This is a genomic window from Streptomyces sp. KR55, from assembly GCF_052245645.1.
GTDB classification, from domain to species: Bacteria; Actinomycetota; Actinomycetes; order Streptomycetales; family Streptomycetaceae; genus Streptomyces; species Streptomyces flavusporus.
The window spans coordinates 1-56,952 of record NZ_JBQQCE010000001.1; the positions used below are offsets into that span (position 1 = coordinate 1).

Sequence of the window (56,952 nt, forward strand, 5' to 3'; positions counted from 1 at the left end):
TGGCCGCGATCTCGGTGACCGTCACTTCTAAGCGGACGGGTGCGCCGTACGCACGGCCGTCCTCCGTGAACAGCTGGGCGTACACGGTCACCCGGCCGTTGGCGTTGGCGGACGTGGGGAACTTCACGGACTGGCTGTGGCCGCCGGAGACGGCGACGGACTGCTCGGCATAGGCCTTGCCGCCGATCTCGAGGCGGGTCGGACTGGTCGAGGTCAGCCGCAGGACCAGGTTGTCGACGCCCTGGACCAGGTTGTTCTGCACGGTCACCGGGATCGTGGCGCTGCGGCCGGAGAGTTTGGTCTCCGACTTGTCGATCAGCGTGACCCCTTCGGACAGGTCGTCGAGATACGACTCCACGCCGTCGCGGTAACCCTGCGCCTCGGTGGCCAGGCCGCGCCACGACGTGGACATCTCGCGGTTTATGGCCCGCCCGAAGGGGGTCACCACCCGGGACTGCTGGGTGAGGATCACCTTGAAGCTGTCGAGCTTGTCCTGCGTCTGCGCGATCTGTTCGAAGGCCGAGCGGGGCAGTTCCTGCTTGCGCAGCGAGGACGGGTAATCGGAGGTCGACGGCACGTTCGTGGTGGCGCCGGGGTCCGGCTTGGCCATGGCGGCCGCGGTGAGCTCCTGGGCCTCCGTCCAGGTGCCGGCCTGCAGGGCCGTGACCGCTTCGGCCATGGCCCGGGCCTGGCTGGCGGTCGGCATGCGCTGCGGGGCGATGACGATGCTGCGCTGCTGATTCGTCTGGAGGTTGAGGGCGAGGCTCTGGGCGAGGAACTTCTGTACGGCCAGTGTGTTGGCGGACGCCTTGGTCAGGTCGCCCTGGAAAGCCGTCGACAGCCGCGCGTCCGCGACCACCGCCGTGGTGCCGCCGCCGATGGGGCGGGCCGCGGAGGGCGTGTACGGCAGGCCGCCGGTCTCCTCCAGGCTGTCGCTGCGGGCGATCACCTTGTCGGCGCCGGCGGAGGTGGCGACCTTGGCGATCGACGGGTCCACGGCGCCGTCCACGGGCCAGGCGAAGTCGGTGCTCGGTGTCACGTGGAGCACGGTCTTCACCGTGATGGCGGCGACGTCGGTGGCCGCCTTGAACTGGCTCAATGAGCTGGTGACGTCCGTGCCGTTGTGGGCAAGGGAGGCGAGGTCCGGGTCGGCGAAGGGCAGGGCGACGACCTCCTTGTCCGCCACCGCCTTCTGCAGGTCGGCCAGCCACTGCTTCGCGACCGCCTGGTGGGTGCCCGCCGTGGTGGCCTCGCCCTCGCCCTGAACCCGGTAGCCGCGCGTCATCGCGTCGACGGAGGCCAGGAGGTCCGGGTCGATCACCCAGGTGACGTCGAGGTCCTTGCCCAGCGACACCAGCTGCTCCAGACGGCCGCCCGGGGCGATCTCCTTGGCGAGGTCGTCGTTGAGGAAGACCGGCGTCTGCTGCTCGTTCGAGCCCGTCTCGGCCGTCATGTGGGCGGTGGACACCAGCGGCCACAGGACCGTGGTCTTCGTCCTCGGGTCCGCTTCGTCGGGCTGCCACGGCAGGAACGTCCGCTCGATGCCCAGCACCTGCTCCCAGGGCTGCGCGGCCGTCTCGCCGGACAGCGAGACGCCGAGCTGGTAGACACCGCTACCGCCCAGGTCCATGTCGTCGACCGGTACGGAGATACTGAAGCGCTCGCCGACGCCCGGAGTCAGCTTGGCGAACTCCTGCGTGAACGAGCCGCCGATCGCTGTGCCGTCGGCGCCCGGTACGTACCCGGTGCGCTTGGCAGCGGTGTCGATCGCGGAGCGGGTGGTCAGCTCGGGGCCCACACGCAGGTCCACATGTGCGTCGGTGACCGCCTGCTTGCCGTTGTTGGTCACTGTGCCGGAGACGGTCAGCGTGTCGCCCTCGGTGGGTGCGCTGGGGCTGAGCGAATCGAGGGCGACGGTCACTGTGCGGGAGCCGGAGGCAGCCCGCGCGGAGGTCTGTCCGGCGGCGTCCGCGGCAGGGGCGGCGGGGAGCTGGAGCAGGCCTGCCAGCAGGGGCGCACTGGCCAGCAGCGCCGCGGTGCGCCTCATCCACCGGCGGGCAGGTGAGGGACTCGTCCCCTGGAAGTCTGCCGCCTCGGCCACGCGCTAGCCCGTCCCTCGTCGTCGTCAGTGGTCGTCGGAATGTGCGTCCACGCATGGTAACGATGCGCGCTGAGGGGAAGTGCCGCGGACTGCTCCACAGGATCGGGGAAGGCGGGGCCGCGTCCCGTATGTGCGCGTATAAATGCGCGTATCAAGAGGAACGCCTGCGTACGTCGTGAGGGCTGACCTTGTGCCCGTATCGACGGTGGTGTTCGCGTGCGATCAATCGAGGCGCTCGCGGTCGTCCGGGCCACGTACCCTCTTCTGTTGTGCCGAACGCCAACGATGACACCAGTGCCCTGAGCCAGGTGCGGCACCGCGCGGTGAGTGAGCCGCTGCGGGTCGCCCCGGTCGCCGACGACCTCGCCCGCCGCTTCCAGGACGCGGGATTCTCACTTGCCCTGGTCGGCGGCTCGGTCCGGGATGCGCTGCTGGGCCGACTCGGCAACGACCTGGACTTCACGACCGACGCCCGCCCCGAGGACGTTCTGAAGATCGTGCGGCCATGGGCGGACTCCGTGTGGGACGTGGGCATCGCCTTCGGCACGGTCGGTGCCCAGAAGGACGGCTTCCAGATCGAGGTGACCACCTACCGGTCTGAGGCGTACGACCGGACGTCGCGCAAGCCCGAGGTGTCGTACGGCGACTCCATCGAGGAGGACCTCGTCCGGCGTGACTTCACCGTGAACGCGATGGCCGTCGCGCTCCCGGAGAACAAGTTCATCGATCCGTACGGCGGGCGGGACGATCTGGCGGCGCGGGTCCTGCGCACTCCGGGCACGCCCGAGGAGTCCTTCTCGGACGACCCGCTTCGGATGATGCGGGCGGCCCGTTTCGCGGCCCAGCTCGATTTCGAGGTGGCCCCCGAGGTCGTCGCGGCGATGAAGGAGATGGCCGGGCGCATCGAGATCGTCTCGGCCGAGCGGGTGCGGGACGAGCTGAACAAGCTGATCCTCTCCGCCCACCCGCGCAAGGGTCTGGCTCTGCTGGTCGACACCGGGCTCGCCGATCATGTGCTGCCCGAGCTGCCGGCGCTGCGGCTGGAGCGTGACGAGCACCACCGCCACAAGGACGTCTACGACCACACCCTGATCGTCCTGGAGCAGGCGATCGCGCTGGAGGAGAACGGCCCGGACCTGACCCTCCGCCTGGCCGCGCTGCTGCACGACATCGGCAAGCCGCGGACGCGCCGTTTCGAGAAGGACGGCCGGGTCTCGTTCCACCACCACGAGGTGGTCGGGGCGAAGATGACCAAGAAGCGCATGACGGCCCTGAAGTACTCCAACGAACTGGTGAAGGATGTCTCGCGTCTGGTCGAGCTCCACCTCCGCTTCCACGGCTACGGGACCGGGGAGTGGACCGACTCCGCGGTCCGACGTTACGTAAGGGACGCGGGGCACCTCCTCGACCGTCTCCACAAGCTGACCCGCTCGGACTGCACGACGCGGAACAAGCGCAAGGCGGCGGCGCTGTCGCGGGCGTACGACGGCCTGGAGGAGCGGATCGCCCAGTTGCAGGAGCAGGAGGAACTGGACGCCATCCGGCCCGACCTCGACGGCAACCAGATCATGGAGATCCTGGGCATCAAGCCTGGTCCTGCGGTGGGTCGCGCCTACAAGCACATGCTGGAACTGCGCCTGGAGAACGGGCCCATGGAGCACGATGCGGCTGTTGCGGCGCTCAAGGAGTGGTGGGCCGCGCAGGGCTGAGGCTGTGAAACGGGGTCTTGTTTCACGTGAAACATGACCCCGCAGCCTTGTGGAGAAGCCCTACGGGAAACGGCGCCGCATCGTGGTGTTGATGCGGCGCCGTGCGGCAGTCCCGACCATGTTTCACGTGAAACATGGTTCCGTGGAACCGGCTGCTTCAGATCAGACCTCAGTGAGGCACAGGAGGAATTCTTCCCCGTCGCCCGTCTCGGCGTAGAAACCAGTGGCTTCGTCGACCTTACGGCACTCGGTCTCGGCGGTGAGCTCCGTGTAGTGGCCGGGGACCTTCTTGAGGACCTTGACCTCGGCCTCCGAGGAGGTGCAGTCCACGACCTCCATGCGGTCCGAGGACGACGATGCGGACTTGAGGCAGTCGCCCACCGCGGCCTGATCGGCGTCATCCCGGCTAGCGATCCAACCGCCGATGACTGCGGTCAGGACGGCGATGACGATGACGACGTTCTTGATCGTCTTGAAGCTGAACCGGCGTCGGGGCTGCTCCGGCGGGACCGGGGCATACGGTGCCCCCTGCTGGGGGAAGCCGGGCTGGCCGGGCTGCTGGGGGTAGCCGCCCTGCGGCGGGTACGGGGCCTGGGGCTGGCCCTGCGCGTAGGGGTTCTGGCCTTGCGGCTGGCCCTGCGCGAACGGGTTGCCCTGGGGCGGCGGAGTTGTCACTTGGGGGTCCCCCTAGAACGTAGGTGTGCGGCGCGCAGCAGGCGCGCGCATAAGACCCACGTAAGTTATCGGGCCCCACTGACAACTCCGCAGTCGGGAGTGACTCTGTGGCACTGGTGTGACACTTACCGGCGTTCAAAGCGGGCCATAGCCACTGCAACCGCCCCGTAGAGCGCAGCCACCGTGAGTACCAGGTGCACCGAGCGCCCGTCCGGCGGCAGCATCAGCGCGGCAACACCGGCGGCGCCGACGAAGGCGATGTTGAACAGGACGTCGTAGAGGGAGAAGATCCGGCCGCGGAAGCCGTCGTCGACCGACGACTGCACGATCGTGTCCGTGGAGATCTTCGCGCCCTGCGTGGTGAGGCCCAGGACGAAGGCCGCGACCAGGACGGGCGCGGTGGCGAACGGGAGGCCGAGGGCGGGCTCCAGGACGGCGGCGGATGCCGCGCAGACCACGATCCAGCGTCCAGGGCCGAGCCGTCCCGCGGCCCAGGGGGTCAGCACGGCCGCCGCGAAGAAGCCGGCGCCGGAGATTCCCACCGCCAGCCCCAGCAGGGCGAGTCCGTCGTCCGTGTTCGTGGTCAGGGCGTACCGGCAGAGCATCAGCAGCATGACCGTCAGGGCGCCGTAGCAGAACCGCATCAGCGTCATCGACGCAAGCGCCCAGGCGGCGTCCCGGCGTATCGGCGCGGCGAGATGACGTACTCCGGCCACGAGGTCACGGGCGGTTCCGGAGAGCGCCGCCGCCAGACGTGGCTGCACCAGATCACGGTCCGGACCCAGCAGATCCCGGGCGATACGCAGGGAGGCCAATGCCGAGCACAGATACAGCACGGCGCCCAGCAGCACCACCACGGTGTCCGAGTCCGCGATCAGCAGCCGTACGACGAAGGCGAGGCCGCCGCCCGCGGTCGCGGCGAGGGTACCGGCCGTCGGGGACAGGGAGTTGGCCATGACCAGGCGGTCCTCGTCGACCACGCGGGGCAGCGCGGCGGACAGGCCCGCGAGGACGAAGCGGTTGACGGCGGTGACGCACAGGGCGGAGACGTAGAAGAGCCAGTCCGGGACGTGGCTGAGCATCAGCACCGCCGTCGCCGACGCCAGCAGGGCGCGCAGCAGGTTGCCGTACAGAAAGACCTGCCGACGACGCCAGCGGTCCAGCAGAACGCCGGCGAAGGGGCCCACCAGGGAGTACGGGAGGAGCAGCACCGCCATGGCCGAGGCGATCGCGGCGGCCGAGGTCTGCTCCTCCGGGGAGAAGACGACGTAGGTCGCAAGCCCGACCTGGTAGACGCCGTCGGCGCCCTGGGAGAGAAGCCGTACGGCGAGCAGGCGCCGGAAGTCCCGGAATCGGAGCAGGACGCGCAGATCGCGCACGACGGCCATGGGCACAGCCTCACATACGGGGAGGGTCCCCAGGGCAGTGCCCCGGGGACCCTCAATCCACCGTGAAAGGAGTCGACTTAGCGCTCGACTTCGCCCTTGATGAACTTCTCGACGTTCTCGCGGGCCTCGTCGTCGAAGTACTGGACCGGCGGGGACTTCATGAAGTAGCTCGACGCGGAGAGGATCGGGCCGCCGATGCCGCGGTCCTTGGCGATCTTCGCGGCGCGCAGGGCGTCGATGATGACACCGGCGGAGTTCGGGGAGTCCCAGACCTCCAGCTTGTACTCCAGGTTCAGCGGAACGTCACCGAAGGCGCGGCCCTCGAGGCGGACGTACGCCCACTTGCGGTCGTCGAGCCAGGCGACGTAGTCGGACGGGCCGATGTGGACGTTCTTCTCGCCGAGGTCCCGGTCGGGGATCTGCGAGGTGACGGCCTGCGTCTTGGAGATCTTCTTGGACTCCAGGCGCTCGCGCTCGAGCATGTTCTTGAAGTCCATGTTGCCGCCGACGTTCAGCTGCATCGTGCGGTCCAGGATGACGCCCCGGTCCTCGAACAGCTTCGCCATGACGCGGTGCGTGATCGTGGCGCCCACCTGCGACTTGATGTCGTCGCCGACGATCGGCACGCCGGCCTCGGTGAACTTGTCCGCCCACTCCTTGGTGCCGGCGATGAAGACCGGGAGGGCGTTGACGAAGGCGACCTTGGCGTCGATGGCGCACTGGGCGTAGTACTTCGCCGCGTCCTCGGAGCCGACGGGCAGGTAGCAGACGAGGACGTCGACCTGCTTGTCCTTGAGGACCTGGACGATGTCGACCGGGGCCTCGGAGGACTCCTCGATGGTCTCGCGGTAGTACTTGCCGAGACCGTCGAGGGTGTGGCCGCGCTGGACGGTCACACCGGTGTTCGGCACGTCGCAGATCTTGATGGTGTTGTTCTCGGAGGCGCCGATGGCGTCCGCGAGGTCGAGGCCGACCTTCTTCGCGTCGACATCGAACGCGGCGACGAACTCCACGTCACGAACGTGGTAGTCACCGAACTGGACATGCATCAGGCCGGGGACCTTGGACGCCGGGTCGGCGTCCTTGTAGTACTCGACTCCCTGCACCAGCGACGCGGCGCAGTTGCCGACGCCGACGATGGCTACGCGAACCGAACCCATTCCGGTTGCTCCCTGTGTGTACTCGGTGAGGCCCTGACGGGAACCTCACATGGCGGTGTCGTCGGGCGAATCCGGCCGGGAGGTGTCCCCGGGCCGGGGCAGGTCGCCCGACGCTCCAGATGTGGTGTCCTGCTGAGCGGGCCCCCCGGTGGCGGAACCACGAAGGTCCCGCCCGGCCCGCTCGCTCTCGATGAGCTCGTTCAGCCAGCGCACTTCGCGCTCCACGGACTCCATTCCGTGGCGCTGGAGCTCAAGGGTGTAGTCGTCGAGGCGCTCCCGGGTGCGGGCCAGGGAGGTCCGCATCTTCTCCAGCCGCTCCTCCAGCCGGCTGCGGCGGCCCTCCAGTACGCGCATGCGTACGTCACGGGAGGTCTGGCCGAAGAAGGCGAACCGGGCGGCGAAGTGCTCGTCCTCGTACGCGTCGGGGCCCGTCTGCGCGAGCAGCTGCTCGAAGTGCTCCTTACCTTCCGCCGTCAGCCGATAGACGATCTTGGCGCGGCGTCCGGTCAGTGGGGCGGCGAGGGCGTCCTCGGATGTGTTCCCCGGTTCCTCGATCAACCAGCCGTTGGCGACCAGCGTCTTGAGGCAGGGATAGAGCGTTCCGTAGCTGAACGCACGGAACACGCCCAGTGACGTATTGAGTCGTTTGCGCAGCTCGTAGCCGTGCATCGGTGATTCGCGGAGCAGGCCGAGTACGGCGAACTCGAGGATCCCGGAACGCCGGCTCATCGTCGCCCCCTCTCTGCTGCGGTCGGACCGGCACGGTCTTTATGCCGTGCTGATGTATCGACTCGATACATCAGAACGATAGAGCGCCCCTCCTGATGCGACAAGAGGGGGAATCGTGAACGGCGTCACATCACTGATTCGTAGGAAGCAAGTTGTCTGTTTTGGGGTGAACTTCTGGCTAGGTGGGTTTTGGTGCTGCGTAGTCTGTGCGGCATGCACACCACCGGGAACCGAGTTGCGTCTGGGGGCGTCCTCGTCCTCGGTGGAGTACGGGTGAATGCGAAACCGACCGCATCCGTACTTCGGGGGGACCGGAAACCAGCCGCCGTTTCCAGGCGCGCCAGGGTGCGCCTGCCCTAGGAGTAGTCGTTCGATGAGCGAGCACCGTCGCAAACCGCCGCAGCCGCAGGGAGGCGGACGTGCCGCGGCCCGACGCGGCCAGTCCGGTGCGTCCTCCGGCCGCCGTGCGGCACCGCGAGGCGCCACCGGGTCCCCATCCGACTCTTACGGGTCGGGTTCCCCCGGGCCGGGAGGCGAGGAGCGGCCGTTCGGCGGCCGCGCCGAGGCCCGGCGTGCGGCACAGAGAAGTGTTGGTGGCCGCCGCAGAGCGGCGGACCCCGGCCGGAGTGGCCGGCGGGCCGTCCCCGGCGGCCCGAACGGGCCGGGGCGTGGGCGCGCGGCGGCCTCCGGCAGAAAACGGCTCGTCGACTATCCGCGGGCGGGACGGTACGGCTGGCGCCGCTGGGTGCCGTCCTGGAAGCTCGTCTCCGGACTGTGCCTTGCCTTCTTCGGCAGCCTGGTGGCCGTGGCTGGCATCGGATACGCCATGGTGGGCGTGCCGAACGTCGCGGACACCGCGAAGGCGCAGAACAACGTCTACTACTGGGCGGACGGCACCGAGATGGTGGCGACGGGCGGCGAGACGAACCGGCAGATCATCAACCTGTCGCAGATCCCGAAGGAGATGCAGAACGCCGTCATCTCCCAGGAGAACAAGACCTTCCCGACCGACAGCGGTATCGACCCGAAGGGCATCGCCCGAGCCGTGTTCAACATGGCCCGGGGCGGCGATACGCAGGGTGGCTCGACCATCACCCAGCAGTACGTGAAGAACGCGATGCTGGACGACCAGTCGCAGACGATCACGCGTAAGTTCAAGGAGCTGTTCGTCTCCATCAAGGTGGGCGCCTCGATGGACAAGGACGACATCATGGCGGGCTACCTGAACTCTGCCTACTACGGCCGCAACGCCTACGGGATCCAGGCCGCCGCGCGCGCGTACTTCAACAAGGACGCCATCAAGCTGAACGCCGGCGAGTGCGCGTTCCTGGCGGCCACACTCAAGGGCGCCACGTACTACGATCCGGCGGGCGCGAAGTCCATCGACCCGGTCGGTGCCACCCCCGAGGCCAACAAGAAGCGGGCCCTGCGCCAGATGCAGGACACCCTGGACAAGATGGTCGAGTACGGCCACCTGGACGCCGCGGAGCGCGCCAAGTACACGAAGCTTCCCAAGGTCCAGAACCCACGCTTCAACACCGCGCTGAGCGGCCAGATCGGCTACCTCGTCGACCTGGCCAACGCCTACCTCATCAACAACAGCGACACGACCGGCGTCACCGAGCGGAAGCTGCGGGAGGGCGGCCTCTCGATCAAAACGACCTTCGACAAGAACAAGGTCGATGAGCTCGAGAAGGCAGTCAAGAAGGTCCAGAAGGCCAACATCAAGCCCAAGGAGCGTCCCGACACGGACACCCACGTCCAGTTCGGCGGGGCCTCGGTGAATCCAGACACCGGAGCCATCGAGGCTATCTACGGCGGTGAGGACGCGACCAAGCACTTCACCAACAACGCCGACGAAACCGGCGCCCAGGTCGGTTCGACGTTCAAGCCGTTCGTGCTCGCGGCGGCGATGAAGTGGGGCGTGCGCGATCCGGATCTGGGTCCGACGCAGGCTCAGGACGAGCGCACCGTCGTCTCCCCGAAGAGCCTGTACAGCGGCAAGAACAAGCTCAAGATCAAGGACTACGACGGGTCGGTCTGGCAGAACGAGAAGGGTGAGGAGTGGCTGCAGGTCAACGACGGTGACAAGTCGGAGGGCAGCCCGCCGAACTACCAGATCGACCTCCGTGAGGCGATGCAGTTCTCGGTGAACTCCGCCTTCGTACAGCTCGGCATGGACGTCGGTCTGGACAAGGTGAAGGAGGCCGCTGTCGACGCGGGCGTGCTGGAGAGCAGTCTGGCCGGCACCGACTACCCGTCGTTCTCCCTCGGCATCTCCAAGCCCAGTGCGATCCGCATGGCGAGCTCCTACGCCACCTTCGCGTCGAGCGGCAAGCAGCGTGATCCGTTCTCTGTCACGGAGGTCACGAGCAAGGACGGCCCGGTCTTCGAGCACGAAGCCAAGACCGAGCGGGCCTTCAGCTCGCAGGTGGCCGACAACGTCACTGACGTCCTGAAGACCGTGGTCGAGGACGGTACGGGTACCAACGCCCAGCTGACGGGTCGTGAGGTGGCCGGTAAGACCGGTACCACCGACGGCAACAAGTCGGCCTGGTTCGTCGGCTACACCCCGCAGCTGTCGACCGCGATCAACATGTTCCGGTATCCCGACGACGAGACCATCAAGAACCGCACGTTCCTGGAGATGTACGGAACGGGTGACCAGGAGTCGATTCACGGTGCCTCGTTCCCGGCGGAGATCTGGCACGACTACATGGAGCAGGCGCTGAAGGGCGAGAAGGCCGAGAAGTTCCCGACCCCCGAGCCCATCGGCAAGGTGGTCAACGACGTTCCGTCCCCGACCCCCACTCCCACGGTCACCGAGACCAAGGAGGAGGAGGAGAGCCCGACGCCGACCCCGACGCCCAGCGAGTCGCTGATCACTCCCACACCCTCGGTGACGGAGACCTGCGGCTTCTTCGGCTGCGAGGACCCCAATGGGGGCACCGACAACGGCGGTACCGACACCGGAGGCACGGATGGCGGTGTGACCGTCTCACCATCGCCCACGGATACGAGCGGGGAGAACGGCAACAACGGCAACAACAACGGTGGCAGCCTCTTCGGCGGGACCGGTTAGCAGCCGTATCGGCCGACAAGGGTGTTTCACGTGAAACAAGGGCCGCCGCACCCCCAGGTGCGGCGGCCCTCGGCGTACTCCTGGGCGCGTACGGCAGGATGTGCCCCATGCCCAGTGCAGAAACGACGCAAGCGAGCGCGCATGAGCCGGACCAGGTGCGGCCCACCACGGCCGACGAGGTCGCCGCGAGCGGCAGTGAGCTGATCGGCGGCCCCATCGGGCGGCGCGCCCTGCTCGGGACGTCCTGGTGGACGCCCGTACGGGTGATCGCTCTCGTGGCGATCGGGATGTTCGTCCTCGGACTGGTCCAGAAGGCGCCCTGCTACAACGGCGGCTGGTTCTTCGGCGCCAGTTCGCAGTACACGCACGCCTGCTACTCGGACATTCCGCACCTCTACAACGGGCGCGGTTTCGCCGATGGGCTCGTGCCGTACTTCGACAAGCTCCCCGGCGACATGGAGTACCTCGAGTACCCGGTGCTGACCGGTGTGTTCATGGAGGTGGCCGCCTGGCTCACGCCCGGCAGCGGCAGCATCCAGGACCAGGAGCAGTGGTACTGGATGGCCAACGCCGGGATGCTGATGGCCTGTGCGGCCGTCATCGCCGTGTGCGTGACCCGGACGCACGCCCGGCGCCCCTGGGACGGCCTGCTGGTCGCCCTGGCGCCCGCCTTCGCGCTGACCGCCACCATCAACTGGGACCTGCTGGCGGTCGCCCTGACGGCCGCGGCGATGCTGATGTGGTCCAGGGGCCGCTCCCTCGCCTTCGGCGTCCTCCTGGGGCTCGCCACGGCCGCCAAGCTCTATCCCGTCTTCCTGCTGGGACCTCTGTTCGTGCTGTGCTGGCGCGCCGGCAAATGGAGGGACTTCGGCAAGGCACTGGGAGGCGCTGCCGTCGCCTGGCTGGTGGTCAACGGGCCGGTGATGCTCTTCGCCTTCGAGGGTTGGTCGAAGTTCTACACGTTCAGCCAGGAACGGGGCGTCGACTTCGGGTCCTTCTGGCTGATCATGGCCCAGAACTCCAGCGACCCGCTCAGCACCGAGACCGTCAACACCCTCGCCACGCTCCTGATGCTGCTGTGCTGCGTCGGCATCGCCGTGCTCACGTTCACCGCGCCGCGCCGCCCCCGGTTCGCCCAGCTCGCCTTCCTGATCGTCGCGGCGTTCATCCTCACCAACAAGGTCTACTCGCCGCAGTACGTCCTGTGGCTGGTCCCCCTGGCCGCGCTGGCCCGGCCCAAGTGGCGGGACTTCCTGATCTGGCAGGCGTGCGAAGTCGCGTACTTCCTGGGGATCTGGCTGTACCTCGCGTACACGACCAGCGGTGACGCCCACAAGGGGCTGCCGACCGACGGCTACCACTGGGCGATCGGAGTGCACCTGCTGGGGACGCTGTACCTGTGCGTCATCGTGGTGCGCGACATCCTCATGCCGGACCGGGACGTGGTGCGCCGGGCCGGCGACGACGACCCCTCGGGCGGTGTGCTCGACCGTGCGGCGGACGTCTTCGTGCTCGGCCCGGCGGCCCATCCGCCGCAGCACGCGGCCCACTTCGAGGGGCCGCAGGTGGAGTGGGGCAGCGGGAAGGCGACCGGCGGTTCGCTCTGAGCGAACGGCCTCCCCGAGGTGTCGTAGGCCGCGTGACCGGCCATGTGAAAGGCCGTACACGGAGATTCCGTGTACGGCCTTCTGGCTGTCGTGGGCGGGTCGGCCGCCGTCAGCGGTCCATGAGCCGGTCGAACTGCGTGGTGGTGTGCCGCAGATGGGCCACCAGCTCGTCGCCGACCTTCGGTTCGGGGGCGTCAGACGGCACGAACAGGATGGACACCTGCATGTGCGGCGGCTCCGCGAACCAGCGCTGCTTACCGCCCCATACAAAGGGCGAAAGATTCCGGTTGACCGTGGCGAGGCCGGCCCGGGCGACGCCCTTGGCGCGCGGCATGACGCCGTGCAGCGCCTTCGGGGCCTCCAGGCCCACCCCGTGCGACGTACCGCCCGCCACGACCACCAGAAAGCCGTCGGAGGCCGCCTTCTGCTGCCGGTAGCCGAAGCGGTCGCCCTTGGTGACGCGGGTGACGTCCAGGACCGCGCCGCGGTACTCGGTGGCCTCGTGGTCCCCCAGCCACAGTCGCGTGCCGATACGGGCGCGGAAGCGGGTCTGCGGGAACTGCTGCTGCAGCCGCGCGAGTTCGTCCGCCTTGAGGTGGCTGACGAACATCGTGTGCAGCGGCAACCGGGCCGCACGCAGGCGGTCCATCCAGCCGATGACCTCCTCGACGGCGTCCGAGCCGTCGGTGCGGTCCAGCGGCAGGTGGATCGCGAAGCCCTCGAGACGGACGTTCTCGATGGCGGCGTGCAGCTGCGGCAGATCCCGCTCGCTGATGCCGTGCCGCTTCATCGAGGACATCACCTCGATGACCACGCGGGCGCCCACGAGGCCGTACACGCCGTCCACCGACGACACCGAGCGGATGACCCGGTCGGGCAGCGGCACCGGCTCCTCGCCGCGCCGGTACGGCGTCAGCACCAGCAGATCACCGCCGAACCAGTCCTTGATGCGCGCGGCTTCGTACGTCGTGCCGACGGCGAGGATGTCCGCGCCCAGCCGCGTGGCCTCCTCTGCCAGCCGCTCGTGCCCGAACCCGTAGCCGTTGCCCTTGCAGACCGGGACGAGCCCCGGGAACTGCTCCTGCACGTGCTTGTGGTGCGCCCGCCAGCGCGCGGTGTCGACGTAGAGCGTGAGCGCCATGGCCGGACCTGGAACCTTTCTCGTGGCTGCGGTGTATCAGAGGTGTGGAAGCTATCGAAGCAAACGTCCGGGGCTCAGCGGCGCGACATGTAGATGTCGAGCGCCTTGTGGAGCAGCTTGTTCAGCGGGAAGTCCCACTCGCCGAGGTATTCGGCGGCCTGCCCGCCCGTGCCGACCTTGAACTGGATCAGGCCGAAGAGGTGGTCGGTCTCGTCCAGCGAGTCGGAGATGCCGCGCAGGTCGTAGACGGTGGCACCGAGCGCGTAGGCGTCGCGCAGCATCCGCCACTGCATCGCGTTCGAGGGCCGGACCTCACGGCCGATGTTGTCGGAGGCACCGTAGGAGTACCAGACGTGCCCGCCGACGATCAGCATCGTCGCTGCCGACAGGTTCACGCCGTTGTGACGGGCGAAGTACAGCCGCATGCGGTTGGGGTCCTCGGTGTTGAGGGCCGTCCACATGCGCTGGAAGTACGACAGCGGGCGCGGCCGGAAGTGGTCGCGCACGGCCGTGATCTCGTACAGCCGCTGCCACTCCTCGAGGTCGTGGTAACCGCCCTGGACGACCTCGACACCCGCCTTCTCGGCCTTCTTGATGTTGCGGCGCCACAGCTGGTTGAAGTTCTTGTGCACCTCTTCCAGGGAGCGGTTCGCCAGCGGCACCTGGAAGACATAACGAGGCTGTACGTCGCCGAAGCCGGCGCCCCCGTCCTCACCCTGCTGCCAGCCCATGCGGCGCAACTTGTCGGCGACCTCGAAGGCGCGTGGCTCGATGAAGTCGGCCTCGATGTCACGCAGGCGCTTGACGTCGGGGTTCTGGATGCCCTGCTTGATGGACGAGGCCTCCCAGCGCCGGATGATCACCGGCGGGCCCATCTTCACGGAAAAGGCGCCCTGCTGCTTGAGGTGTGCCAGCATCGGCTGAATCCAGTCGTCGAGATTCGGCGCGAACCAGTTGATGACCGGACCCTCGGGGAGATAGGCGAGGTAGCGCTTGATCTTGGGAAGCTGGCGATAGAGAACCAGGCCCGCACCGACCAGCTCGCCGGTCCGCTCGTCGAACCAGCCGAGGTTCTCCGAGCGCCATTCCGCTTTGACGTCCGCCCAGGCCGGGACCTGCATGTGACTCGCCGACGGCAGGCTCTGGATATAGGCCAGATGCTGCTCGCGACTGATGGTCCTCAGGGTCAGGCTCATTCGGGGCGCTCCTCGGGCTGGTGTGTCCCCATGGGTACAGGGGCTCCGGCTCTCGCGCCGAAGCCTACTGCGCCCTGCGAGCGCCCCGACTGGGCACACGGGACTTCGCCCCGGCCTGTTGCGGCCGGGGCGGTGATCAGCGTGCCCCGAGGGGCTCTGTGCGGTGTCGGCCGGTCAGAAGAGGCCGCCGAAGAGGCCACCATGGGCCATGCCCAGGAAGAAGCCGATGGCCGAGGCGCCGAGGCCCAGGAGCAGTCCGAAGCGTTCGCGGGTCGTTTCCGAGATCCACTGGCCGTACGCGCCGGTGATGATCCCCACCAGACCGGTCCACGAGCTCAGCAGATGCAGGCTGTGGAACATCGCCGTGATGAAGGAGACCGCTCCGAGTACCAGGGTCACCGCGAGCAGGGCGTCCTGGACGGGGTGGGGCCTGTCGTCCGTGGCGAAAAGGGATCCGGCGGTGTTGGGTCGCAATGCCTGTGCCATGGGGCACCTCCTGCGGAAGGCGGCGCATCGTAGCGCCATACACACCCGATGTGTACAGATTGACGGTCCTCACGGCCGGATTTCAACCGGAAGCCGGTGTGCGGGTACTCTGTACCCTCTGCACCGGTGTCTGCCCAGGCCGCGGCCGGGAAGCCCGATAGGGCCCCCGATTGTCAGTGGCGGCCGATACCGTTGCGTACGCATCACAACCCTCCTGCCACGGAACGACCGTGGCCGCTGAGTCCAAAGGAGGTGGGTTCCACATGCGTCACTACGAGGTGATGGTCATCCTCGACCCCGATCTCGAGGAGCGCTCTGTCTCCCCGCTGATCGAGAACTTCCTTTCTGTCGTCCGTGACGGTGGCGGAAAGGTCGAGAAGGTCGACACCTGGGGCCGTCGTCGTCTCGCGTACGAGATCAAGAAGAAGCCCGAGGGTATCTACTCGGTCATCGACCTGCAGGCCGACCCTGCGGTCGTCAAGGAGCTCGACCGCCAGATGAACCTGAACGAGTCGGTCCTCCGGACCAAGGTCCTCCGTCCCGAGACCCACTGAGCTCTTCCGCTCAGCTGATCTCGGGATTCGAGTAGCAGCACAAGCAGCCAGCAGCACACCCGCCGAGAGGTTCCCCCATGGCAGGCGAGACCGTCATCACGGTCGTCGGCAATCTTGTCGATGACCCCGAGCTGCGCTTCACCCCGTCCGGTGCGGCGGTCGCGAAGTTCCGTGTCGCGTCCACCCCCCGCACCTTCGACCGCCAGACGAATGAGTGGAAGGACGGCGAAAGCCTCTTCCTGACCTGCTCGGTCTGGCGTCAGGCGGCGGAGAACGTCGCCGAGTCGCTCCAGCGAGGCATGCGCGTTGTGGTGCAGGGCCGGCTGAAGCAGCGGTCCTACGAGGACCGTGAGGGTGTCAAGCGCACGGTCTTCGAGCTGGACGTCGAGGAAGTCGGCCCCAGCCTGCGCAACGCCACGGCCAAGGTCACCAAGACCACCGGTCGCGGTGGCCAGGGCGGTTACGGCGGCGGTGGCGGCCAGCAAGGCGGCGGCTGGGGCGGTGGCCCCGGCGGCGGCCAGCAGGGCGGCGGCGCTCCTGCCGAAGACCCGTGGGCGACCGGCGCTCCCGCCGGTGGCCAGCAGGGCGGCGGCTGGGGCGGTGGCTCCGGCGGCAGCGGCGGCAGCGGCGGCAGCGGCGGCGGCTACTCGGACGAGCCCCCCTTCTGAGCCGTACGGCTTCAAGGGCGGGTCGTACCCAAACTTCTTGATCACACAGGAGAAACACCATGGCGAAGCCGCCTGTGCGCAAGCCGAAGAAGAAGGTCTGCGCTTTCTGCAAGGACAAGGTCACGTACGTGGACTACAAGGACACGAACATGCTGCGGAAGTTCATTTCCGACCGCGGCAAGATCCGTGCCCGCCGCGTGACCGGCAACTGCACGCAGCACCAGCGTGATGTCGCCACGGCCGTCAAGAACAGCCGTGAGATGGCGCTGCTGCCCTACACCTCCACTGCGCGCTAAGGGAAGGGTGACCAACACATGAAGATCATCCTCACCCACGAGGTCTCCGGCCTCGGCGCCGCGGGCGACGTCGTTGACGTCAAGGACGGTTACGCTCGCAACTACCTCATCCCGCGGAAGTTCGCTATCCGCTGGACCAAGGGTGGCGAGAAGGACGTCGAGCAGATCCGTCGTGCTCGCAAGATCCACGAGATCCAGACCATTGAGCAGGCCAACCAGGTCAAGGCCCAGCTCGAGGGTGTGAAGGTCCGTCTGGCCGTCCGCTCCGGCGAGGCCGGCCGTCTCTTCGGTTCCGTCACCCCGGCCGACATCGCCTCGGCGATCAAGGCTGCCGGCGGCCCCGAGGTCGACAAGCGTCGTATCGAGCTCGGCTCTCCGATCAAGACGCTGGGCGCCCACGAGACGTCCGTGCGCCTGCACCCCGAGGTGGCCGCCAAGGTCAACGTCGAGGTCATCGCTGCGTAAGCGCTGCGCTCGCTGAAGCAGTCAGTGGGGCCGCATCCTCTGGGGTGCGGCCCCACTGGTGTGTCCGGGGGCATGGCGGCGTGTTTCACGTGAAACACCGTCAAACGCTGCTGTGTTTCACGTGAAACCGAGCAGAACGGGCGCGTCTCCTCGCGACTCGCTCAGCGCGTGGCGCCCGTGACGAGCCAGCGTCCCGAGCGGGTGCGGATCCACAGCGTGAGCATCCGAATCGTCATCATCAGCGTCATGGCGATCCAGAGCGCGGTGAGCCCGCCGCCGAGGGTGGGGACGATGAGCGCCACGGGCGTGAAGGCGGCCAGGGTGAGGAGCATTGCCCAGGCGAGGTAAGGCCCGTCGCCAGCGCCCATGAGGACGCCGTCCAAGACGAAAACCACGCCGCAGAGCGGCTGGGAGAGCGCCACCACCAGCAGGGCGGGGAGTGCGGCGTCCTTCACGGCGGAGTCGCTCGTGAACAGGGGGAGGAAGGCCGGGCGGCTCACCACGACCAGGACGCCGAGTGCGAGGCCGGCCACGATGCCCCACTGCACCATGCGGCGGCAGACGTCGCGGGCTCCCTGGGCATCATTGGCACCGAGATAGCGTCCGATGATGGCTTGTCCGGCGATCGCGATGGCATCGAGCGCGAAGGCAAGCAGGCTCCACAGGGACAGGATGATCTGGTGCGCAGCGATATCGGCGTCACCGAGGCGAGCCGCGACGGCCGTGGCGATCATCAGGATCGCCCGCAGTGAGAGAGTGCGGACCAGCAGCGGTACGCCGGCCTGTGCGGAGGCCTTGATCCCGGCGGCGTCGGGACGCAGCGAGGCGCCGTGCCTTCGGGCCCCGCGGACGACAACCACGAGATAGACAGCGGCCATGCCCCACTGAGCGATCACGGTGCCCCAGGCGGAGCCCGCGATGCCAAGGTCGGCGCCGTAGACGAGGCCCACGTTGAGAACGGCGTTGGCGACGAAGCCCGCGACGGCGACATAGAGCGGTGTCCTGGTGTCCTGCAGGCCACGCAGGACACCGGTCGCGGCGAGTACGACAAGCATCGCGGGTATGCCGAGGGCCGAGATCCGCAGATAGGTGGTCGCGTACGGGGCCGCCGTGTCGGAGGCGCCGAAAAGTTCCACGAGGAACGGGGCCACGGGCAGGACGATGGCGATGACACCGGCGCCGAGCAGCAATGCCAGCCAGATGCCGTCCATGCCCTGGCGGATGGCTGCAGGGAGTTCGCCTGCACCCACACGCCGGGCCACGGCCGCCGTAGTGGCGTATGCGAGGAAGACGAAGATGCTGACCGCGGTGGTGAGAAGGGCGGAGGCGACGCCGAGTCCGGCGAGCTGCGCCGTACCGAGGTGGCCGACGATAGCGCTGTCGGCGAGTACGAAGAGGGGCTCGGCGACCAGTGCGCCGAAGGCGGGGACGGCCAGCGAGATGATCTCTCGATCGTGCCGACGTCGGACGGCCTTGGGGGGCGCGGGAGCCTGTGTCATGAGCACCAATCTAATCGTCCACAGGTAAGAGATGCAAAGCAATAGAGCCCCTTACTTTCCGTCTCGCGGTGTGCGCTGTCGTACACAGTTCGAAGCGATCTTGGGCCGACTGGGAAAGTTTTTCTTCTGCACAGCCGGTGGATGGGAAAGGTGCAGGTCAAAGTAGGTCCTTGGCGTCGACTGGGAGCTTGTTCACAGGGCTGTCCACCGCATCGTGCACAGGTTTCGGGGAGTTCTCCACAGCATCGGGGCCGTCGTCCACATGGCCTGTGGATAACCAGATTGGCTGCCGGTGTCCGGGGGCCTAACGTGGTCCGGCGCTCACTCCGTCCGCCGGCTGGAAAATCGGCACAAAACAGACACGGGCAGAACCGGAGTTGGGCCTCTCATTTGTCAGTGCCATGCCGTAGAAAGAGGGCATGGCGAGGTCCGCTCGGCGGACGGGAGGAGGTGGCTCGGTGAGCATTTCCGAGCCCTTGGACGACCCGTGGGCCGACAGCGGTCCCAGTGATCGTCTGCCCTCCCGCCGCCGCGGCGACGGTGGCCCCGGGCGCGATGAGCAGCATGAGCGGGGCCGGGACAACGGGGCGTGGGACGGCGGAGGTTCGTCCTTCGAAAGGGTCCCGCCGCAGGACCTCAACGCCGAACAGTCCGTCCTGGGCGGCATGCTTCTGTCCAAGGACGCCATCGCCGACGTCGTCGAGATCCTCAAGGGCCATGACTTCTACAAGCCCGCCCACGAGACGATCTACCAGGCGATCCTCGACATCTATGCGAAGGGCGAGCCGGCCGACCCGATCACGATCGCTGCGGAGCTCACCAAGCGCGGCGAGATCAACAAGGTCGGCGGCGCATCGTATCTGCACAGCCTCGTGCAGACGGTGCCGACGGCCGCGAACGCCGAGTACTACGCGGAGATCGTCCACGAGCGTGCCGTGCTGCGCCGTCTCGTCGAGGCCGGCACCCGCATCACTCAGATGGGATATGCGGCCGACGACGACGTCGATGAGATCGTCAACCGTGCTCAGGCCGAGATCTACGCGGTCACGGAGCAGCGCACGAGCGAGGACTATCTGCCGCTCGGCGACATCATGGAGGGTGCGCTCGACGAGATCGAGGCGATCGGCTCACGCACCGGCGAGATGACCGGGGTGCCCACGGGGTTCACCGACTTCGACTCGCTCACCAACGGCCTGCACCCGGGCCAGATGATCGTCATCGCCGCGCGTCCCGCGATGGGCAAGTCGACGCTTGCGCTGGACTTCGCGCGGGCCGCATCGATCAAGCACAACCTGCCCAGCGTCATCTTCTCTCTCGAGATGGGACGCAACGAGATTGCGATGCGCCTGCTGTCCGCCGAAGCCCGCGTCGCGCTGCACCACATGCGATCCGGCACGATGACCGACGAGGACTGGACGCGTCTGGCCCGCCGGATGCCGGATGTCTCCGCGGCCCCCCTCTACATCGACGACTCCCCGAACCTGTCGATGATGGAGATCCGTGCCAAGTGCCGTCGCCTCAAGCAGCGCAACGACCTCAGGCTGGTCGTCATCGACTACCTCCAGCTGATGCAGTCCGGTGGTTCCAAGCGCGCCGAAAGCCGTCAGCAGGAGGTGTCGGACATGTCCCGAAACCTCAAGCTCCTGGCCAAGGAGCTGGAGATTCCCGTCATCGCGCTCTCCCAGCTGAACCGTGGCCCCGAGCAGCGCACCGACAAGAAGCCGATGGTCTCGGACCTGCGTGAGTCCGGCTCCATCGAGCAGGACGCCGACATGGTCATCCTGCTGCACCGCGAGGACGCCTACGAGAAGGAGTCGCCGCGCGCCGGCGAGGCCGACCTGATCGTGGCCAAGCACCGAAACGGTCCGACCGCGACGATCACGGTCGCGTTCCAGGGCCACTACTCGAGGTTCGTGGACATGGCGCAGACCTGATCCGGTGGCCTGTAGGTCTCAGATCCCGTGTCCTTTTCTCACCGGGGATGTCCACCGCGTGTCCAATAGGACATGGAGGTGAGAATCTTGCCCCTTGATATCCCTTCTCGTGTTAATTAGCGCCTGTCTCAGGTGATCTGGCCCGATTCGCTCGTCGTCTCAGGCGGTCTGGTCCGTTGGCGCTACTCATGTCACGCGAGGCCTCGACCCGCGCGGCGATGACACCCCAGGGTCTCGCTGAACAGCACGCGTCACTATGGTGGACCGATGGCGTCGATCAAGCAGTTCCAAGTCACCTTCGACTGCGCAGAACCGGAGCGCGTCGCTCGTTTCTGGTGCGAGGTGTTGGGGTATGTCGTACCGCCGCCGGAGGGGTTTGCCAGTTGGGACGATTTCGATCGCTCTCTGCCGCCTGAGCGTCAGGGTTCAGCGTTCGCCTGCATTGATCCCTCAGGTGCGGGCCCGCGACTGTTCTTCCAGCGCGTTCCCGAAGGCAAGGTCGTCAAGAATCGGCTGCATCTTGACGTGCGGGTCGGCACCGGGCTCGTGGGTGAAGAGCGCCTCGCCACACTCGAGGCCGAGTGCGCACGACTGGTCGCGCTCGGCGCGGTACGCGTGCGACTACTGCGTGCCGATGGCGTCTACGAGTCGTGCATCGTGATGCAGGACATCGAGGGCAACGAGTTCTGTCTCGACTGAGGGGCCGCGAACGTGTCCTCGTTCTGTCCCCATGGGCCAAGACGAAGAACCGCCCCGACCGGTCAGGGCGCTGTGGCGCAGATCGCCGGATCAGGCGCTCGGGACGGGTGAGCCGTCCGGCCGGTTCGACAGATTGCGACAAGTTCGATGAGACGGACCCGGCGGTCTGTGTCTCACTGAATCTGGCGCACCGCAGCCCAGCGGCGACGCTCTGCGCCAGGTCGGATGCGAGAGGACACCCACCCTCACCGAAGCAGCCCGAGACCTCGGCATCCACCAGTCGACCCTGGCGATCCAGATCAACCGCCTCGAAGCGGACCTCGGACAGCCCCTCTTCGAACGAGCCGAACGCGGCACGGCCATGAAACTGACCCGATTCGGGAAACGCGTCGCCTCAGCCGCCCAGAAGATCCCGGCTGAGGAAATGACACGACGGTGAGATGAAACACCCCGGCAAAGCCGTGAGACAACTGGAAACCCCAGGTCACGGCGTCGGGATATGCCACGAGCCGCGAGATCCCACATGGCCGCCGCGGCGGCACGGACGGCCTGACGGAAATGCGCTCGACGTGCGCCGTCCGGCCGGATGGACTGTGGGCATGACGACAATTCAGGAAGAGCTGCTCCCGGGCACACGCCGGGCGCTGCTGCACCGCATCGCCGTGGCCCAGTCCGAAGGGCGTTCTCCGTCGTTGGTCGCAGCGGTCGTGCGAGACGGGCGGACCGTGTGGCACGGTGCGCGGACGTCGGTGGACGGACACGCGCCGGACGAGAACGTGCAGTATCGGATCGGCTCGATCACCAAGACGTTCACCGCGGTGCTCGTGCTGCGTCTGCGCGACGAGGGCCTGCTCGATCTCGGCGACCGGCTGGAGAAGCATGTGCCCGGCACCGGTGCGGGCGAGGCCACCATCGCCGAACTGCTGGCGCACACCAGTGGTCTGGCCGCCGAATCACCCGCCCCGTGGTGGGAGCGCAGCCCGGGGTCGCTGCGTCCGGAGCTGGCCGATGTGCTCGGCGATGATCCTTTCCTGCATCCGATCGGGCGCCGGTTCCACTACTCGAACCCCGGCTACACGCTGTTGGGTGCCCTGGTTGAGCAGCTGCGCGGGGCTTCCTGGGAGGAGGTACTCCGGCGCGAAGTGCTCGAACCCCTGGGCCTCAACCGAACGAGCGCACAGCCGTCGGCCCCGCACGCGGGCGGCTGGGCGGTGCATCCCTGGGCCGATGTGCTGCTGCCGGAGCCTGCAGAGGATCTCGGTCGGATGGCCCCGGCCGGTCAACTCTGGTCCACTACGGGAGACTTGGCCAGATTCGCGGTCTTCCTGGCGCAGGGCGACGATCGGGTGCTGAACGCGGAGACTGTAAGGGAGATGCGGATGCCCGCCGCGCCGGCAGAGGCCGCTGATGTCGCGGATGGGGTCACCTACGGGCTCGGGCTCCAGATCCAGCACCGTGACGGGCGTCAGCTCATCGGCCACTCCGGGTCGCTGCCGGGCTTCCTGGCGAACCTCACCATCAGCGTGGCGGACGACGTCGCGGCGGTGGCGCTGGCCAACTGCACCTCCGGTCCGCTGTTGGCCGCCGTGGGTGCGGACCTCGTGCGTATCGTGGCCGAGGCAGAACCGCGGATTCCCGAACCATGGCGCCCGCTGACGGACGTCGACGCTTCCGTCCTGGAGTTGGCGGGGCAGTGGTACTGGGGGACTTACGCGTTTGCCCTGCGGCTGACCGGCGACGGAGGTGTGTCGCTGGAGCCACTGTCCGGCAACGGCCGCCGTTCGCGCTTCCGGGCCAATGGTGACGGCACCTGGACGGGCCTGGAGGGCTACTACGCCGGAGAACTTCTGCGTGCCGTGCGCCGTCCGGACGGGTCCGTGAGTCATCTGGACCTCGGTTCGTTCGTGTTCACGCGTCAGCCGTACGACGAGAACGCGGAAGTGCCGGGCGGAGTGGACCCGGAGGGGTGGCGGGGGATCAGGTAGCGTCACCGTCCCGCGACATGAGGAGGGCTGCGTTTCACGTGAAACACAGCCCTCGTTCGTTAGAGCGCGAGCTTGAAGCCCACGTGGGACGCCGTGAATCCGAGCCGCTCGTAGAAGCGGTGGGCGTCCGTACGTGAGGAGTCGGAGGTCAGTTGTACCAACTGGCAGTTCTGGTTCCGGGATTCATCGATAGCCCACTGAATGAGCTGGGTGCCCAGCCCGCTGCCGCGCTCATCGGCATGAATCCGTACACCTTCGATGATCGACCTGGTGGCGCCGCGCCGGGACAGCCCGGGAATGATCGTGAGCTGGAGCGTGCCGACCACGCGGCCCTCGCGAACAGCGACCATCAGATGCTGGTTCGGGTCCGCGCTGAGCCGCTCCAGCGCCGCGAGGTACGGGGCCAGGTCGTCCGGTGACTCGCGCTGGGCGCCCAGTGGGTCGTCCGCGAGCATGCCGACGATTGCGGGGATGTCGTCGGCGACCGCGGCTCGTATCTCAAGATCTCCCATGGCTGCACCCTATGCGGGCACCTTCACCGACTCCACAACCCGGACCAGCGGGGCAAGTTCGGGGTTCTTGGCGGCCTCGTCGAGCGCCTCACGCAGGGCCGCGTCGTTGGTCGGCCGCGCCTCCTCCAGCAGCTTCAGGCCCGCTTCGGTGACGTTGGTGTAGATGCCCCGGCGGTCGGTGGGGCACAGGTAGCGCTCCAGCAGACCGCGGTCCTCGAGCCGGGTGACCAGGCGCGTGGTGGCGCTCTGGCTGAGGACGACCGCGTCCGCGACCTGCTTCATCTGCAGGTGCCCGCCGTCGCCGTCGTGCTGTCGGCTGAGCACGTCGAGCAGGGAGTACTCGCGCACGCTGAGGCCGTGCTGGGCCTGCAGGGCGCGCTCGATGTGCGTCTCGATCCTCCCGTGCAGCAGGGAGAGGGCGCACCAGCCCTGCGCGAGGGCGGTGAGTGCGGGGTCCGTCGCTGTCATTGGGGTCCTCCGTTCCGGAGCGGCTGGAATCAAGGATAGAGCAGGGCCGCAATAGCCCGCGGTTGCATATAGCCAGCGTCTGCAACTATTGTGGACGCACGTTAAGCGCTCCTGCAATCTATGGGAAGGTGTACCCCCCATGCCTCTCGCGCTTCTGGCCCTCGCGATCGGGGCCTTCGGAATCGGCACGACCGAATTCGTGATCATGGGCTTGCTGCCCGAGGTCGCGGCCGACTTCGGGGTCTCCATCCCGACCGCCGGCTTCCTCGTGACCGGCTATGCGCTCGGTGTGATGTTCGGCGCCCCGCTGATGACCGTGCTCGGCACGAAGGTCTCCCGCAAGCGGATGCTGATGGTGTTGATGGGCCTGTTCATCGTCGGCAACGTGCTCTCCGCCATCGCTCCCGTCTTCGGGCTGATGCTCGTCGGCCGTGTGGTCGCCTCCCTCGCCCACGGTGCCTTCTTCGGTATCGGCTCGGTTGTCGCGGCCGAGCTGGTCGCCCCTGACAAGAAGGCCGGAGCCATCGCGATGATGTTCACGGGTCTGACCGTCGCCAATGTCGTGGGCGTCCCACTGGGCACGCTCGTCGGGCAGTCCGTCGGCTGGCGGGTCACCTTCGCCATCGTGGCCGTGCTGGGCGTCGTCGGTCTGGCCGGCATCGCCAAGCTCGTCCCGGAGATGCCCAAGCCCGAGGGCGTGCATCTGCGCCACGAGCTGGCTGCCTTCAAGAACGTCCAGGTCCTGCTCGCCATGGCGATGACCGTCCTCGGCTTCGGTGGAGTCTTCGCGGCCATCACCTACATCGCGCCGATGATGACCCACGTCGCCGGCTTCGCCGACGGCTCCGTCACTTGGCTGCTGGTCCTCTTCGGCCTCGGCATGGTCGGCGGCAACTTCGTCGGCGGCAGGTTCGCCGACCGCGCCCTGATGCCCATGCTGTACGTCTCCCTGGGTGCCCTGGCCGTCGTGCTCGCGCTCTTCACGGTGACGGCACACGACAAGATCCTGTCGGCCGTGACCATCGCGCTGATCGGTGCCCTGGGTTTCGCCACCGTCCCGCCGCTGCAGAAGCGCGTCCTCGACCAGGCGCACGGCGCTCCCACCCTGGCCTCCGCGGTGAACATCGGCGCGTTCAACCTCGGCAACGCCCTCGCCGCCTGGCTCGGCGGCCTCGTCATCGCGGCCGGTCTCGACTACACCGCCCCCAACTGGGTCGGCGCCGTCCTCGCCGCGGCCGCTCTGGTCCTCGCCTTCCTCTCGGCCGCTCTGGAGCGCCGCGAGAGCACCACCCCCAGTGCCGTGGTGGCGTCCGGTGCACCCACCGAGCAGCGGGCCGCCGTCCACCACTGACCCGCCGAACCCCCTCGCCAGTCATACCCGCAAGGAGAAGTCCCGCATGACCACGTCCACCGCCGTCGCGCCCCTGACCATCCAGGACGCCGAGATCCTCGTCACCGCGGCCCATCGCGCCGCCGAGGCCGCCGCAGCGACCGTCAGCGTCACCGTCCTGGACGCCGGCGGCCACCTGCTCGCGTTCCGGCGCGACGACCGGGCCGTGCTGATCTCCGGCGAGACCAGCACCCGCAAGGCGTACACGGCCCTCCAACTGAACGCGCCGACCGCCGACCTCGTCGACGCGGTCAAGCCCGACGGGCCCTTCCACTCCCTGCCCACCGCGCTCGACCGCCCGCTGCTGTTCATCGCGGGCGGCCTGCCGATCCACCGCGACGGGCGGCTGATCGGTGCGATCGGCGTCGGCGGGGGCGCACCGGATCAGGACCACGGCTTCGCCACGGCCGCCGTGGAGGCACTCGCCTGACCTGGCCCCGATCAGGGGGTAACGCCGGTTCCCTGGAGGGACCGGCGTTACCCGTGCCGGAGCATCAGCCGGCAGCCACCGCCAGCGGAGCAAAGCGCCGGCTCCAGTCACCGGGCAGCTCCGCGACCCCGTACGTCATGACCGCGTTGAAGGCGACCGACGCCAGCCCTCGCTCCTTCGCCCATGCCAGCAGCTCCTCGTGCCGTACGTCGATGTCGGTGCGCAGCGGGCGGTCGGTGTGGGCGGCGAGCGAGGCGATCAGCGCCTTCGCCGTCTCGGTGTCCCGGGCGATCAGCGGGCCCACGACATGGGTGTGCATGTTGGGCCAGGCGGCCGCGTACCCGATGATCCGGCCGTCCTCCTCAGCGACGCGGACGTGGTCGGCGAAGGCCGGCAGCCGGGTGATGATGTGCGTGCGATCGGCGCCGAACACCTCCAGGTCGAGGCGAAGGAGCGTGGTGAGGTCCTCGGCGGTCGCAGGTCGGGTGGCCACCGCGAGCTCGGCGCCACCCGGCATGAAGGGGCCGCGCAGCATCTCCGCCCGGCCGGTGACCTTGAAGCCGAGTTCCTCGTAGAGCGGGCGGCCGTTCGAGGTCGCGTGCAGAGTCAGGGGTATGGCGCCCATGATCGAGATCACGTGGCGCATCAGTCGCCGTCCGACACCCTGGCGGGCGTGCCGCTCGGCAACCAGGACCATGCCGACGGCTCCCAGCTCAGGGCGTTCCGGTGACCCGTATTCGGTGACCGTGCATGCGGCGACGAGCCCTCCGTCGGGGTCGTCGATGCCGTATCCCTTCCCGGCGGTGAGGAGGAAGCCCCACTTGTGTTCCTCCCGCGGCCACCCCCGGTCCTCGGACAAGTCGGCGCAGGCGGTGAGGTCGCGGAGCGTCAGACGGCGGATCGGCAGAGCGGCGAGGGCAGGAGTAGGCACGCAGGTCAGGCTGGCCGACCGGTGCCCTCGACGTCCACTGGTTTCGGGAGAGACGTAAGCGCTTTTGGCCATGGTCGTGGCGAACAGCGGAGTGGGTGGACAAGCGCGGGGTGTTTCACGTGAAACATCGGAGAACGGCGGGCATCCATCTGGCTCAGTAAGCGGCGCGAAGGCTCGTCCCGCTAGCCTCGCATGCCATGGCGAGACTTCATCTCTTCGATCTCGACGGCACGTTGCTGCACGGCAGCTCCGCGCCCGTGGAGATCTCGCGGCAACTCGGGCTGGAGTCCGAGACCGTGGCGCTCGACCAGGAGATCGCAGCCGGGCTGATCGGCCCACCGGAATATGCGCAGCGGGTACACGCGCTTTGGGTGGATCTCACGGAGGCGCACGTGGCCGCAGCCTTCGACGGCGCGCCCTGGCTGGGGCGAATTCGTGACGTATGGGCGGAGATCAGGCGCGCGGGCGACTACTGCGCTGTCGTGTCACTGTCTCCATCGTTCTTCGTGGAGCGGCTCACGGCGTGGGGTGCGCATGCGGCACACGGATCCCACTTCCCTGCGGTGCCGTTCACGGAGCCATTGGACCCCGCCGGGGTCCTCAGTGCCGCGGCCAAGGTTCTCATCGCCAACCGGCTGTGCCAAGAGTTCGGAGTGACGCGTGCGGACTGCGTCGCGTACGGGGACTCGTCGTCGGACCGGGATCTCTTCGGCGCCGTTCCGGTATCCGTCGCGGTCAACGCGGACCACCATCTGGCGGCTCTCGCAACCCACTCCTATACGGGGAGGGATCTGTGGGATGCCTATGAATTGGTCCGCACCGCCCGGTAATTGAGGGAACTGCTGGTTCGCCCCTTGGTCAAAAGAGTGGTGGGTCAAGGGGGGACTTGTGTGGGGCGCGGGGGCCGGTATGGTCGACTCCGGTTGCCGTCCGGGATGTGGTGCGCCCTTCCCGTGCGGGCGGAAAGAGGGGCAAGGGAGCCTAACGGGACGGAGAGATCAACGACCCGCATTCTGGGTTAAGCGGCTGAGGTCTCCGCGCGAAGTGGGATGCTGCGGGGAGAGCGCTGCGGCCAATGTCACACTCTCGCCCTACTTGTCCGTACGAAGTGGGAACACGAGTTGAATATGGCCGCGTTGACCGCGACAGCGAACGGGGAAAAGCAGCCGGCTACGGGGGAAGCAGGCATCTTCCGACCGAGGAAGTGCGCAGACCGACCGAAAGATGTTCGAGGCGAGGCACACCATGGACGCTCCGACCACCACGTCGGCCGACAACGGCACTTCAGACGGCGGGGGCGGCTGGTTCACGCCGCGCAAGAAGCCGATGCCGACCCCGGGCAGCGAGCGGGAGACGGCAGATGGTCGGCGCCTGGCCGCGATGCGCCCGGTGGGCAGGACAACCACCGGGACTGATCACGAGGCGCCGCCGGACGAGGTCGCACGGGGTGCCACACCGCAGGTGACGGAGCCGCACACGCCAGCGCAGGCCACGGGCTCGCCGGCCTCGGCCGCCCACCCCGAGCCGCGCGGCTACGGAGCTCCTGGCCCCCAGCAGGCCGCAGCCGACGCCGGGACGGATCGTGAGCGAATAACGGCACCCGCGATATCCACGCCTGCACCCGCCCCGGCCCGCACCGAGGCGCGGCCCGCCGACAGCCTGGCCGCCGCCCCCGACGCACCGCCCGCTGCTCAACGCGTCCCCCTCCCCACCGAGGTACCGCCCGCGCAGCCCGCCCCCACCCCCACCGCACCACCACCCCCCGCTCACCGCGTGCCCGCGCAACGCACCGCCGCCGCCGAACACACGGAGCCGTCTCTTTTCGCTGCCGGCACGGCGCCCGCAGTCGGCCTCGCCTCCAACGCCGATCCGTCCGCCCCGCACGCCGAGCCACCCGCCCCGCACGCTGATCAGCCCACCGCCCGCGAGGACGCCTCCCCGGACGCCGTCCTCATCCGCCGGACCATGACCACCGTGGCCCCCGTGGCCGACAAGGTCACCTCGTACTTCTACGCGCTGCTCTTCGTCCGCCACCCCGATCTGCGGCCCCTCTTCCCCGCCGCCATGGACGCCCAGCGGGACCGCCTGCTCAAGGCGCTGCTCACTGCCGCCGAGCACATCGACAATGCCGACGTCCTGGTCCCGTATCTGCAGAACCTGGGCCGCGGCCACCGCAAGTACGGTACGCGCCCTGAGCACTATCCGGCCGTCGGCGAGTGTCTGATCGGCGCGCTGAGCCGGTACGCGGAGTCGGTCTGGGACGGGGAGACCGAGGCGGCGTGGGTGCGTGCGTACACGACCATCTCGCAGGTCATGATCGACGCCGCGGCTGCGGACGAGCTGCGCGCCCCGGCCTGGTGGTACGCCGAGGTTGTCTCGCACGACCTGAGGACCCCGGACGTCGCGGTCATCACGGTCCGCCCCGACCAGCCATATCCCTTTCTCGCCGGGCAGTACACGAGCCTGGAGACGCCGTGGTGGCCGCGCATATGGCGGCACTACTCCTTCGCGTCGGCGCCCCGCTCCGACGGACTGCTCAGCTTCCATGTGAAGGCGGTCCCCGCGGGCTGGGTCTCCAACGCCCTGGTGCACCGTGCCCGCCCCGGTGACGTCGTCCGCCTCGGCCCGCCGGCCGGTTCGATGACCGTGGACCACTCCACCGACAGCGGACTGCTCTGTCTGGGCGGTGGCACGGGCATAGCGCCCATCAAGGCGCTGGTCGAGGACGTCGCCGAGCACGGCGAGCGGCGCCCCGTCGAGGTTTTCTACGGAGCCCGCACCGACCACGACCTGTACGACATCGACACGATGCTCAGGCTCCAGCAGACACACCCCTGGCTCTCGGTCCGCGCGATCATCGACCAGCAGGCACATCTCCAGCTCCCCGATGCCATAAGGGAGTACGGCCCCTGGAACGAGTACGACGCCTACCTCTCGGGCCCGCCCGGAATGATCCGCAGCGGCGTGGACGCCCTGCGGGACGCCGGCGTTCCCTCGGAGCGCATACGCCACGACTCGGTGGAGGAACTCGTCGCCGCCGGGAGCTGACCCGGCGCCGGCCACCGGCCGGGTCAGCCCAGATCGGGAGCGTGCATGGCCCGGACGCCCTCGATGTTCCCGTCGAGGTAGTGCCGCAGCGACAGAGGTACGAGATGGACGGAGGCGATCCCGACACGGGTGAACGGCACCCGTACGATCTCGTATTCGCCCGCGGGCTCGTCCACCTCGGGACCGTGCCGCAGGGACGGATCCATGGACTCGAGTCGGCAGACGAAGAAGTGCTGCACCTTCACACCGGTCGCGCCGCCGTCCTCGCCGATGTGCTCGACGGTGTCCACAAAGCACGGCACAACATCGGTGATCTTGGCGCCCAGCTCCTCGTACACCTCGCGATGCAGAGCATGGACGACGGTGGGGTCTCCTGGTTCGACACCGCCACCGGGAGTGACCCAGTAGGGATCCACGCCGGGCTTGGTGCGCTTGATCAGGATCAGGTCGTCGCCGTCCAGGAGAACGGCGCGGGCGGTGCGCTTGACCACGGGTCGGACGGTCATGGGAGAAATGTGGCCCGGCTGGTTCCACGTGAAACATCGCGAAACGTCATCGGTCGAGCCCAGCGCGTGAGGTCCCCCGGTTGCCCGGCTCAGCACCATTCGGCGGCCGCGCGCTGCAGCCACTCATGGGCCCGTGCGATGTGCGGCATGGCCAGTGTGCCGGTGCGCACGACCAGGAAGTACGTCCGCAGCGGCGGCACGGCCGGATCATGCAGAGCGACGGCGTCACCACGCTCCAGGGCGGTCGCGCAGAGATAGCGGGGCAGGACCGCCAGTCCGGCGCCGGCGGCCGTGCAGGCGAGGACGGCGCGGAGGTCCGGGACGATGACGGTACCGGAGGCGGCGGGGCGGGAGTCGAAGACAGAGGCCCAGTAGCGGGAGACGAAGGGCAGCGACTCGTGCACCTCGACGACAGGCAGGTTCTCCAGGGCGGACGCGCCCTTTTCTCGCAGAGCTCCGGTCCCGATCTGCTCGGCCCAGTGCGGGGCGGCGACCAGGACGTGCTCCTCGTCGCACAGCGGAGTCGCCGTGAGCAGTCCGCCGCGCGGCTGGGCCGTGCAGATGGCCAGATCGTGATGGCCGGCGGCCAGCCCTTCCAGGGTCTCCTCGGCGTTGCCGAAGGACGCGCGTAGCGCGAAGCCCTGTCCGTCCTCGCCGGTCAGTTCCACGAGCGCGGGCAGTGCCCGCTCGGCGGTGAACTCAGGGGGCCCTGCCAGATGCAGGGTGCGTAACGAGGACTCGTCGTCGAGTCCGCTCTCGGCTATCTCCACCAAGGCGTCCAGATGCGGAGCGGCCTTGTGTGCGAGCTCGTCGCCGATGGTCGTCGGCGTCACTCCCCGGGCCTGCCGCAGGAACAGAGGGCGGCCCAGCTGTCGTTCCAGCGTGCGGATCTGCGAGGTGACAGCCGGCTGAGAGAGGCCCAGCAGGGCGGCGGCGCGAGTGAAGGAACCGGCCCGGTGCACGGTGACGAACGTGCGCAGCAAGGCCAGATCCATGGAACGCCCTCCCCTTCCCTGCCTGTCTCCCGCCCCCGGGCAGGGCCCAACTATAAATAAGTCGATAGGTCTCTGTCGCTACTGTGATTGGACACTGACACAGAGTCAACTAGCCTTGTTCGCGCGGTTCTTCGCGCGCAGAACCGAGGACGGTCCGAGCCACGAGGGGGGAGGCTCGGACCGTCCGTTCTACGTAGCCGGGCACCCACCGGGCGTCCGGAAAGCGGTTACTTCGCCGACTCGTCCAGCGCGGCCAGCACGTCCGCCACCAGATCCCCGCGATCCTCGGCACCGACCGACAGCCGAATGAAGCCCTCCGCAACAGCGTCCCCTCCCCAGCGCCCGCGCCGCTCGGCCGTGGAGCGCACCCCGCCGAAGCTCGTCGCGTCGTCCACGAGCCGTAGCGCGTCGAGAAAACGGTCCGCACGCGCGCGCGTGGGCAGGCTGAAGGAAACCACGCACCCATAGCGGTGCATCTGCTGCGAGGCAATCTTGTACGAGGGGTCGCTCATCAGTCCCGGGTAGCGCACTCCGAGATCCTCGGGCCAGTCGCGCAGCGCCTCGGCGACCGCGAGGGCGCTCGCGGTCTGCCGGTCCACGCGCAGCTGGAGCGTGGCGATCGAACGGTGCGCGAGCCAGGCCTCCATGGGCCCAGGAATCGCACCGACGATCTTGCGCCAGCGGCGTACGGCAGCCATTGCCGCAGGGTCGCGGCCGGTGACGTAGCCCAGGAGGATGTCGCCGTGCCCGGTGAGCTGCTTGGTTCCGCTGGCCACGGAGAAGTCGGCGCCGAGCTCCAGCGGGCGCTGTCCGAGCGGCGTCGCGAGCGTGTTGTCGACCGCGACAAGGGCGCCACGCGCGTGTGCAGCCTCTGCGAGCCGCCGGACGTCGCACACGTCCAGCCCGGGGTTCGACGGGGTCTCGATCCACAGGAGCTTCGCGCCGTCGAGGACGTCCAGCTGGGCGTCGCCTGCGGTCGGGGCGGTGCGCACCTCGATGCCGTACGCCTCCAGCTGGGCGCGCACCAAGGGCAGTACCTGGTAGCCGTCGCTGGGCAGGACGACCGCGTCCCCGGCGCGCAGCTGGGAGAAGACCACCGACGAGATGGCGGCCATGCCGGACGCGAACACCAGTGTCTCCACGTCGTCCTGCCCGGGTGCCTCCAGCTCGCCGATCGCGCGCTCCAGGTGGGTCCAGGTCGGGTTCTCGTCGCGGCCGTAGGTGTACGGGCCGGTGGGGTCGCCCGGCAGGTGGTAGTGGGCGGCGAACACCGGACCGGGCAGCGTCGGCTCGTGCTTCACCGGCTCGGGTAGACCGGCCCGCACCGCGCGCGTGCCGTCACCGACACCGTTGCTCCCACCCGTACCACTCATGCTGCCCGTCCTTCCACGTGCTCACGTACCGCGGCGAGCAGTCCTTCGCTCGCCGCCTCCACCATCTCAAGGCACTCCTCGAAGCCGTCCATGCCCCCGTAGTAGGGGTCGGGGACGTCGAGGTCGTCACCCGCGGCATCGGAAGGGGCGTGCGATGCCCTCGCTGAGGGATCGTGGCCGGGCGACGGGCGGGTGTACGAGCGCAGCAGGCGCACCTTCGCCGCGTCCTGATCGGTCGGCGCCAGGCGGCGCAGCACCTTGAGGTGGCCCGAGTCGAGCGCGATGACCAGATCGAGTCGGGAGAACCACGACGGCTGGAACTGCCGTGCGGTGTGCTCACCGTCGTAGCCGTGCTCCTGGAGCACGGCCACGGTGCGCGGATCGGCCGGATCGCCCTCGTGCCAGCCGCCCGTGCCGGCGCTGTCGACCTCGACCAGGCCGTCCAGCCCGGCCGCCGCCACGCGCGCGCGGAAGACGGACTCGGCCATCGGGGAGCGGCAGATGTTGCCGGTGCAGACGAAGCAGACGCGGTACGTCATCGGCGCTCAGTCCCCGTCGGGCAGGACGACGTTGAGCGCCCAGGAGACGATCGAGATGATCAGGCCGCCCAGGACGGCCGTCCAGAAGCCCTCGACGTGGAAACTCAGGTCGAGCTTGTCGGCCAGCCACGAGGTCAGCAGCAGCATCAGCGCGTTCACCACCAGGGTGAACAGGCCGAGCGTCAGGATGAGCAGCGGAAGGCTCAGAAGCTTCACGATCGGCTTGACCAGGAAGTTCACCAGGCCGAAGATCAGCGCGACGAGGATCAGCGTGCCGACTTTCTTGCCGGTGCTGTCACCCGTCAGGGTGATCTTGTCGAGCAGCCATACGGCGACCGCCAGGGCGCCCGCGTTGGCGATCGTCTTGACTACGAAATTCTTCATGTGTCTGATCGTGGCAGACGAGATCGGTTACGAGTACGGGCGCGAGGCGACGAGTGGCGATGAAGGCATTCCGGCTGGACGAACTGGAGGCGGAACGCGCCGCCAACGAAGGGGCCTACCTGCAGTTTCTGCGAGAGCGGAACATGTCGGTCGGGCTGTACGCGCTCAATGCGGGCGAGCATGATCCACAGAAACCCCACAACCAGGACGAGGTCTACTTCATCGTGAGCGGACGCGCTTCGATCACCGTCGGCCTGGAGACCACCGACGTGGCCCGCGGGAGCGTGGTGTACGTGCCCGCTGGAGTGGCCCACAAGTTCCACCACATCAGCGAGGACCTGCGGGTGCTCGTGGTGTTCTCTCCGCCCGAGAGCTGATGCGCCGGCTCGGGGTTCCCTAGGGGATCGGTCAGGGGAGGACAAGGGCTGCCAGGCCCCCGCCGGGCCCCTGCCGGCCCTAGCCTTGGGGCAGGACATCACAGGATCCGGCAGGACCGGCGGGCTCAGCGGAGCCGGTGCGGCTGACGGGTGGAGAGAGAAGGACAAGGGCGATGCGAGAGATCTTCACGGGTCTGCCGTGGTGGGTGAAGTGGATCGCGGTGCCGGTCATCGCCCTGGTCGTGTTCGGTGGCCTGATAGCCAGCGTCGTGGGCTTCGTGATCGGACTGCTGTTCAAGGTACTGGTCTTCGTGGCGCTGGTCGGTGGACTCATCTACGTCGTACGGAAGTTCACGACGAGCTCCACCTCTCGCAGCGACTGGTGACAGGAGTGGGTGACGGGAACCGGTAACAGGAATCACCGGTTCCCTCGGGCGAGGGAAGTTTCCGTACGGAGCGTCTGCAAGCGGTGGCAGACGGTTAGAGTCCGGAACTCGACGCGGGGACGACGACCCCGCGAGCGGCGTACACCTCCGTACACCCCCAGCCGTGTTCCCCGCACGGCCCGCCCTCTCGCGCTTCGGGAGTGACCCTTGGCCACGGTTGACACCGCACCCGCACAATCCCCCGCACACCCCACACCAGCTCGGACCCCCCTCCCGGCCTCGGCGCTCCGCGTCAGGCCCCCCGAACAACCCGCACCGCCCCGGACCAGGCCCGAGCGATCACGCCAGATCTCGGACTCCCCGACGAACTCCCCTCCACCAGCGCGCCCGGCATGCGCGGCGCGCCGACCGGCGAGTGGCCCGGCCTCCCCGTCGACTCCTCCCGCTCCCCAGCAGTCCGCGACCCTCATCGGATCCGTGCAGCGCGCGATGCGCCTGCTGGAATGCGTCGCCGAGCACGAGCACGGCGCACCCGCCAAGCAACTGGCCCGCGAGACCGGCCTGGCCCTGCCCACGACGTACCACCTGCTGCGCACCCTGGTGCACGAGGGCTATCTACGCCGCGACAAAGGGCTGTTCTTCCTCGGCGAGGCGGCTGAGCGGCTGAGCAGCAGCGGGGCGCAGGAGAAACGTCGCAGCACGATCGCCGAGGCACTCGCACACTGGCGGGATCTGATCGGCGTCCCCGTGTACTACGCGATCTACCGCAACGGCGAGATCGAGGTGGTGTGTGTCTCCGACACACCCGGCAACCCGGCGGTCGAGGAATGGGCCGACTTCCGTGAGACCGGGCATGCGCACGCCATCGGCCAGTGCCTGCTGTCCCAGCTGGACGAGGACGCCCGCCGCGCCCACCTCGACCGCTACCCCGTGCAGTCCATCACCCGGTACACGGTCCGTGACAGCCATACGTTGCTGCAACGCCTCGACCAGATGGGCCGGATGCAACCGGTCATCGAGCGCCAGGAGTACGCGCTGGGCACCGTCTGCGCGGCGATTCCGATCACGCTGGGCACCACGGCCGGGACGATGGCCATTTCCCTGCCCTGTCACCAGGCCGACCGACTGCTGCCCGCGGCACGGCAGCTGCAGAGCGAGATCGGACGCCTTCTGGGGTCGCTCGCGCTCTCTATCAGTATCTGAAAACTTACTCCTTGTGATCTGGTGTGTACGTTCAGCAAGATGCCACCAGTGTCCGAAGTTCGTTCCCGGCCAGTCGACGGCAAATGACGGGGTAGGCGATGCGCGAGTCCGTACAGGCAGAGGTCATGATGAGCTTTCTCGTGTCCGAGGAGCTCTCCTTCCGCATTCCGGTGGAGCTGCGCTACGAGACGTGCGATCCCTACGCCGTGCGGCTGACCTTCCATTTGCCGGGAGACGCTCCGGTGACCTGGGCATTCGGCCGGGAGCTGCTGATCGACGGGGTGGGCCGGCCGTGCGGGGAGGGCGATGTCCGCGTCTCGCCGGTCGCACCCGAGTCGCTGGGCGACGTCCTGATCCGGCTTCAGGTCGGCAGCGACCAGGCGCTGTTCCGATCGTCGACCGCGCCGTTGGTCGCCTTCCTCGACCGTACGGACAAGCTGGTGCCGCTGGGTCAGGAAGGCGCGCTCGCCGACTTCGACGCCCATCTCGACGAGGCCTTGGACCGCATCCTGGCCGAGGAGCAGAGCGCGGGCTGACGCGTGCGCGACGGGGTGGGTGGTGTAACGCTTCGCCTGGGCTCTGTGAGGCCGTGGGTGGCACCGGGGGGCTGGGGAGGTGCGTGTGGAGGTTGCGGCAGGAACGCTTCTTCCTGAGCTCTCCAGGGCCCTTGAGAAGCCTCAGGAGGCGGTCTCCTCAGGAGCGAGCCGGGGCGGCCCTCAGCCGGTGTCTCCTGCTCTCGCGCCTGCCGCGCGGCCGGGTGTCCTGCCTTCACGCCTGCCGCGCGGCTGGGATTCGTGCTTTCACGCCTGCCGCGCGGCGACGTCTCCCGCCATCCGCTTCAGTGCTTGCGCCGCCGCCCCTTCCCGCCACGTGCCGCCGCAGCCGGGCCACCCCCGGCCGCCGCCGGTGTCGCCGACTCCGTCCTGTGCCGGTCGGCGGAGACCACCAGGGCCGCGAGTCCCGTGGTGACCGGGACCGATGCCACCAGACCGATCGACCCCACCAGCGTGCGCACGATCTCCTCGGCGACCAACTCGCTGTTGGCGACCGTCCCCACGCTGCTCTGCGCGATCGAGAAGAGCAGCAGCAGCGGCAGTGCGGCGCCCGCGTAGGCGAGGACGAGCGTGTTGACGACCGAGGCGATGTGGTCGCGGCCGATGCGGATGCCCGCCCGGTACAGCCCGCGCCAGCCCATCGTCGGGTTGGCCTCGTGCAACTCCCAGACCGCCGAGGTCTGCGTGACCGTCACGTCGTCGAGCACACCGAGCGAACCGATGATGATGCCGGCCAGCAGCAGACCGCTCATGTCGATCGACGGATACAGGCCGTGGATCAGACCCGTGTTGTCGTCGGTGTTGCCGGTGAGCGCGGCCCAGTCGATGAACAGCGAACCGAGCACCCCGATCAGCAGCAGCGAGACAAGGGTGCCGAGCACCGCAACGGATGTTCGGGCCGACAGGCCGTGGCACAGGTACAGGGCGACCAGCATGATGGCGCTCGCCCCGACCACCGCGACGACCAGCGGGTTCGAACCCTGGAGGATTGCGGGCAGGATGAAGAAGTTCAGCACCAGAAAACTGATGGCCAGCGAGATCAGCGCCATGAGGCCGCGCATCCGGCCGACAGCCACGACGGCCACCGCGAAGATGCCGGCGAGCAGTGCCATCGGGAGCCTGCGGTTCACGTCGGTGACGGAGTACTGCAGGTCCTCAGGGGCGGAGGGCTCGTAGGCGGCCACGATCTTCTGGCCCTCGTGCAGCTGCCGTGACTGGTCCGGCTGCACGATCTCGGTGAACGTACGGCCTTTGTCCTTGCCGGTGTCGATCCGGATCGTCGCCCTCTTGCAGAGGCCGTTCGCCTGCTGCTGTGCGGAAGAGCCCTCGGCGGTGGAAGTGTCGCCGTTCGGTGTGTCCGCCGAGGCGTTGACCGAGTCGCAGGGCAACTCCTCGATCTTGGTGACCGTGGCCTGCTGGGTCTGCCGGTCGAAGCCGACGCCGGTGCGCTCGTGCGGTGGGGCGCCACCGGGCCAGAGCACCGCGAGGCCGACCACCACGGCAGCGGCGAACGGGATGAGGACCGCCGCGATCACCTTGCGCAGGTGCATGGAGACGGGAGCCGCGGGCCCATGACCGTGACTGTGGGAGTGCCCGTGCCCGGCACCGGATCCGGCTCCTGATCCTTGTCCCGGCCCACCGGATCCGCGCCCCGGTCCGCCACCGGAGCCCTGTGCCGGTCCACCGGAGCCCTGTGCCGGTCCGCTACCGGAGCCTTGTTCGGGCCAGCCTCCAGAGCCGTTCCCCGGTCCTCCGCCAGATCCCTGTCTCGGTCCGCCCCCCGAGTTGTGGCCGCCGCCGGCCCCGGATTGCCGGTCGCCGACCCTGGAACCCGGTCCGCGTCCTTGTCCACCCGCGGCCCCGGACCCGTATCCGCCATGGGCTCCGGATCTGTATCCATCACCGGCTCCGGACCTGTACTCACCACGGGCTCCGGACCAGTGTTCACCACCGGCCCCGGCCCCATATCCGGCACCGAAGTCACCGAAGTCCTGCCCGCCACCAAAACCGTGCCCGCCACCGGCGCCGTGGCCGTCACCACGGCCGTTGTCCGCTCCAGAGCCGGTTCCGGGGTCCATGCCGGGGCCGGTTCCGCGCGGGGGTTCGGGCGGCGGGAACGGGGGCTGCTGATTCGTGGTCACCGACCGATCATCGCAAGAACGACCGGGCCCCTCTGTTCACCGCGCCCGAATTGACGCTAGCGTGGGGGGACCTTTGTACACGCGGGAGCTCGGAGCACCGGGCTGAGAGGGCGCTGACCTCCGTCTTCGCGATGTTTCACGTGGAACATCACTGTGCACGAGTGATGTTTCCCATGAAATGTCGGCAAACGGAAATCGCTGCGTCGACCGCCGAACCTGTTACCGGGTAATGCCGGCGTAGGGAGACGGTCTCATGACCAACAAGGACGCACGCACGCCTGCCTCCACGCAGAACGCGACCAACGACGCGAGCAACGGGGAGGCCGGGAAGTCCATCGGCTGGCACAAGGCGTACGTCGAAGGCTCACGCCCCGATCTGCGCGTGCCGGTCCGTCAGGTGCACCTCACCAACGGGCAGTCGGTGACCTTGTACGACACCTCAGGCCCGTACACCGATCCGCTTGCCGACACCGATGTCCGCCGGGGGCTGCCGCCACTGCGGGAGAGCTGGATCATCGCCCGCGGCGACACCGAGGAGTACGCGGGCCGTCCGGTCCGTCCCGAGGACGACGGGATCAAGCACACCTCGCCGCGCGGCGGCCTGCGCAACCTCGACGCGGTCTTCCCCGGCCGGCCGCGCCAGCCGCGCCGCAGCCGTGGCGGGAAGGCGGTCACGCAGCTGGCGTATGCCCGCCGGGGCGAGATCACGCCCGAGATGGAGTTCGTGGCCCTCCGGGAGAACGTTTCGCCCGAGGTGGTCCGCGAGGAGATCGCGGCGGGCCGGGCGGTCCTCCCCGCGAATGTGAACCACCCGGAGATCGAGCCGATGATCATCGGCAAGCGGTTCCTGGTCAAGGTCAACGCCAACATCGGCAACTCCGCGGTGACGTCCTCCATCGAGGAGGAGGTCGAGAAGATGACCTGGGCTACCCGCTGGGGGGCCGACACGGTCATGGACCTGTCCACCGGCCGCAACATCCACACCACCCGTGAGTGGGTGCTGCGCAACTCCCCTGTCCCCATCGGCACGGTGCCGCTCTACCAGGCCCTCGAAAAGGTCGATGGCAGGGCCGAGGAGCTGACCTGGGAGATCTACAAGGACACGGTCATCGAACAGGCCGAGCAGGGCGTGGACTACATGACGGTGCACGCCGGAGTGCGCCTTCCGTACGTGCCGCTGACAGCGAACCGCAAGACCGGCATCGTCTCGCGCGGCGGCTCGATCATGGCCGCGTGGTGCCTGGCGCACCACAAGGAGTCGTTCCTGTACGAGAACTTCGAGGAACTCTGCGAGATCCTCGCCGCCTACGACGTCACCTACTCGCTGGGCGACGGCCTGCGGCCGGGCTCGATCGCAGACGCCAACGACGAGGCGCAGTTCGCGGAACTCCGAACTCTCGGGGAACTCAACCGAATCGCGAAGCGTTTCAATGTTCAGACCATGATCGAGGGCCCGGGCCATGTCCCGATGCACAAGATCAAGGAGAACATCGACCTTCAGCAGGAGATCTGTGATGAAGCTCCGTTCTATACGCTCGGCCCGCTGACGACGGACGTCGCGCCGGCGTACGACCACATCACCTCCGGCATCGGTGCCGCGATGATCGCCTGGTGGGGCACGGCCATGCTCTGCTATGTCACGCCCAAGGAGCACTTGGGCCTACCCAACCGTGACGACGTCAAGACCGGCGTCATCACCTACAAGATCGCCGCCCACGCAGCTGACCTCGCCAAGGGGCATCCCGGTGCACAGGAATGGGACGACGCGCTGTCCGACGCCCGCTTCGAGTTCCGGTGGGAGGACCAGTTCAACCTCGCCCTCGACCCGGACACGGCACGGGAGTTCCACGACGAGACCCTGCCGGCCGAACCCGCCAAGACGGCTCACTTCTGCTCGATGTGCGGGCCGAAGTTCTGTTCGATGAAGATCTCCCAGGACATCCGCCGCGAACACGGTGGAACGCGGGCGGAGGTCGAGGAGGGGATGGCGCAGAAGTCGAAGGAGTTCGCGGCCGCGGGTAACCGCGTGTATCTGCCGATCGCGGACTGAAGACCGGCGGCCGAGACCTGGTTGCGGTGCCCCGGTCCGCCGGGGCACCGTGGCACCTCGGTCACCCGGTCCTCGGGAAAGCCGCGCCTCGGCTCTCTCGGCTCGGCAGACTGACTTCATGGCAGCGACTTCACTGAGCAAGGGTGCCAACCTTCCCGTCGATGCTCGGGCGGTACGCGTCGAGCTCTCCTGGTCCGAAGGGCCGGGCGTGCCCGACGTCGACGCCTCCGCATTGCTGCTCACCGCGGCCGGACGCGTTCGGGACGACGGTGACTTCGTCTTCTACAACCAGCCGAACCACGCGTCCGATGCTGTGACCCACCGGGGGAAACAGCGTGCCGCCGGGGCCACCTCCGACACGATCGCGGTGGACCTCGGTTCACTGGAGCCGGCCGTCGAACGGATCGTGCTGTGTGCGTCAGCCGACGGCGGGACGTTCGGGCAGGTGCCCGGACTGATGTTGAGGCTGCTCGACGACGGGACCCGGACCGAGCTCGCCCGGTTCGAGATGGAGGCCGGGGCGGAGACCGCGTTCATCGGAGGTGAGCTGTACCTACGGCAGGGGCGGTGGAAGTTCCGTGCGGTCGGGCAGGGGTACGCCTCCGGGCTGGCGGGCCTGGCCACCGATTTCGGCATCACGGTCGACGACGCTCCGTCGGCCGTGCCGGTCCAGCCTGACCAACCGACCCCGGCGACGGCACCTGTTCAAGCCCCGCCGACACCATCCGCCCCGCCGGCCCCACCGACGGTGCCACCCACCGCACCTCCGATGACACCACCACCCACCACACCCCCCGCTCCCCGCCTGACCAAGGGCGAGGAACACCTGCCCGTGGACATGCGTAAGCGGCTGTCCCTGCGCAAGCAGCAGGTGACGGTGAGCCTGACCAAGCACGGGGTCGCCGGAACCACCGCGCGCGTCATCCTGGTTCTCGACGCCTCGGGCTCCATGTCGTCCCTGTACTCCCGCGGCATCGTGAGGGACGTGGTGGAGCGCATGGCCGCTGTCGCCGCACAACTCGACGACGACGGCGAGATGCAGGCCTGGACGTTCGCCTCGAACGCGGCCCGGCTGCCCGATCTCCGGCTCGGGGAGCTGCCCGAGTGGCTGCGGCTGCATGTCCGGGTCGGTGAGCTGAGCCTCTTTGGCCGCAAGAAGGCGAGGAAGGGCCTCGAGGCAGGTCAGGTCGACATGCGGATGATCGGTATCCAGAACGAGGAACAGAAGGTGATCGCCCAGGTTCGTACATACGTCCGGGAGAACCCGGCCGCGGCTCCCACACTCGTGCTCTTCTTCTCCGACGGAGGCGTCTACCGCAACGCCCAGATCGAGCGAGAGCTGCGGGAGGCAGTGGAGGAACCGATCTTCTGGCAGTTCGTGGGTCTGGGGCGGTCCAACTACGGCGTGCTGGAGCGGTTCGACACCCTGCCCGGCCGTCGTGTCGACAACGTGGGCTTCTTCGCGGTCGACGACATCAGCACGGTCCCCGATCAGGAGCTGTACGACCGGCTCCTGTCGGAGTTTCCGAGCTGGATGGCCGCGGCCCGCCAGGCGGGCATCATCCTCTGACCGGATGTCGCCGCCCGACGCGCAGAGCACCACGGTGGGTGGCCCGTGCGGTCGGCATGGCCATGCACAGCCGCACGTACAGCGGGGTTCGGCTTGCGCTCCCCTGGGTGGGGGCGCAAGCCGAGGATTACTCCGGCTGGTGCTCGGGCCCCCCGAACTCCGGGCTCGTGTAGTCCGGGCTCGTGAAGCTCGGGCGCGAGCCCGATTCCGGGCCGTCGCCGGGGCTGGTGAAGCCCGGGCGGTCGTAGCCGAGGTGCGGGATGCGACTGGTCGGCGCCGACGGGGCCGTATGGTGCAGTGCAGCCGGGCCGGGGTCGGCGAGCGCCTCGCGCAGAAACGGCAGGATGCCGTTCTCCAGCAGGGCCTCGTGCCAGGCTTCCCTGGCCTTGGCCACCTCGCCGCTGAGCTCGCCGTACGGACCGGCCTCCAGCGAGGGCCGGTTGCGCAGTGCGGTGAGCAGCAGCCCGACGGCGGCGACCAGGATCGCGACCGCGGTGACGGCGCCGAACACCCACCCGGTGGTGAGCATGGTCTCGGCGAACGCCGGCTCGGGGTCCAGCATCTTCAGGATGTAGCCGACGAGCAGGAAGATCGCCGCGGCCGTTCCGGCCAGGACAGGGGCGAGGACCGCGACGATGGCGACGGCACCCGCGCCGGCGGTTTCGGCGACCTCTCCCATGGTGGTGGCGAGCCCCACCGCGCCCGTGCCGGGCTCCGCGGAGCCGGATTCGCGAGTGGACGACGGGGTGGACGGCGCCGGGCGGCGCAGTTCCTCGCGGACCTTCACGTAGTGCTGGTACTCGGTCGCCGCGGCCGCCGTGATGAATGCGGAGGCGTTGAGCGCCATGGTGCGCAGCTGTTCGGGGTTGAGCCGCTGTCCGACAGCGGCCAGTTCCGGGCGTTGTGGTGCGGAGCGCAGCGCCTCATCGAGGATCCGCTCGTATTCCTGGCGGTCCTCGCTCAACAGGTGCTGCGGAACGCTGTTCATGTGCATCCCCCGATGCTCCGTAGGGCTGGTGGCTCGCACGCTGACGAGCCGTTGGGCAGAAACGGAGGGGAGCCTGCTACGGATAAGCCGATGGTAGAGCGGTGACGGTGCGCCGTGACAGGGGGTTTCCAGAAATTGGGCCCTGGCCTGCGCCGTCGTGCGCCGGTCCGCCGTCGCGGTACGCCTGCCCGGTAAACCCTCAGATATCCAGGGGAAGTTGCTGGACCAGTAGCTTTCCAGCCATGGTCACTCCGCCGTCCATGGCGATGGCGAGGCCGTCGGCGTAGACATGCGGTCCCTCGACCACGGGACCGGAGCTGTCCTCGCCGTCCTCGGAGCCGACCTCGCCCAGCAGATACGGAATGGGGCTGTGGCCGTGAACGATGCGGGTGCCGCCGTACGTATCGAGGAGGGAGCGTACGGCGTCGGCGCCGCCCTCGTCGCGGAAGGAGAAGCGCTTGGTGAACTTGCGGAACAGGTCCCAGACTTCGTCCGCGTCGTTACGGGTGAGGGTCTCACGGACGTTGTCGTTGACTTCCTCGATGGAGTTGCCGTACTCGAGGTAGGCAGTGGTGTCCGAGTGGACGAGTAGATGGCCGTCGACCTCCTCGACGGCGTCGAGGCGGGCCATCCACTGCAGATGGTGGTCCTGGAGGCGGTCCATGTCGGTCTTCTGACCGCCGTTGAGCAGCCAGGCCGCCTGGAAGGTGGCGGTGCCCGCGCCGGAGTTGACGGGGGTGTCGCCGAATCGCTTGGCGCCGAGCAGCAGCAGTTCGTGGTTGCCCATCAGGGCCTTGCAGTAGCCGCCGGCCGCGGCGGCCTCGGCGGACAGCCGCATCACGAGGTCGATGACGCCGATGCCGTCCGGACCGCGGTCGGTGAAGTCGCCGAGGAACCACAGCCGGGCGGTGCCGGCGCACCACTGGCCGGCGGCGTCGATGAGGCCCTTCTCCCGCAGGGCGGCCACCAGCTCCTCGAGGTAGCCGTGGACGTCGCCCACGACGTAGAGGGGGCCGGGGCCGGTGCCGGGCTGCGGGGCCGGCGTGGGAGCGGGCGCGGGGTCGACGGTCACCTGAAGCGTGTCACCCCGACGGATGACGGGCAGATCGCGCTCCGTGGGGGTGTACCCCTCCGGGTGGTCGACCGGCTCCGCGACGGGGCTGATGGCCTCGCCGGGATGCGTGCTGTGGACGTACGGACCGGTCTCGTGCACGTACGCGGGCACCCGGAAGTCGCGCAGCGTCGCCGTCCGCTCCACCTCGGGTCCCTGACCGGCCCCCTGAGTCATCGACCCCTCCACCATCGCGCCGCATCTGCACCGCTTCGGACTGCCTGGTCGCAGCGGCCCGCGGTGTCGTGGGCCCATCATAGGAATGCGGATCGCGCTGTGTGATGACCCAGGGGTAGTGAATCGGAGCAAGACTCCAGTTCACCGCGGCTTTCGCCCCGATTGGGCAGGGCTTTGCCCGCCTGGTGACCGCCCCGCGCCGACCCCCTCCCGGGTGACCGCCCGCTCTACCCGTTGTCGGGCGACCGCGGCGGGCTGACCGTCGTGCGCGGGGAACGCCGCTGCGACGAGGTCCGCACGATCAGCTCGGTCGGTATCACCTGCTCGACCGGACGGTCCGATTCCACGCCCTCGATGGCGTCGATGAGCAGCTGGACCACGGCCGTGCCGATGCGGCGCGGCTTCAGGGAGAGTGTGGTGATGGCCGGCTCGGTGTTGGCGTACACGGTGGACTCGCTGCAGCAGACCAGCAGCAGATCGTCCGGTACGCGCAGTCCGTAGCGGCGGGCGGCGGCGAGCAGGTCGGTGCCGTTCGGGTCGAACAGGCCGTAGACGGCGTCCGGTCGGTCGGGGCGGGCCAGCAGCCGGTCGGCGGCGACGGCGCCCGCGCACGGGTCGTGCGCCGGGTAGGCCTCGTAGACCGGGTCCTGGCCGACGCGTTCGCACCAGTGCAGATACGCCGTGGTGGACAGGTGTGTGTACGTGTCGGTCGTGGTGCCGGTCAGCAGGCCGATGCGCCGGGCGCCTGCTTCGGCCAGGTGGTCGAGGATGCCGAGGACGGCGGCCTCGTGGTCGTTGTCGACCCAGGCCGTGACCGGGAGCGTGCCGGCCGGCCTGCCGTCGGAGACGACCGGGAGACCCTGCCGGACCAGTTCGCTGACGACCGGGTCCTGGTCGGACGGGTCGATGACGACGGTGCCGTCGAGGGCGACGTTCGACCACACGTCGTGACGCGAGGTCGCGGGCAGGATGACGAGGGCGTAGCCACGGGCGAGCGCGGCGGAGGTGGCGGCGCGGGCCATCTCGGCGAAGTACGCGAACTCGGTGAAGGTGAAAGGTTCATCCCCGTATGTCGTCACGGTCAGACCGATCAGTCCGGACTTGCCGGTACGGAGGGTGCGGGCGGCGGCCGAGGGGCGGTACCCCAGTCGGTCGGCGACCTCGCGGACATGGCGTCGGGTGGCGTCGGGGAGCCGGCCCTTGCCGTTGAGGGCGTCGGAGACGGTCGTGATGGAGACCCCGGCGGCGGCGGCCACGTCTCTGATGCCCGCCCGGCCCGGCCGGCTGCCTCGACGTGAGGTTTCCGCGCGGCTCACCTGGTGCTTCCCTGCTGCTGTCATGGCGAGCCGATAGTAGGGCTCACGTGGTGGGGTAGTGCGGACGCATATGCACCTGTTGACAGGCACGTTTCTGCAAGGTCATCCAGTGTCAAATGCCTTGGAATACAAGGGAGTTGGCTCATCCTGTTGCAGTACTTGACTTGTCGGAGCGCACAAGCCTGCCAAGTGGTCGATGTTTCGAAGAGGTCTCAACTCACCTGCACGGGTGATGCGCGCTACGGCGTGAGCCACCGGCGCGTAGATATATGTGCAGCACGCCCCCCGATTCACACCCTTCATACGATGATGCCCCTGATGCCAGTGGGACAGATGAGGTTCGTCCGACGCACCCGGAGGCCGCCCGCGGAGGGCGCGCAGTTGTGCCGGGCCATACGCAGCCGCGCCGAATCCTCATAAGGTGAGAAGCATTGGAAGCCGGCGGCAGTCAGGGCTGCCGGTGGTCGCGAGGAGGACTGCGGTGAGCGAGACGAGCCCGAAGCTGCGCGCCGAGTTGGAGGGGATCCCCACCTACAAGCCGGGCAAGCCGGCCGCGGCCGGCGGCCCCGTGGCCTACAAGCTGTCCTCCAACGAGAACCCCTATCCGCCGCTGCCCGGCGTGATGGAGGCCGTGACGGCGGCGGCCTCGTCCTTCAACCGCTACCCGGACCTGGCCTGCACGGACCTGATGAACGAGCTGTCCGACCGGTTCGGCGTCCCTGTCTCGCATCTGGCCACCGGCACCGGCTCGGTCGGTGTCGCCCAGCAGTTGATCCAGGCCACCAGCGGCCCCGGTGACGAGGTGATCTATGCGTGGCGCTCCTTCGAGGCGTACCCGATCATCACGCAGATCAGCGGTGCGACGTCCGTGCAGGTGCCGCTGACGCCGGGCGCGGTGCACGACCTGGACGCGATGGCGGACGCGATCACGGACCGGACCCGCCTGGTCATCGTCTGCAACCCCAACAACCCCACGGGCACCGTCGTCCGACGGGCCGAGCTGGAGCGCTTCATCGACCGGGTGCCGAGCGACGTGGTCGTCGTGCTCGACGAGGCGTACCGCGAGTTCATCCGCGATCCCGAGGTGCCGGACGGTGTCGAGCTGTACCGGAACCGGCCCAACGTCTGTGTCCTGCGGACGTTCTCGAAGGCGTACGGGCTGGCCGGCCTGCGCGTCGGCTTCGCCATCGCCCACGAGCCGGTCGCGGCGGCGCTGCGCAAGACGGCTGTGCCGTTCGGGGTGAGCCGGATTGCGCAGGAGGCGGCGATCGCCTCGCTGCGCGCCGAGGACGAGCTGCTGGGCCGGGTCGGTTCGCTGGTCTGTGAGCGCAACCGGGTGGTCGACGGGCTGCGCGGACAGGGCTGGACGCTGCCCGAGTCCCAGGCCAACTTCGTGTGGCTGCCGCTGGGGGAGCGCGCGGTCGCCTTCACGGAGGCCTGTGAGGCGGCAGGTGTGGTCGTACGGCCGTTCCCCGGTGAGGGTGTGCGGGTGACGGTCGGGGAGACCGAGGCGAACGACATCCTCCTGAAGGTGGCGGAAGGGTTCCGCAAGGAGTTCTAGGCGGTCGCCGACGGTGTTGAACGGGCTCGCGAGGTGGCTCTCGCCGCTTCGCGAGCCCGGCGTAGGTCCGTAGGGGACCCCCCTTCGAGGCATCGAAAGCCAGTGCGCCATAATTGCTTGTGAATGTGAACGCGTTCACAAGCGCCCCCCCACGGCGACGTAAGGAGAGACGACGTGGAATTGGCTTTGGCGCCGGAGACGCTGGCGCGCTGGCAGTTCGGCATCACCACCGTCTACCACTTCCTGTTCGTCCCTCTGACGATCTCGCTCGCTGCCCTCACGGCCGGCCTGCAGACCGCGTGGGTGCGTACGGAGAAGGAGAAGTACCTCAAGGCGACCAAGTTCTGGGGCAAGCTCTTCCTGATCAACATCGCGATGGGTGTCGTCACCGGCATCGTGCAGGAGTTCCAGTTCGGCATGAACTGGTCCGACTACTCGCGCTTCGTCGGCGATGTCTTCGGTGCTCCCCTCGCCTTCGAGGCCCTGATCGCCTTCTTCTTCGAGTCCACCTTCATCGGGCTGTGGATCTTCGGCTGGGACAAGCTGCCGAAGAAGATCCACCTGGCCTGCATCTGGATGGTCTCGATCGGCACGCTTCTGTCGGCGTACTTCATCCTCGCGGCCAACTCCTGGATGCAGCACCCGGTCGGCTACCGGATCAACGAGGAGAAGGGCCGCGCCGAGCTCACCGACTTCTGGCTGGTCCTCACCCAGAACACGACCCTCAACCAGGTCTTCCACAGCTTCTCGGCCGCCTTCCTGACGGGTGGCGCCTTCATGGTGGGCATCGCCGCCTTCCACCTGATGCGCAAGAAGCACATCCCGGTGATGCGGACGTCGCTCCGGCTCGGCCTGGTCACTCTGGCGGTCGGCGGTGTGCTCACCGCGGTCAGCGGGGACACCCTCGGCAAGGTCATGTACGAGCAGCAGCCGATGAAGATGGCCGCCGCCGAGGCCCTGTGGGAGGGCGAGAGCCCGGCACCGTTCTCCGTCTTCGCGTACGGGGACGTCGACAAGGGGCACAACAAGGTCGCCCTGGAGATACCCGGGCTGCTGTCCTTCCTGGCCCACAGCGACTTCGAGTCGTATGTGCCCGGCATCCACGACACCAACAAGGCCCTGCAGGAGAAGTTCGGGCCGGGTGACTACAAGCCCATCGTCCCCGTCGCCTACTGGGGCTTCCGGTGGATGATCGGCTTCGGCATGGCGTCCCTCTCCCTGGGCCTGCTGGGGCTGTGGCTCACGCGGAAGAAGTTCCTGCTGCCGGCCGCCCTGCGGACCGAGGAGGACGAGGTGCCGCATCTGGTGCTGCTGAAGAAGCCGCTCGGGTCGAGGCTCACCCGGCTGTACTGGCTGCTCGCCCTCTGGACGATGGCGTTTCCGCTGATCGCCAACGCCTGGGGCTGGATCTTCACCGAGATGGGCCGTCAGCCGTGGGTCGTCTACGGCCTGTTCCAGACCCGCGACGCGGTCTCCCCCGGTGTCTCCACGGGCGAAGTGCTCACCTCGATGATCGTCTTCACGACGCTCTACGCGATCCTCGCCGTGATCGAGGTCAAGCTGCTCGCGAAGTACGTCAAGGCCGGCCCGCCCGAGCTGACCGAGGCCGACCTCAACCCGCCCACGAAGATCGGCGGCGACTCCCGTGACGCCGACAAGCCGATGGCCTTCTCGTACTAGGCCGAGGGAGCTGCACAGTCATGGAACTGCACGACGTCTGGTTCGTCCTGATCGCCGTCCTGTGGATCGGCTACTTCTTCCTCGAGGGCTTCGACTTCGGGGTCGGCGTCCTCACCAAGCTGCTCGCCCGCAACCGGCCCGAGAAGCGGGTGCTGATCAACACGATCGGGCCGGTCTGGGACGGCAACGAGGTGTGGCTGCTCTCGGCCGGCGGCGCGACCTTCGCCGCCTTCCCCGAGTGGTACGCCACGCTCTTCTCGGGCTTCTACCTGCCTCTGCTGCTCATCCTGGTCTGCCTGATCGTCCGGGGTGTCGCCTTCGAGTACCGGGCCAAGCGGTCCGAGGAGAACTGGCAGCGCAACTGGGAGAACGCGATCTTCTGGTGCTCGCTGATCCCCGCGTTCCTGTGGGGCGTGGCCTTCGGCAACATCGTTCACGGCGTGAAGATTGACCAAGACTTCGAGTACGTCGGAAATCTCTGGGACCTGCTCAATCCGTACGCGCTTCTCGGCGGCCTCGTGACGCTGACGCTGTTCACCTTCCACGGTGCGGTGTTCACGGCGCTCAAGACGGTCGGGGAGATTCGGGAGCGGGCACGGAAGCTGGCGCTCCAGGTCGGTCTCCTCACGGCCGGACTGGCCACGGTGTTCCTGCTCTGGACCCAGGTTGACAGCGGGGACGGCAAGAGCCTCGTCGCGATGATCGTGGCGGTCGCCGCCCTGGTCGCGGCGCTGGTGGCGAACCAGGCCGGGCGTGAGGGCTGGGCGTTCGCACTGTCCGGCGTCACCCTCGTGGCCGCCGTCGCGATGCTCTTCCTGTCGCTCTTCCCCGACGTCATGCCGTCTTCGCTCAATGAGGAGTGGAGTCTCACGGTCACCAACGCCTCGTCGAGCCCGTACACCCTGAAGATCATGACCTGGTGCGCGGGCGTCGCCGCGCCGATCGTCGTGCTGTACCAGTCGTGGACCTACTGGGTGTTCCGTAAGCGGATCGGAACACAGCACATCGCCGCGGATGCTGCCGCTGGATCCGCGCACTGAGTCCGACAGGGTCATGTTTCACGTGAAACATGACCCTTGATACCCCTTCAGGCCTCTTGAGAAGAGGGTGTGTTTCACGTGAAACCGATCGACCCGCGACTGCTCCGATACGCCCGCGCCACCCGGTTCTTCCTGGTGGCGGTCGTCGGCCTGGGTGCCGTCGGTGCCGGGTTGGTCATCGCGCAGGCGATGCTGATCGCCGAGACGGTGGTCGGTGCGTTCCAGCGCGGCATGTCCGTCGCCGAACTGCGCACTCCCCTGCTGCTGTTGGTGGCCGTCGCCTGTGGCCGCGCGCTGATCTCCTGGCTCACGGAGCTCGCCGCGCACCGGGCGAGCGCGGCGGTGAAGTCGGAGCTTCGGGGGCGGCTGCTGGAGCGCTCCGCCCAACTGGGGCCGGGATGGCTGAGCGGACAGCGCACTGGATCGCTGGTCGCCCTCGCCACGCGCGGAGTCGACGCCCTCGACGACTACTTCTCGCGCTATCTGCCGCAGTTGGGGCTCGCGGTGGTCGTTCCCGTGGCGGTGCTCGCCCGGATCGTCACCGAGGACTGGGTCTCCGCCGCCATCATCGTCGGCACACTGCCGCTCATCCCCGTCTTCATGATGCTGATCGGCTGGGCCACCCAGTCCCGGATGGACCGTCAGTGGCGGCTGCTGTCCCGGTTGTCCGGGCACTTCCTGGACGTGGTCGCCGGGCTTCCGACCCTGAAGGTGTTCGGAAGGGCCAAGGCGCAGGCCGAGTCGATCCGGCGTATCACCGGCGAGTACCGGCAGGCGACGATGCGGACGCTGCGGATCGCGTTCCTGTCGTCGTTCGCGCTGGAGTTGCTCGCCACGATCTCGGTCGCGCTGGTCGCCGTGACCATCGGCATGCGGCTCGTGCACGGCAACATGGATCTGTACATCGGCCTGGTCATCCTGATCCTCGCGCCGGAGGCGTATCTGCCGTTGCGGCAGGTGGGCGCGCAGTACCACGCGGCGGCCGAGGGACTGGCCGCGGCCGAGGAGATCTTCGCGGTTCTGGAGACTCCGGCCCCGGCGTCGGGAACCAGGGTCGTGCCGACGGGCGCGGCGGCCTTCGAGGGCGTGACGGTCCGGTATCCGGGCCGCACCGCCGAGGCCGTGTCCGATGCGACCTTCGCCGTCGAGCCCGGGGAGACCGTCGCGCTCGTCGGGCCGAGCGGCGTGGGCAAGTCGACGCTGCTGAACGTACTGCTGGGGTTCGTGCGGCCGACCGAGGGCCGGGTGCGGGTCGGGGGAGTCGATCTCACCGAGGCCGACCTGGAGCAGTGGCGGTCGCGCATCGCCTGGGTGCCGCAGCGGCCGCACCTGTACGCCGGGACGATCGCCGAGAACGTACGGCTCGCCCGGCTCGACGCGGACGACGCAGCCGTACGGCAGGCGCTTCAGGACGCGGGAGCGCTCACGTTCGTGGACGCCCTCCCTCAGGGTGTCGAGACCGTACTGGGCGAGGACGGGGCCGGGCTGAGTGCCGGGCAGCGGCAGCGGCTCGCGCTGGCGCGGGCCTTCCTCGCCGACCGGCCTGTGCTGCTGCTCGACGAACCGACCGCCGCGCTCGACGGAGCGACCGAGGCCGAGGTGGTCGAGGCGGTGCGGCGACTGGCGGCAGGCCGGACCGTTCTGCTGGTGGTGCACCGGCCGGCGCTGCTGGACGTGGCGGACCGGGTGGTGCGGCTCGAGGAGCCACCCCTCGCCTCGCGCGTGGAAACCGGGCCCCGGGCGTCCGTGGCGCGTCCGATCGAGTCCGCCCCGGCATCCTGGGCCGCGCAGGAGGAGCCCGCGTCCGAACCCGCGGCGCACAGCGGCGGCATACTCGCCCGCGTCCGGGCCATGTCCTGGGCCCGGCGCGGCCGGCTCAGACTCGCCCTTCTGCTCGGCAGCCTCGCGCTGGGCAGCGCCGTCGGGCTGATGGCCACGTCCGGATGGCTCATCTCCCGGGCCTCGCAGCAGCCGCCCGTGCTGTATCTGATGGTCGCCGTGACGGCCACGCGGGCCTTCGGGATCGGTCGGGCGGTGTTCCGGTACGCGGAGCGGCTCGTGTCGCACGACGCCGTGCTGCGGATGCTGGCCGACACCCGGGTCGCCGTGTACCGCCGACTGGAGCGGCTCGCGCCCGCCGGGCTGCGCCGGGCCCGACGGGGCGATCTGCTGTCGCGGCTCGTGTCCGACGTGGACGCCCTGCAGGACTACTGGCTGCGGTGGCTGCTCCCGGCCGGCGCCGCGGTCGCCGTCTCCGCGGCCTCCGTCGGCTTCACCGCCTGGCTGCTGCCCGAGGCCGGGGCCGTGCTCGCCGTCGGGCTGCTCGCGGCCGGGGCCGGCGTCCCGCTGGTCACCGGCGCCGTGGCGCGGCGGGCGGAGCGCAGGCTGGCCCCCGCCCGAGGGGTGCTCGCGACCCGCGTGGCGGACCTGCTCACCGGCACCGCGGAGCTCACCGTCGCCGGGGCGCTGCCCGCCCGTACCGCCGAGACCCGGCGGGCCGACGCGACACTCACCCGAATCACCTCGCGCGCCGCCACCGCCACCGCCCTGGGCGACGGACTCACCGCGCTGATCTCCGGCCTGACCGTCGCCGGAGCCGCCCTGGTGGGCGTCCAGGCGGTCGCCGACGCACGGCTGAGCGGCGTGGCGCTGGCCGTGGTCGTTCTCACCCCGCTGGCCGCCTTCGAGGCCGTGCTCGGGATGCCGCTCGCGGTGCAGTTCCGGCAGCGGGTGTGCAGGAGCGCCGAGCGTGTCCACGAGGTGCTGGACGCCCCCGAGCCGGTACGCGAACCGGAGCAGCCCCGGCAGGCGCCCGCGTCGCCGTTCCCGCTCGTCCTCAAGGGCGTGGCCGCCCGGCACGCGGGACAGGACCGGGACGCGCTCGCGGGGCTCGACCTGACGCTCGACAAGGGGCGCCGCATCGCGGTGGTCGGCCCGTCCGGGGCCGGCAAGACGACGCTGGCGCAGGTACTGCTGCGGTTCCTGGACGCGCACGCAGGCTCGTACACGCTGGCCGGCGTCGACGCGTACGCCCTGGACAGCGACGACGTACGGCGGCTGGTCGGACTGTGTGCGCAGGACGCGCACCTCTTCGACAGCTCGGTGCGGGAGAACCTGCTCCTCGCGAAGCGGGACGCGACCGAGGGCGAGCTGCGTGACGCGCTCGCGCGGGCCCGGCTGCTCGACTGGGCCGACGCACTGCCCGAAGGGCTCGACACGCTGGTCGGTGAGTACGGGGCGTGGCTGTCCGGCGGGCAGCGGCAGCGGCTCGCGCTGGCCCGGGCGCTGCTGGCGGACTTCCCTGTCCTGGTCCTCGACGAGCCCGCCGAGCACCTCGACCTGCCGACGGCGGACGCGCTCACCGCCGATCTGCTGGCCGCCACCGAGGGCCGTACGACGCTGTTCATCACGCACCGGCTGGCCGGGCTGGAGACCGTGGACGAGGTGATCGTGCTCGACGAGGGGCGGGTGGTGCAGCGCGGCGCCTACGCGGAGCTGGTCGCCGTGGACGGGCCGCTGCGGGCGCTGGCGACGCGGGAGGCGCAGTCGGAGCTGCTGGTGGGGGTGCGGTAGCAGCGCCGCCCCGCGGTACGCCCCGCACTGACCGACGGGGCGTCAATCCGGTAACCAGCCTCCCTGTTCGGCCGTAGCGCTGCTCCATCCGTGGCCCGTTGGTCCCCCATGCGTACGACTGAGACGGGACGGGGCCGCCCGCGCGGGCCACGATCGCTGACATGCGCTCACCTCGCCGCCGTCCGCTGCTCGTCTCGGTGCTGCTCTGCGCGCTCGCCGTGCTCGCGGCCCGGCCCAGCGAGGAGACCCGGCACAGCCCGGCCGACGGCAGCGGGGACGTCGGCGTCGGCACCGAGGTGGCGCAGCTGTACGAGGACGCGGCCGTGGCCACGCAGCAGTACGAGGAAGGGCGGCGCGAGGCCAAGGTGCAGCGGGCGCGGGCCCAGCGGCTCGAGGGACTCCTCGACCGTGAGCGGCGGGAGATCGCCGTGCTGCGCGAGGACCTGGGCCGGATCGCCCGCGCCCAGTACCGCACCGGCGGGGACCTGCCCCTCACCGCGCGCATGATCCTCGCGGACAACCCCGAGGAGTTGATGCGAGGTCAGCATGCCGTATGGCAGGCGGACCTCGTCGTCAACAACGCGATCGACAAGAGCCGCCGCGCGGAGACCCGGCTCGCGGCGGACGAGGCGAGGGCCGCGGCGGCCTGGCGGGACCTGAAGAAACGGAACGCCGAACTCGCCAGGATGAAGAAGGGGATCGAGCAGAAACTGGAAGAGGCCCGTTGGCGGTTGCAGGGGCAGGCGAACGCCTCGGCCAGGGCGGGCACCTGTCGTGGTGCGGTGCGGCTCGACCAGCCGAAGGATTCCTTCTCACGCACCTGGGTCGCACCGGTGGAGACATACGTGCTGTCCGCCGGGTTCGGCACCGGTGGTACGCGATGGGCGAACCGGCACACGGGGCAGGACTTCGCGGTGCCGATCGGTACGCCGGTGCGGGCGGTCGGTGAGGGCAGGGTGGTGAGAGCGTCGTGCGGGGGCGCCTTCGGGATCGAGATCGTGATCGAGCACCCGGGCGGCTACTACACGCAGTACGCGCATCTCGCCTCGGTTGCCGTCGACCAGGGGGACCGTGTACTGCCGGGGCAGTGGATCGGGCAGTCGGGCAACACCGGCAACTCGACCGGCCCGCACCTGCACTTCGAGGTGCGGGTCGCCCCCGAGCTGGGTTCAGGGGTGGATCCGGTGCGGTGGCTGGCCGCACGGGGTGTGGATCTGTGACCCGGTGGAGGTGCCGCCCGTCCGAGCCGCCGAGCATCCCGAGCGGATGCCGGCGGTGCGGGACAGCTGCTACACCCGCTGCGCCAGCAGCTGCTCGATCACGACCGCGACCCCGTCCTCGTTGTTCGCGACCGTCCGCCCCGAGGCCGCGGCAATCACGTCCGGGTGGGCGTTGCCCATGGCGTACGACTGGCCCGCCCATGTGAGCATCTCGACGTCGTTGGGCATGTCACCGAAGGCGACGACCTCCTCGTGCGAGATGCCGCGCTCGGCACAGCACAAGGCGAGTGTGCTGGCCTTGGAGACACCCGGCCCACTGATCTCCAGCAGGGCGCTGGGACTGGAGCGGGTGACGTTGGCGCGATCGCCGATGGCGAGCCGGGCGAGGGTGAGGAAGGCGTCCGGGTCGATCTCGGGGTGATAGGCGAGGATCTTGAGCACCGGCTCGTCGGCGCCGGGCGCGTCGGGTGCCAGGAGCCGCTCGGCCGGAGCGAGCATGTCCGGCGTCTCCATGTGCAGCTTCGGATAGGCGGGCTCCTGGTAGAAGCCGTACGTCTGCTCGACGGCGTACACGGTGCCCGGGGCCGCGTCGCGCAGCAGCCGTACGGCGTCCAGGGCGTTCTCCCGTGCAAGCTCCCGGACCTTCACGAACCGGTGGGTGCCGGGGCCGCCGTGCAGGTCGACCACCGCGGCACCGTTGCCGCAGATCGCCAGGCCATGACCGTGGACATGGTCGCTGACGACGTCCATCCAGCGGGCCGGGCGGCCGGTGACGAAGAAGACCTCGATGCCCGCGTCCTCGGCGGCCGCGAGGGCGGCGACCGTGCGCGGCGACACCGACTTGTCGTCCCGCAGCAGCGTGCCGTCGAGGTCGGTGGCGATCAGCCGGGGCGGAACCATGGGGGAAGCCGGGGTCTCGGGCTGTCGAGTCGCTGAGGTCACCGCGCCATTCTCGCGCATATGCCCGCACCGGCGTGCAGGAGTCCGCATGGGTGAGTGAATACCGCCCTCACCTGTGCCGTTACGATCGGCGGGCTCAGCCCAACTGAGCCGGTGCCTCCATGGCGATCTGCTCGAAGACCTTGTCTTCCGCGGCGAAGTCCGAGTCGGGGATGGGCCAGTGGATCACGATCTCGGTGAAGCCCAGCTCCTGGTGCCGTCCCGCGAAGTCCACGAACGCGTCGAGGGACTGCAACGGCCGGCCACGGTCCGGGGTGAAACCGGTGAGCAGGATCCTGTCCATCGCCGAGGCGTCGCGGCCGATCTCGGCGCACGCGTCGGCGAGCTTCTCGGCCTGCCTGCGAATAGCCTGAACCGACTGCTCGGGTGTGCCGTTCTCGTACAGCTTGGGATCGCCGGTGGTCACCCACGCCTGCCCGTAGCGCGCCGCGAGCCGCAGCCCGCGCGGGCCGGTGGCGGCCACTGCGAAGGGCAGCCGGGGGCGCTGCACACAGCCCGGGATGTTGCGTGCCTCGTGCGCCGAGTAGAAGTCGCCCTCGTACGACACCGCGTCCTCGGTCAGCAGCCGGTCCAGCAGCGGCACGAACTCGCCGAACCGGTCGGCACGCTCCCGCGGGGTCCAGGGGTCCTGTCCCAGGGCGGTGGCGTCGTAGCCGGTGCCGCCCGCGCCGATGCCGAGCGTGATCCGCCCGCCGGAGATGTCGTCGAGGGAGATCAGCTCCTTGGCGAGGGTCACCGGGTGGCGGAAGTTCGGTGAGGTGACCAGGGTGCCCAGGCGCAGTCGGTCGGTGACGGCCGCGGCGGCGGTCAGCGTCGGCACGGCACCGAACCACGGGCCGTCCCGGAAGCTGCGCCAGGACAGGTGGTCATAGGTAAAGGCACCGTGGAAGCCGAGCTGCTCCGCGCGCTGCCACGTCGTACGGCCTCCCTCATGCCAGCGGCGGTACGGGAGGATCACGGTGCTCAGGCGCAAGGTCATGCCACCGAGCCTAAGCGGCCCGAGCTGTTTCACGTGAAACGCTCACCGTACGCGGCTGCTCAGCCACGGGATGAGCGGGATCATCGGGATCCACTTCTTGTGGGTGCGGTCGCCGG

The 56,952-nt window shown here is 68.8% G+C and carries 49 protein-coding genes; 26 read left to right on the forward strand and 23 right to left on the reverse strand.

Going from position 1 to position 56,952, the window contains the following annotated elements:
- Window positions 1-2,101, reverse strand: a 2,101-nt coding sequence (locus ACTWQJ_RS00005; RefSeq protein WP_443304518.1) for a DUF6049 family protein, incomplete at its 3' end; no start/stop codon positions are given.
- A 269-nt stretch (window positions 2,102-2,370) separates the two neighbouring features.
- Between ACTWQJ_RS00005 and ACTWQJ_RS00010 the strand changes: the two genes are divergently transcribed.
- On the forward strand, window positions 2,371-3,810 hold the full coding sequence (locus tag ACTWQJ_RS00010; RefSeq protein WP_443304519.1) for a CCA tRNA nucleotidyltransferase: 1,440 nt from the start codon (window positions 2,371-2,373) through the stop codon (window positions 3,808-3,810).
- A gap of 162 nt (window positions 3,811-3,972) precedes the next feature.
- Here the strand turns inward: ACTWQJ_RS00010 and ACTWQJ_RS00015 are convergent, their stop codons facing one another.
- From ACTWQJ_RS00015 to ACTWQJ_RS00030, 4 genes are all read right to left on the reverse strand, one after another.
- Window positions 3,973-4,485 (reverse strand): LppU/SCO3897 family protein, encoded by a 513-nt coding sequence (locus ACTWQJ_RS00015; protein ID WP_443304520.1) that lies wholly within the window; start codon window positions 4,483-4,485, stop codon window positions 3,973-3,975.
- A 125-nt stretch (window positions 4,486-4,610) separates the two neighbouring features.
- Entirely contained in the window at window positions 4,611-5,873 is a 1,263-nt protein-coding gene (locus ACTWQJ_RS00020; protein ID WP_443304522.1) for an MFS transporter, read from the reverse strand.
- Window positions 5,874-5,950: 77 nt separating this feature from the next.
- Window positions 5,951-7,033 (reverse strand): inositol-3-phosphate synthase, encoded by a 1,083-nt coding sequence (locus ACTWQJ_RS00025; protein ID WP_385510473.1) that lies wholly within the window; start codon window positions 7,031-7,033, stop codon window positions 5,951-5,953.
- A 45-nt stretch (window positions 7,034-7,078) separates the two neighbouring features.
- On the reverse strand, window positions 7,079-7,762 hold the full coding sequence (locus ACTWQJ_RS00030) for a PadR family transcriptional regulator (protein WP_443304524.1): 684 nt from the start codon (window positions 7,760-7,762) through the stop codon (window positions 7,079-7,081).
- 805 nt (window positions 7,763-8,567) lie between these two features.
- Here ACTWQJ_RS00030 and ACTWQJ_RS00035 point away from each other — a divergent pair.
- Complete coding sequence (locus ACTWQJ_RS00035) at window positions 8,568-10,844, forward strand: transglycosylase domain-containing protein (RefSeq protein WP_443304576.1); 2,277 nt, start codon at window positions 8,568-8,570, stop codon at window positions 10,842-10,844.
- A gap of 98 nt (window positions 10,845-10,942) precedes the next feature.
- Window positions 10,943-12,451, forward strand: a complete 1,509-nt coding sequence (locus tag ACTWQJ_RS00040) for a glycosyltransferase family 87 protein (protein WP_443304526.1) — start codon at window positions 10,943-10,945, stop codon at window positions 12,449-12,451.
- A 109-nt stretch (window positions 12,452-12,560) separates the two neighbouring features.
- Here ACTWQJ_RS00040 and ACTWQJ_RS00045 read toward each other — a convergent pair whose 3' ends face one another.
- The 3 genes from ACTWQJ_RS00045 to ACTWQJ_RS00055 all read right to left on the reverse strand — a co-directional run bounded on the left by ACTWQJ_RS00045 (window position 12,561) and on the right by ACTWQJ_RS00055 (window position 15,274).
- The gene (locus ACTWQJ_RS00045; protein WP_443304527.1) at window positions 12,561-13,592 is read right to left on the reverse strand and encodes an alanine racemase; all 1,032 of its coding nucleotides are present in this window, start codon (window positions 13,590-13,592) and stop codon (window positions 12,561-12,563) included.
- Window positions 13,593-13,666: 74 nt separating this feature from the next.
- A complete protein-coding gene (gene femX / locus ACTWQJ_RS00050) occupies window positions 13,667-14,788 on the reverse strand; it encodes a peptidoglycan bridge formation glycyltransferase FemX (RefSeq protein WP_129798822.1) in 1,122 nt (373 codons plus the stop codon).
- Between the two features lie 174 nt (window positions 14,789-14,962).
- Window positions 14,963-15,274, reverse strand: a complete 312-nt coding sequence (locus ACTWQJ_RS00055) for a hypothetical protein (RefSeq protein WP_443304528.1) — start codon at window positions 15,272-15,274, stop codon at window positions 14,963-14,965.
- 263 nt (window positions 15,275-15,537) lie between these two features.
- On the opposite strand from ACTWQJ_RS00055, the gene rpsF reads away from it, so the two are divergent.
- From rpsF to rplI, 4 genes are all read left to right on the forward strand, one after another.
- On the forward strand, window positions 15,538-15,828 hold the full coding sequence (gene rpsF, locus ACTWQJ_RS00060) for a 30S ribosomal protein S6 (RefSeq protein WP_224737695.1): 291 nt from the start codon (window positions 15,538-15,540) through the stop codon (window positions 15,826-15,828).
- 77 nt (window positions 15,829-15,905) lie between these two features.
- The gene (locus ACTWQJ_RS00065) at window positions 15,906-16,496 is read left to right on the forward strand and encodes a single-stranded DNA-binding protein (protein ID WP_443304529.1); all 591 of its coding nucleotides are present in this window, start codon (window positions 15,906-15,908) and stop codon (window positions 16,494-16,496) included.
- A gap of 59 nt (window positions 16,497-16,555) precedes the next feature.
- On the forward strand, window positions 16,556-16,792 hold the full coding sequence (gene rpsR / locus ACTWQJ_RS00070; protein ID WP_003949403.1) for a 30S ribosomal protein S18: 237 nt from the start codon (window positions 16,556-16,558) through the stop codon (window positions 16,790-16,792).
- 18 nt (window positions 16,793-16,810) lie between these two features.
- Entirely contained in the window at window positions 16,811-17,257 is a 447-nt protein-coding gene (gene rplI, locus ACTWQJ_RS00075) for a 50S ribosomal protein L9 (RefSeq protein WP_443304530.1), read from the forward strand.
- Window positions 17,258-17,418: 161 nt separating this feature from the next.
- Here the strand turns inward: rplI and ACTWQJ_RS00080 are convergent, their stop codons facing one another.
- Window positions 17,419-18,756 carry an MATE family efflux transporter gene (locus tag ACTWQJ_RS00080; protein ID WP_443304531.1) on the reverse strand — a complete coding sequence of 446 codons (1,338 nt, stop codon included), beginning with the start codon at window positions 18,754-18,756 and terminating at the stop codon, window positions 17,419-17,421.
- 458 nt (window positions 18,757-19,214) lie between these two features.
- Here ACTWQJ_RS00080 and dnaB point away from each other — a divergent pair, with 458 nt between their 5' ends.
- The 4 genes from dnaB to ACTWQJ_RS00100 all read left to right on the forward strand — a co-directional run bounded on the left by dnaB (window position 19,215) and on the right by ACTWQJ_RS00100 (window position 23,374).
- Complete coding sequence (dnaB, locus tag ACTWQJ_RS00085) at window positions 19,215-20,690, forward strand: replicative DNA helicase (RefSeq protein WP_224739712.1); 1,476 nt, start codon at window positions 19,215-19,217, stop codon at window positions 20,688-20,690.
- A 267-nt stretch (window positions 20,691-20,957) separates the two neighbouring features.
- Window positions 20,958-21,389 carry a VOC family protein gene (locus tag ACTWQJ_RS00090; protein WP_443304532.1) on the forward strand — a complete coding sequence of 144 codons (432 nt, stop codon included), beginning with the start codon at window positions 20,958-20,960 and terminating at the stop codon, window positions 21,387-21,389.
- A 211-nt stretch (window positions 21,390-21,600) separates the two neighbouring features.
- On the forward strand, window positions 21,601-21,828 hold the full coding sequence (locus ACTWQJ_RS00095) for a LysR family transcriptional regulator (protein WP_443304577.1): 228 nt from the start codon (window positions 21,601-21,603) through the stop codon (window positions 21,826-21,828).
- Between the two features lie 160 nt (window positions 21,829-21,988).
- Window positions 21,989-23,374, forward strand: a complete 1,386-nt coding sequence (locus ACTWQJ_RS00100; RefSeq protein ID WP_443304533.1) for a serine hydrolase domain-containing protein — start codon at window positions 21,989-21,991, stop codon at window positions 23,372-23,374.
- Window positions 23,375-23,433: 59 nt separating this feature from the next.
- Here ACTWQJ_RS00100 and ACTWQJ_RS00105 read toward each other — a convergent pair whose 3' ends face one another.
- Complete coding sequence (locus ACTWQJ_RS00105; protein ID WP_443304534.1) at window positions 23,434-23,886, reverse strand: GNAT family N-acetyltransferase; 453 nt, start codon at window positions 23,884-23,886, stop codon at window positions 23,434-23,436.
- Between the two features lie 9 nt (window positions 23,887-23,895).
- Window positions 23,896-24,354, reverse strand: coding sequence for a MarR family winged helix-turn-helix transcriptional regulator (locus ACTWQJ_RS00110; RefSeq protein ID WP_443304535.1), 459 nt, complete (start codon window positions 24,352-24,354; stop codon window positions 23,896-23,898).
- A gap of 139 nt (window positions 24,355-24,493) precedes the next feature.
- Between ACTWQJ_RS00110 and ACTWQJ_RS00115 the strand changes: the two genes are divergently transcribed.
- Together ACTWQJ_RS00115 and ACTWQJ_RS00120 are read left to right on the forward strand one after the other, a co-directional pair.
- Window positions 24,494-25,705: an MFS transporter gene (locus tag ACTWQJ_RS00115; protein ID WP_443304537.1), complete on the forward strand. Its 1,212-nt coding sequence runs from the start codon at window positions 24,494-24,496 to the stop codon at window positions 25,703-25,705.
- Between the two features lie 46 nt (window positions 25,706-25,751).
- The gene (locus ACTWQJ_RS00120; protein WP_443304538.1) at window positions 25,752-26,174 is read left to right on the forward strand and encodes a GlcG/HbpS family heme-binding protein; all 423 of its coding nucleotides are present in this window, start codon (window positions 25,752-25,754) and stop codon (window positions 26,172-26,174) included.
- 64 nt (window positions 26,175-26,238) lie between these two features.
- Here ACTWQJ_RS00120 and ACTWQJ_RS00125 read toward each other — a convergent pair whose 3' ends face one another.
- Window positions 26,239-27,105 carry a GNAT family N-acetyltransferase gene (locus ACTWQJ_RS00125; protein WP_443304539.1) on the reverse strand — a complete coding sequence of 289 codons (867 nt, stop codon included), beginning with the start codon at window positions 27,103-27,105 and terminating at the stop codon, window positions 26,239-26,241.
- 197 nt (window positions 27,106-27,302) lie between these two features.
- Here ACTWQJ_RS00125 and ACTWQJ_RS00130 point away from each other — a divergent pair, with 197 nt between their 5' ends.
- Window positions 27,303-27,935, forward strand: a complete 633-nt coding sequence (locus ACTWQJ_RS00130; protein WP_443304540.1) for an HAD family hydrolase — start codon at window positions 27,303-27,305, stop codon at window positions 27,933-27,935.
- A gap of 415 nt (window positions 27,936-28,350) precedes the next feature.
- Complete coding sequence (locus tag ACTWQJ_RS00135) at window positions 28,351-30,153, forward strand: globin domain-containing protein (protein ID WP_443304541.1); 1,803 nt, start codon at window positions 28,351-28,353, stop codon at window positions 30,151-30,153.
- Window positions 30,154-30,176: 23 nt separating this feature from the next.
- On the opposite strand, the gene ACTWQJ_RS00140 is transcribed toward ACTWQJ_RS00135, so the two are convergent.
- The 5 genes from ACTWQJ_RS00140 to ACTWQJ_RS00160 all read right to left on the reverse strand — a co-directional run bounded on the left by ACTWQJ_RS00140 (window position 30,177) and on the right by ACTWQJ_RS00160 (window position 33,950).
- Window positions 30,177-30,659: an NUDIX domain-containing protein gene (locus tag ACTWQJ_RS00140; RefSeq protein WP_224736534.1), complete on the reverse strand. Its 483-nt coding sequence runs from the start codon at window positions 30,657-30,659 to the stop codon at window positions 30,177-30,179.
- Window positions 30,660-30,748: 89 nt separating this feature from the next.
- Entirely contained in the window at window positions 30,749-31,654 is a 906-nt protein-coding gene (locus ACTWQJ_RS00145; RefSeq protein ID WP_443304542.1) for a LysR family transcriptional regulator, read from the reverse strand.
- Between the two features lie 227 nt (window positions 31,655-31,881).
- Window positions 31,882-33,027 (reverse strand): cystathionine gamma-lyase, encoded by a 1,146-nt coding sequence (locus ACTWQJ_RS00150; protein ID WP_443304543.1) that lies wholly within the window; start codon window positions 33,025-33,027, stop codon window positions 31,882-31,884.
- Window positions 33,024-33,566 (reverse strand): low molecular weight protein-tyrosine-phosphatase, encoded by a 543-nt coding sequence (locus ACTWQJ_RS00155; protein WP_443304544.1) that lies wholly within the window; start codon window positions 33,564-33,566, stop codon window positions 33,024-33,026. The genes ACTWQJ_RS00150 and ACTWQJ_RS00155 overlap by 4 nt, the downstream gene beginning before the upstream one ends.
- A gap of 6 nt (window positions 33,567-33,572) precedes the next feature.
- Entirely contained in the window at window positions 33,573-33,950 is a 378-nt protein-coding gene (locus ACTWQJ_RS00160; RefSeq protein WP_385510494.1) for a phage holin family protein, read from the reverse strand.
- A 59-nt stretch (window positions 33,951-34,009) separates the two neighbouring features.
- On the opposite strand from ACTWQJ_RS00160, the gene ACTWQJ_RS00165 reads away from it, so the two are divergent.
- The 4 genes from ACTWQJ_RS00165 to ACTWQJ_RS00180 all read left to right on the forward strand — a co-directional run bounded on the left by ACTWQJ_RS00165 (window position 34,010) and on the right by ACTWQJ_RS00180 (window position 36,452).
- Window positions 34,010-34,327, forward strand: coding sequence for a cupin domain-containing protein (locus tag ACTWQJ_RS00165; protein WP_224736529.1), 318 nt, complete (start codon window positions 34,010-34,012; stop codon window positions 34,325-34,327).
- Window positions 34,328-34,500: 173 nt separating this feature from the next.
- On the forward strand, window positions 34,501-34,713 hold the full coding sequence (locus ACTWQJ_RS00170) for a DUF5326 family protein (protein WP_129798802.1): 213 nt from the start codon (window positions 34,501-34,503) through the stop codon (window positions 34,711-34,713).
- 477 nt (window positions 34,714-35,190) lie between these two features.
- Complete coding sequence (locus ACTWQJ_RS00175; protein WP_443304545.1) at window positions 35,191-35,916, forward strand: IclR family transcriptional regulator; 726 nt, start codon at window positions 35,191-35,193, stop codon at window positions 35,914-35,916.
- 98 nt (window positions 35,917-36,014) lie between these two features.
- Entirely contained in the window at window positions 36,015-36,452 is a 438-nt protein-coding gene (locus ACTWQJ_RS00180) for an SsgA family sporulation/cell division regulator (RefSeq protein ID WP_129798800.1), read from the forward strand.
- Between the two features lie 302 nt (window positions 36,453-36,754).
- Here ACTWQJ_RS00180 and ACTWQJ_RS00185 read toward each other — a convergent pair whose 3' ends face one another.
- Window positions 36,755-38,020: a YibE/F family protein gene (locus tag ACTWQJ_RS00185; protein WP_443304546.1), complete on the reverse strand. Its 1,266-nt coding sequence runs from the start codon at window positions 38,018-38,020 to the stop codon at window positions 36,755-36,757.
- A gap of 844 nt (window positions 38,021-38,864) precedes the next feature.
- Here ACTWQJ_RS00185 and thiC point away from each other — a divergent pair.
- Both thiC and ACTWQJ_RS00195 read left to right on the forward strand, forming a co-directional pair.
- Window positions 38,865-40,661, forward strand: coding sequence for a phosphomethylpyrimidine synthase ThiC (gene thiC / locus ACTWQJ_RS00190; protein WP_443304547.1), 1,797 nt, complete (start codon window positions 38,865-38,867; stop codon window positions 40,659-40,661).
- Window positions 40,662-40,779: 118 nt separating this feature from the next.
- The gene (locus ACTWQJ_RS00195) at window positions 40,780-42,231 is read left to right on the forward strand and encodes a VWA domain-containing protein (protein ID WP_443304548.1); all 1,452 of its coding nucleotides are present in this window, start codon (window positions 40,780-40,782) and stop codon (window positions 42,229-42,231) included.
- 127 nt (window positions 42,232-42,358) lie between these two features.
- Here the strand turns inward: ACTWQJ_RS00195 and ACTWQJ_RS00200 are convergent, their stop codons facing one another.
- The 3 genes from ACTWQJ_RS00200 to ACTWQJ_RS00210 all read right to left on the reverse strand — a co-directional run bounded on the left by ACTWQJ_RS00200 (window position 42,359) and on the right by ACTWQJ_RS00210 (window position 45,847).
- Window positions 42,359-43,225: a hypothetical protein gene (locus tag ACTWQJ_RS00200; RefSeq protein WP_443304549.1), complete on the reverse strand. Its 867-nt coding sequence runs from the start codon at window positions 43,223-43,225 to the stop codon at window positions 42,359-42,361.
- Window positions 43,226-43,418: 193 nt separating this feature from the next.
- Complete coding sequence (locus ACTWQJ_RS00205) at window positions 43,419-44,522, reverse strand: metallophosphoesterase (RefSeq protein WP_443304550.1); 1,104 nt, start codon at window positions 44,520-44,522, stop codon at window positions 43,419-43,421.
- Window positions 44,523-44,734: 212 nt separating this feature from the next.
- Window positions 44,735-45,847: a LacI family DNA-binding transcriptional regulator gene (locus tag ACTWQJ_RS00210; RefSeq protein WP_443304551.1), complete on the reverse strand. Its 1,113-nt coding sequence runs from the start codon at window positions 45,845-45,847 to the stop codon at window positions 44,735-44,737.
- Window positions 45,848-46,304: 457 nt separating this feature from the next.
- Between ACTWQJ_RS00210 and hisC the strand changes: the two genes are divergently transcribed.
- From hisC to ACTWQJ_RS00235, 5 genes are all read left to right on the forward strand, one after another.
- Window positions 46,305-47,384 carry a histidinol-phosphate transaminase gene (gene hisC, locus ACTWQJ_RS00215; RefSeq protein ID WP_443304552.1) on the forward strand — a complete coding sequence of 360 codons (1,080 nt, stop codon included), beginning with the start codon at window positions 46,305-46,307 and terminating at the stop codon, window positions 47,382-47,384.
- Between the two features lie 174 nt (window positions 47,385-47,558).
- Window positions 47,559-49,064, forward strand: a complete 1,506-nt coding sequence (locus tag ACTWQJ_RS00220) for a cytochrome ubiquinol oxidase subunit I (RefSeq protein ID WP_443304553.1) — start codon at window positions 47,559-47,561, stop codon at window positions 49,062-49,064.
- Window positions 49,065-49,084: 20 nt separating this feature from the next.
- Window positions 49,085-50,104 carry a cytochrome d ubiquinol oxidase subunit II gene (gene cydB, locus ACTWQJ_RS00225; protein ID WP_443304554.1) on the forward strand — a complete coding sequence of 340 codons (1,020 nt, stop codon included), beginning with the start codon at window positions 49,085-49,087 and terminating at the stop codon, window positions 50,102-50,104.
- Between the two features lie 78 nt (window positions 50,105-50,182).
- On the forward strand, window positions 50,183-53,677 hold the full coding sequence (gene cydD, locus ACTWQJ_RS00230; protein WP_443304555.1) for a thiol reductant ABC exporter subunit CydD: 3,495 nt from the start codon (window positions 50,183-50,185) through the stop codon (window positions 53,675-53,677).
- A gap of 161 nt (window positions 53,678-53,838) precedes the next feature.
- A complete protein-coding gene (locus ACTWQJ_RS00235) occupies window positions 53,839-54,897 on the forward strand; it encodes a M23 family metallopeptidase (RefSeq protein WP_443304556.1) in 1,059 nt (352 codons plus the stop codon).
- Between the two features lie 69 nt (window positions 54,898-54,966).
- On the opposite strand, the gene ACTWQJ_RS00240 is transcribed toward ACTWQJ_RS00235, so the two are convergent.
- A complete protein-coding gene (locus ACTWQJ_RS00240) occupies window positions 54,967-55,857 on the reverse strand; it encodes a Cof-type HAD-IIB family hydrolase (RefSeq protein WP_443304557.1) in 891 nt (296 codons plus the stop codon).
- Between the two features lie 76 nt (window positions 55,858-55,933).
- On the reverse strand, window positions 55,934-56,836 hold the full coding sequence (locus ACTWQJ_RS00245) for an LLM class flavin-dependent oxidoreductase (protein WP_443304558.1): 903 nt from the start codon (window positions 56,834-56,836) through the stop codon (window positions 55,934-55,936).
- Window positions 56,837-56,952 lie beyond the last annotated feature (116 nt).

Coding starts and splice junctions, on each gene's coding strand:
- ACTWQJ_RS00185 (WP_443304546.1), bottom strand. CDS start 38,020: ATGCACCTGCGCAAGGTGATCGCGGCGGTCCTCATCCCGTTCGCCGCT.
- rpsF (WP_224737695.1), top strand. CDS start 15,538: ATGCGTCACTACGAGGTGATGGTCATCCTCGACCCCGATCTCGAGGAG.
- ACTWQJ_RS00115 (WP_443304537.1), top strand. CDS start 24,494: ATGCCTCTCGCGCTTCTGGCCCTCGCGATCGGGGCCTTCGGAATCGGC.
- ACTWQJ_RS00140 (WP_224736534.1), bottom strand. CDS start 30,659: ATGACCGTCCGACCCGTGGTCAAGCGCACCGCCCGCGCCGTTCTCCTG.
- rplI (WP_443304530.1), top strand. CDS start 16,811: ATGAAGATCATCCTCACCCACGAGGTCTCCGGCCTCGGCGCCGCGGGC.
- ACTWQJ_RS00100 (WP_443304533.1), top strand. CDS start 21,989: ATGACGACAATTCAGGAAGAGCTGCTCCCGGGCACACGCCGGGCGCTG.
- ACTWQJ_RS00110 (WP_443304535.1), bottom strand. CDS start 24,354: ATGACAGCGACGGACCCCGCACTCACCGCCCTCGCGCAGGGCTGGTGC.
- ACTWQJ_RS00200 (WP_443304549.1), bottom strand. CDS start 43,225: ATGCACATGAACAGCGTTCCGCAGCACCTGTTGAGCGAGGACCGCCAG.
- ACTWQJ_RS00205 (WP_443304550.1), bottom strand. CDS start 44,522: ATGGTGGAGGGGTCGATGACTCAGGGGGCCGGTCAGGGACCCGAGGTG.
- ACTWQJ_RS00180 (WP_129798800.1), top strand. CDS start 36,015: ATGCGCGAGTCCGTACAGGCAGAGGTCATGATGAGCTTTCTCGTGTCC.
- ACTWQJ_RS00195 (WP_443304548.1), top strand. CDS start 40,780: ATGGCAGCGACTTCACTGAGCAAGGGTGCCAACCTTCCCGTCGATGCT.
- ACTWQJ_RS00120 (WP_443304538.1), top strand. CDS start 25,752: ATGACCACGTCCACCGCCGTCGCGCCCCTGACCATCCAGGACGCCGAG.
- ACTWQJ_RS00080 (WP_443304531.1), bottom strand. CDS start 18,756: ATGACACAGGCTCCCGCGCCCCCCAAGGCCGTCCGACGTCGGCACGAT.
- ACTWQJ_RS00150 (WP_443304543.1), bottom strand. CDS start 33,027: ATGAGTGGTACGGGTGGGAGCAACGGTGTCGGTGACGGCACGCGCGCG.
- ACTWQJ_RS00145 (WP_443304542.1), bottom strand. CDS start 31,654: ATGGATCTGGCCTTGCTGCGCACGTTCGTCACCGTGCACCGGGCCGGT.
- ACTWQJ_RS00030 (WP_443304524.1), bottom strand. CDS start 7,762: ATGAGCCGGCGTTCCGGGATCCTCGAGTTCGCCGTACTCGGCCTGCTC.
- ACTWQJ_RS00155 (WP_443304544.1), bottom strand. CDS start 33,566: ATGACGTACCGCGTCTGCTTCGTCTGCACCGGCAACATCTGCCGCTCC.
- ACTWQJ_RS00055 (WP_443304528.1), bottom strand. CDS start 15,274: ATGGCACAGGCATTGCGACCCAACACCGCCGGATCCCTTTTCGCCACG.
- femX (WP_129798822.1), bottom strand. CDS start 14,788: ATGAGCCTGACCCTGAGGACCATCAGTCGCGAGCAGCATCTGGCCTAT.
- ACTWQJ_RS00165 (WP_224736529.1), top strand. CDS start 34,010: ATGAAGGCATTCCGGCTGGACGAACTGGAGGCGGAACGCGCCGCCAAC.
- ACTWQJ_RS00065 (WP_443304529.1), top strand. CDS start 15,906: ATGGCAGGCGAGACCGTCATCACGGTCGTCGGCAATCTTGTCGATGAC.
- ACTWQJ_RS00040 (WP_443304526.1), top strand. CDS start 10,943: ATGTGCCCCATGCCCAGTGCAGAAACGACGCAAGCGAGCGCGCATGAG.
- ACTWQJ_RS00240 (WP_443304557.1), bottom strand. CDS start 55,857: ATGCGCGAGAATGGCGCGGTGACCTCAGCGACTCGACAGCCCGAGACC.
- ACTWQJ_RS00020 (WP_443304522.1), bottom strand. CDS start 5,873: ATGGCCGTCGTGCGCGATCTGCGCGTCCTGCTCCGATTCCGGGACTTC.
- rpsR (WP_003949403.1), top strand. CDS start 16,556: ATGGCGAAGCCGCCTGTGCGCAAGCCGAAGAAGAAGGTCTGCGCTTTC.
- ACTWQJ_RS00045 (WP_443304527.1), bottom strand. CDS start 13,592: ATGGCGCTCACGCTCTACGTCGACACCGCGCGCTGGCGGGCGCACCAC.
- ACTWQJ_RS00025 (WP_385510473.1), bottom strand. CDS start 7,033: ATGGGTTCGGTTCGCGTAGCCATCGTCGGCGTCGGCAACTGCGCCGCG.
- ACTWQJ_RS00090 (WP_443304532.1), top strand. CDS start 20,958: ATGGCGTCGATCAAGCAGTTCCAAGTCACCTTCGACTGCGCAGAACCG.
- ACTWQJ_RS00130 (WP_443304540.1), top strand. CDS start 27,303: ATGGCGAGACTTCATCTCTTCGATCTCGACGGCACGTTGCTGCACGGC.
- thiC (WP_443304547.1), top strand. CDS start 38,865: ATGACCAACAAGGACGCACGCACGCCTGCCTCCACGCAGAACGCGACC.
- ACTWQJ_RS00135 (WP_443304541.1), top strand. CDS start 28,351: ATGGACGCTCCGACCACCACGTCGGCCGACAACGGCACTTCAGACGGC.
- ACTWQJ_RS00210 (WP_443304551.1), bottom strand. CDS start 45,847: ATGACAGCAGCAGGGAAGCACCAGGTGAGCCGCGCGGAAACCTCACGT.
- ACTWQJ_RS00170 (WP_129798802.1), top strand. CDS start 34,501: ATGCGAGAGATCTTCACGGGTCTGCCGTGGTGGGTGAAGTGGATCGCG.
- ACTWQJ_RS00160 (WP_385510494.1), bottom strand. CDS start 33,950: ATGAAGAATTTCGTAGTCAAGACGATCGCCAACGCGGGCGCCCTGGCG.
- ACTWQJ_RS00235 (WP_443304556.1), top strand. CDS start 53,839: ATGCGCTCACCTCGCCGCCGTCCGCTGCTCGTCTCGGTGCTGCTCTGC.
- ACTWQJ_RS00105 (WP_443304534.1), bottom strand. CDS start 23,886: ATGGGAGATCTTGAGATACGAGCCGCGGTCGCCGACGACATCCCCGCA.
- ACTWQJ_RS00245 (WP_443304558.1), bottom strand. CDS start 56,836: ATGACCTTGCGCCTGAGCACCGTGATCCTCCCGTACCGCCGCTGGCAT.
- cydB (WP_443304554.1), top strand. CDS start 49,085: ATGGAACTGCACGACGTCTGGTTCGTCCTGATCGCCGTCCTGTGGATC.